Annotated in this window: 40 protein-coding genes and 2 pseudogenes; 25 read left to right on the forward strand and 17 right to left on the reverse strand. The window is 41.9% G+C overall.

What is annotated here, in order from left to right:
* Positions 1-43: 43 nt before the first annotated feature.
* Entirely contained in the window at positions 44-226 is a 183-nt protein-coding gene (locus tag V7K30_RS32685; protein WP_335006616.1) for a hypothetical protein, read from the forward strand.
* A 538-nt stretch (positions 227-764) separates the two neighbouring features.
* Here the strand turns inward: V7K30_RS32685 and V7K30_RS32690 are convergent.
* Both V7K30_RS32690 and V7K30_RS32695 read right to left on the reverse strand, forming a co-directional pair.
* Positions 765-1,361, reverse strand: a complete 597-nt coding sequence (locus V7K30_RS32690; protein WP_335006530.1) for a hypothetical protein — start codon at positions 1,359-1,361, stop codon at positions 765-767.
* Between the two features lie 202 nt (positions 1,362-1,563).
* The gene (locus V7K30_RS32695; RefSeq protein ID WP_335006532.1) at positions 1,564-2,913 is read right to left on the reverse strand and encodes a helix-hairpin-helix domain-containing protein; all 1,350 of its coding nucleotides are present in this window, start codon (positions 2,911-2,913) and stop codon (positions 1,564-1,566) included.
* 396 nt (positions 2,914-3,309) lie between these two features.
* On the opposite strand from V7K30_RS32695, the gene V7K30_RS32700 reads away from it, so the two are divergent.
* A complete protein-coding gene (locus V7K30_RS32700; RefSeq protein ID WP_335006534.1) occupies positions 3,310-4,275 on the forward strand; it encodes an SGNH/GDSL hydrolase family protein in 966 nt (321 codons plus the stop codon).
* A 374-nt stretch (positions 4,276-4,649) separates the two neighbouring features.
* Here V7K30_RS32700 and V7K30_RS32705 read toward each other — a convergent pair whose 3' ends face one another.
* The 3 genes from V7K30_RS32705 to V7K30_RS32715 form a co-directional block, all read right to left on the reverse strand.
* On the reverse strand, positions 4,650-5,474 hold the full coding sequence (locus tag V7K30_RS32705) for a zinc-dependent peptidase (RefSeq protein WP_335006612.1): 825 nt from the start codon (positions 5,472-5,474) through the stop codon (positions 4,650-4,652).
* Between the two features lie 353 nt (positions 5,475-5,827).
* Entirely contained in the window at positions 5,828-7,750 is a 1,923-nt protein-coding gene (locus V7K30_RS32710) for an Hsp70 family protein (RefSeq protein WP_335006536.1), read from the reverse strand.
* A 14-nt stretch (positions 7,751-7,764) separates the two neighbouring features.
* Positions 7,765-8,670, reverse strand: a complete 906-nt coding sequence (locus V7K30_RS32715) for a hypothetical protein (RefSeq protein ID WP_335006538.1) — start codon at positions 8,668-8,670, stop codon at positions 7,765-7,767.
* 191 nt (positions 8,671-8,861) lie between these two features.
* Between V7K30_RS32715 and V7K30_RS32720 the strand changes: the two genes are divergently transcribed.
* A complete protein-coding gene (locus tag V7K30_RS32720) occupies positions 8,862-9,653 on the forward strand; it encodes an SAM hydrolase/SAM-dependent halogenase family protein (RefSeq protein WP_335006540.1) in 792 nt (263 codons plus the stop codon).
* 71 nt (positions 9,654-9,724) lie between these two features.
* On the opposite strand, the gene V7K30_RS32725 is transcribed toward V7K30_RS32720, so the two are convergent.
* Positions 9,725-9,874, reverse strand: coding sequence for an SDR family oxidoreductase (locus V7K30_RS32725; RefSeq protein WP_442941129.1), 150 nt, complete (start codon positions 9,872-9,874; stop codon positions 9,725-9,727).
* 91 nt (positions 9,875-9,965) lie between these two features.
* Between V7K30_RS32725 and V7K30_RS32730 the strand changes: the two are divergent.
* Positions 9,966-10,582 (forward strand): annotated as a pseudogene (locus V7K30_RS32730) (cryptochrome/photolyase family protein); the annotation flags it as partial.
* Between the two features lie 142 nt (positions 10,583-10,724).
* Here the strand turns inward: V7K30_RS32730 and V7K30_RS32735 are convergent.
* The gene (locus V7K30_RS32735; RefSeq protein WP_335006542.1) at positions 10,725-11,495 is read right to left on the reverse strand and encodes an RNA-guided endonuclease InsQ/TnpB family protein; all 771 of its coding nucleotides are present in this window, start codon (positions 11,493-11,495) and stop codon (positions 10,725-10,727) included.
* A gap of 96 nt (positions 11,496-11,591) precedes the next feature.
* On the opposite strand from V7K30_RS32735, the gene tnpA reads away from it, so the two are divergent.
* Positions 11,592-12,029, forward strand: coding sequence for an IS200/IS605 family transposase (tnpA, locus tag V7K30_RS32740; RefSeq protein ID WP_335006614.1), 438 nt, complete (start codon positions 11,592-11,594; stop codon positions 12,027-12,029).
* Between the two features lie 523 nt (positions 12,030-12,552).
* Here the strand turns inward: tnpA and V7K30_RS32745 are convergent.
* Positions 12,553-13,296 (reverse strand): response regulator transcription factor, encoded by a 744-nt coding sequence (locus V7K30_RS32745; RefSeq protein WP_334798913.1) that lies wholly within the window; start codon positions 13,294-13,296, stop codon positions 12,553-12,555.
* 158 nt (positions 13,297-13,454) lie between these two features.
* Between V7K30_RS32745 and V7K30_RS32750 the strand changes: the two genes are divergently transcribed.
* Entirely contained in the window at positions 13,455-14,519 is a 1,065-nt protein-coding gene (locus V7K30_RS32750; RefSeq protein ID WP_335006544.1) for a YheT family hydrolase, read from the forward strand.
* A gap of 214 nt (positions 14,520-14,733) precedes the next feature.
* Here V7K30_RS32750 and V7K30_RS32755 read toward each other — a convergent pair whose 3' ends face one another.
* On the reverse strand, positions 14,734-14,847 hold the full coding sequence (locus tag V7K30_RS32755) for a DUF433 domain-containing protein (RefSeq protein ID WP_335006546.1): 114 nt from the start codon (positions 14,845-14,847) through the stop codon (positions 14,734-14,736).
* Positions 14,848-15,467: 620 nt separating this feature from the next.
* Between V7K30_RS32755 and V7K30_RS32760 the strand changes: the two genes are divergently transcribed.
* From V7K30_RS32760 to V7K30_RS32770, 3 genes are all read left to right on the forward strand, one after another.
* A complete protein-coding gene (locus V7K30_RS32760; protein WP_335006548.1) occupies positions 15,468-17,888 on the forward strand; it encodes a glycoside hydrolase family 31 protein in 2,421 nt (806 codons plus the stop codon).
* A 188-nt stretch (positions 17,889-18,076) separates the two neighbouring features.
* Positions 18,077-22,486: a PAS domain S-box protein gene (locus tag V7K30_RS32765; RefSeq protein ID WP_335006550.1), complete on the forward strand. Its 4,410-nt coding sequence runs from the start codon at positions 18,077-18,079 to the stop codon at positions 22,484-22,486.
* An 878-nt stretch (positions 22,487-23,364) separates the two neighbouring features.
* On the forward strand, positions 23,365-23,973 hold the full coding sequence (locus V7K30_RS32770) for a helix-turn-helix transcriptional regulator (protein WP_335006552.1): 609 nt from the start codon (positions 23,365-23,367) through the stop codon (positions 23,971-23,973).
* 261 nt (positions 23,974-24,234) lie between these two features.
* On the opposite strand, the gene V7K30_RS32775 is transcribed toward V7K30_RS32770, so the two are convergent.
* Positions 24,235-24,720 carry a DUF4168 domain-containing protein gene (locus V7K30_RS32775; RefSeq protein WP_335006554.1) on the reverse strand — a complete coding sequence of 162 codons (486 nt, stop codon included), beginning with the start codon at positions 24,718-24,720 and terminating at the stop codon, positions 24,235-24,237.
* 109 nt (positions 24,721-24,829) lie between these two features.
* Positions 24,830-25,819, reverse strand: a complete 990-nt coding sequence (gene holA / locus V7K30_RS32780) for a DNA polymerase III subunit delta (protein WP_335006556.1) — start codon at positions 25,817-25,819, stop codon at positions 24,830-24,832.
* 227 nt (positions 25,820-26,046) lie between these two features.
* On the opposite strand from holA, the gene V7K30_RS32785 reads away from it, so the two are divergent.
* Positions 26,047-26,832: a DUF1868 domain-containing protein gene (locus V7K30_RS32785; RefSeq protein ID WP_335006558.1), complete on the forward strand. Its 786-nt coding sequence runs from the start codon at positions 26,047-26,049 to the stop codon at positions 26,830-26,832.
* A gap of 101 nt (positions 26,833-26,933) precedes the next feature.
* On the opposite strand, the gene V7K30_RS32790 is transcribed toward V7K30_RS32785, so the two are convergent.
* Together V7K30_RS32790 and V7K30_RS32795 are read right to left on the reverse strand one after the other, a co-directional pair.
* Positions 26,934-27,713: an RDD family protein gene (locus V7K30_RS32790; protein WP_335006560.1), complete on the reverse strand. Its 780-nt coding sequence runs from the start codon at positions 27,711-27,713 to the stop codon at positions 26,934-26,936.
* A gap of 20 nt (positions 27,714-27,733) precedes the next feature.
* Positions 27,734-28,702 carry a DUF975 domain-containing protein gene (locus V7K30_RS32795; protein WP_335006562.1) on the reverse strand — a complete coding sequence of 323 codons (969 nt, stop codon included), beginning with the start codon at positions 28,700-28,702 and terminating at the stop codon, positions 27,734-27,736.
* Between the two features lie 80 nt (positions 28,703-28,782).
* Between V7K30_RS32795 and V7K30_RS32800 the strand changes: the two genes are divergently transcribed.
* The 10 genes from V7K30_RS32800 (at position 28,783) to V7K30_RS32845 (ending at position 36,728) form a co-directional block, all read left to right on the forward strand.
* Complete coding sequence (locus V7K30_RS32800; RefSeq protein WP_335006564.1) at positions 28,783-29,736, forward strand: stage II sporulation protein M; 954 nt, start codon at positions 28,783-28,785, stop codon at positions 29,734-29,736.
* Between the two features lie 133 nt (positions 29,737-29,869).
* Entirely contained in the window at positions 29,870-30,439 is a 570-nt protein-coding gene (locus tag V7K30_RS32805; protein ID WP_335006566.1) for a Uma2 family endonuclease, read from the forward strand.
* A 65-nt stretch (positions 30,440-30,504) separates the two neighbouring features.
* Entirely contained in the window at positions 30,505-30,933 is a 429-nt protein-coding gene (locus V7K30_RS32810; protein WP_335006568.1) for a hypothetical protein, read from the forward strand.
* 112 nt (positions 30,934-31,045) lie between these two features.
* Complete coding sequence (locus tag V7K30_RS32815; RefSeq protein WP_335006569.1) at positions 31,046-31,321, forward strand: hypothetical protein; 276 nt, start codon at positions 31,046-31,048, stop codon at positions 31,319-31,321.
* On the forward strand, positions 31,311-31,451 hold the full coding sequence (locus V7K30_RS32820) for a hypothetical protein (protein WP_335006571.1): 141 nt from the start codon (positions 31,311-31,313) through the stop codon (positions 31,449-31,451). The genes V7K30_RS32815 and V7K30_RS32820 overlap by 11 nt, the downstream gene beginning before the upstream one ends.
* Before the next feature lie 280 nt (positions 31,452-31,731).
* Complete coding sequence (locus V7K30_RS32825) at positions 31,732-32,511, forward strand: phosphate ABC transporter ATP-binding protein (RefSeq protein ID WP_335006573.1); 780 nt, start codon at positions 31,732-31,734, stop codon at positions 32,509-32,511.
* A gap of 183 nt (positions 32,512-32,694) precedes the next feature.
* Positions 32,695-33,981 (forward strand): IS1/IS1595 family N-terminal zinc-binding domain-containing protein, encoded by a 1,287-nt coding sequence (locus tag V7K30_RS32830; protein WP_442941130.1) that lies wholly within the window; start codon positions 32,695-32,697, stop codon positions 33,979-33,981.
* Between the two features lie 81 nt (positions 33,982-34,062).
* Entirely contained in the window at positions 34,063-34,767 is a 705-nt protein-coding gene (locus V7K30_RS32835; RefSeq protein ID WP_335006577.1) for an SDR family oxidoreductase, read from the forward strand.
* Between the two features lie 106 nt (positions 34,768-34,873).
* A complete protein-coding gene (gene hppD / locus V7K30_RS32840) occupies positions 34,874-35,956 on the forward strand; it encodes a 4-hydroxyphenylpyruvate dioxygenase (protein WP_335006578.1) in 1,083 nt (360 codons plus the stop codon).
* Between the two features lie 79 nt (positions 35,957-36,035).
* Positions 36,036-36,728: an HAD family hydrolase gene (locus tag V7K30_RS32845; RefSeq protein WP_335006580.1), complete on the forward strand. Its 693-nt coding sequence runs from the start codon at positions 36,036-36,038 to the stop codon at positions 36,726-36,728.
* Positions 36,729-36,885: 157 nt separating this feature from the next.
* Here V7K30_RS32845 and V7K30_RS32850 read toward each other — a convergent pair whose 3' ends face one another.
* A complete protein-coding gene (locus tag V7K30_RS32850) occupies positions 36,886-37,512 on the reverse strand; it encodes a CPP1-like family protein (RefSeq protein ID WP_335006582.1) in 627 nt (208 codons plus the stop codon).
* A 646-nt stretch (positions 37,513-38,158) separates the two neighbouring features.
* Between V7K30_RS32850 and V7K30_RS32855 the strand changes: the two genes are divergently transcribed.
* Positions 38,159-38,878 (forward strand): response regulator transcription factor, encoded by a 720-nt coding sequence (locus V7K30_RS32855; protein ID WP_335006584.1) that lies wholly within the window; start codon positions 38,159-38,161, stop codon positions 38,876-38,878.
* An 822-nt stretch (positions 38,879-39,700) separates the two neighbouring features.
* Here the strand turns inward: V7K30_RS32855 and V7K30_RS32860 are convergent.
* Positions 39,701-39,892, reverse strand: a pseudogene (locus V7K30_RS32860) (DUF2811 domain-containing protein); the annotation flags it as partial.
* A 488-nt stretch (positions 39,893-40,380) separates the two neighbouring features.
* Here V7K30_RS32860 and V7K30_RS32865 point away from each other — a divergent pair.
* The gene (locus V7K30_RS32865; RefSeq protein WP_335006586.1) at positions 40,381-41,637 is read left to right on the forward strand and encodes an MDR family MFS transporter; all 1,257 of its coding nucleotides are present in this window, start codon (positions 40,381-40,383) and stop codon (positions 41,635-41,637) included.
* 19 nt (positions 41,638-41,656) lie between these two features.
* On the opposite strand, the gene hisIE is transcribed toward V7K30_RS32865, so the two are convergent.
* Together hisIE and V7K30_RS32875 are read right to left on the reverse strand one after the other, a co-directional pair.
* The gene (gene hisIE / locus V7K30_RS32870) at positions 41,657-42,307 is read right to left on the reverse strand and encodes a bifunctional phosphoribosyl-AMP cyclohydrolase/phosphoribosyl-ATP diphosphatase HisIE (protein ID WP_335006588.1); all 651 of its coding nucleotides are present in this window, start codon (positions 42,305-42,307) and stop codon (positions 41,657-41,659) included.
* A 95-nt stretch (positions 42,308-42,402) separates the two neighbouring features.
* Positions 42,403-42,597: a ChaB family protein gene (locus V7K30_RS32875; protein ID WP_335006590.1), complete on the reverse strand. Its 195-nt coding sequence runs from the start codon at positions 42,595-42,597 to the stop codon at positions 42,403-42,405.
* A 106-nt stretch (positions 42,598-42,703) separates the two neighbouring features.
* Here V7K30_RS32875 and hemL point away from each other — a divergent pair, with 106 nt between their 5' ends.
* From hemL to V7K30_RS32890, 3 genes are all read left to right on the forward strand, one after another.
* Entirely contained in the window at positions 42,704-44,002 is a 1,299-nt protein-coding gene (gene hemL, locus V7K30_RS32880; protein WP_335006592.1) for a glutamate-1-semialdehyde 2,1-aminomutase, read from the forward strand.
* A 784-nt stretch (positions 44,003-44,786) separates the two neighbouring features.
* On the forward strand, positions 44,787-44,978 hold the full coding sequence (locus V7K30_RS32885; protein ID WP_335006594.1) for a hypothetical protein: 192 nt from the start codon (positions 44,787-44,789) through the stop codon (positions 44,976-44,978).
* 304 nt (positions 44,979-45,282) lie between these two features.
* Entirely contained in the window at positions 45,283-46,191 is a 909-nt protein-coding gene (locus V7K30_RS32890; RefSeq protein WP_335006596.1) for a polysaccharide deacetylase family protein, read from the forward strand.
* The last annotated feature ends 451 nt before the right edge of the window (positions 46,192-46,642 follow it).

A 46,642-nucleotide genomic window follows, 5' to 3' on the forward strand; every position in this document is an offset into this window, starting at 1 on the left:
TTCAAGTAATCTGACATGTTTTCCGGGTCAAGTTTACCTATGATTGGACAAACACGAAGTTGCTTTTCGGAATTTGGCGGATTTAACCGATAGCTCATCCGATGTCAGGCAAACCATTGTGCCGTTTCTCAATCGGCGATGGGCGGTAATTCAGGTTAAAGACAAAGGCATTGGCATTTTCGCCACTGATTTGCCACATATTTTTGATCGTTTTTATCGTGTATAGCAATCCGATTTGATTTCTGAAATTATTTGCGTAGGCTGGGAGTAGGGAGTAGGGAGTGGGGAGTAGGGAAGAAGCCTCTTTGAGTTGTACTGAGTTTTTTCAAAAATCAAATATGAGTCCTATAGATACTGTTAGATTTCGCCAAATAGGCGGCTTTTGACTCGGACTTGTGACGCCGATAGCGTACCCCTGCTCTTAAGCAAGCTACGCGCAGCGTCTGGTAGAGAAGCGTAAAGCCTTCGGCATGGCTTCGCTTAGAGCGAGTATTAGCCTGCCGCAGGCATCGCAGGGCAAATTGTACAAGGTTACGGGGGGCGAATCACCGTAAAAAGTATACTTGGTCAAAATAATTCATAATTGATAATTTATAATTCATAATTACAAGACGCTCGCAGACTCGCTACCGCTGCGCTATCAGTGTTCGATTGTAGTGTCCACAGTCTTGTTGACCACTAAATTTTTGATTTAATGTGGGCTGCTGTCCAGTGTCTTTAATTATGAATTATGAATTATGAATTAGTAATTATTCGGTCAAGGCTCAACTTTTCAAATTAATCTTTCCCTCAAACTTTGACCCATTTTGATGAGATGAAAATTTTTCACTGCTGTGATAACTTCTTCGCCATTTTTCGAGATGATCTATAGATATTGATTTAGATGTAACGTTCACACCATTTCCTCGCCAAGCAACTTCTGAATCTGTTGTAAAAACCCCGCATTCTAATTGATCTAGCCTCATATTCCAATATTCACTAAACCGTCCTTTTAAAGTTATAACTTGCTCAAATACCTTGTTTCGGTGTTTATTTCTTCTTTTTCTTTCTGTAGCTCCTGTTGCTTCTGTGTCAATAAACTTGGTTTCAATTAAAAACAGACTACCTTTAAAGGTTAAGAAGACAAAATCACACTTCCCTAAATCTGTATAATCTGAAATTGGAGATTTTTCAAATAACAGCAATTCAGCGCACGAAGGAAACAAGTCTTTAATATTCAGAAATAAATAAGCTTGCAATAGAAGTTCCTTATCATAAGGAAACAAGATAACTCCTTCAAAAAACTTTTGAATGTCCTCCTGAGTTTGAGGTTGAATTTTTTTACAGTATGAAACAAATTTATGTAGCTCGCTTACGATCATCAAGTTCTAACTCCTTCCCCCGGTCGAATCCTCAAGGGCCTTGGCATCAAAAGATACCATTTTCTAAAGGAAATCATCATCCGCATAAGTAACTAAAAAAACGGTTTAAATCTCGAATACTTAAGGCATTTTACTGTTGACAGTTCAGTAAAAATAATTTTTAAGCTGCTTTTCAGTATTGATGGCTTTTTCACTTCTGGCGTTAGCTACTAGTCAACGATTTTATATGAGCAGGAAAACTGGCGTTTTGCAAAGCTTGAACAGTTATTCTAGAATCTTGTACGCAAAATTGCCAACCCAAGCGAACAAGTTTCCGAGACTTTTCAGTTTGAATAATTCCAATCACTGGCATTTTTGCCTTTTCTTTGTCTACTGAGTGGTCTTGCAAAATTGTTTTCAAGAGATGTAATTTTTCCATATCACCTGCTTGCTGGGGATTTAACTCCACCATTACCATTTGTACTGTTTCTACTGGTTCTGCATCTTCAAGGATAAATTGAGTTTGCTCGTCGCGTCTATCTACTTTTCCCCAAATAATCAATCTAGTATCAACTTGGAGTAGCGAACTAATGCGTTCATAGGTTTTAGGAAAAACTACAGCTTCTGATTGTGTAGTTAGGTCTTCTATTTGTAAAATTGCCATCTGGTCGCCTTTTTTAGTAACCACTTTTTTGACGTTATTCAACATCACAACTGCACAAAGCCTTATTTCTTCCCTTTGTTCTCCCAGCTGCGAAAGGTTAATTGGAGTCAAAAGTGGTACTATTTGCCGTAAGGATTTCAGTGGATGATCTGATACATAGAAGCCTAATAATTCTTTCTCTTTCTGCAACTTTTCCTGTGGGGTAAAATCCATCACAGGTTTAGATTTGGGAGCAATTTCAAAGGCATTATTTGCTCTTTTATTCTGAGTCGAAGAAAATCCGTCGCCTAATAAATCAAACAGATTCCCTTGACCACTAGCTCTGTCTTTAGCGCGAGATTGTGCCCAATCATACACTAATTCTAAGTCGTTAATTAACTGTTGGCGGTTGGGTTCAATTTTGTCAAAGGCTCCACAGTAAATCAGCGATTCCATAGTCCGGCGGTTAACAGCACGTAAATCCACGCGATCGCAAAAATCAGCCAAGGATTTAAATCCTGTCTCGTTTCTCGCCTCTAAAATACAGGCGATCGCATTCTGTCCCACGTTACGCACCGCCGAAAATCCAAACAGAATCTTTCCTGCTGTTGGCGTAAAATCAACACCAGAACGATTAATATCTGGCGGATCTATGGAAATACCCATATTTGTACAGTTAGTAATATATCTCTGTACCTTATCGGTATCACCACTGTTAGCCGTTAACAGTGCCGCCATATATTCCAATGGGTAATTAGCTTTTAAATATGCTGTTTGATAAGTTACATAACCATAGGCAGTCGAATGGGATTTATTGAAACAATTGGAAGCTATTAAGCCATTTTTTATTACAAAATTATGAGCACGCTCAACGCCAATATCATAGACATTTTCTTTGCCTAAATATTTCCGTGTGGCTATTTTTATCATCCTACCCTACCCCTGAAAAAAAAATTTTGCGAAATTAATTATTTGAGAAAATGATGACAATTGTAGCTATAGTATTACCTATAATACATAATTATATCACTAGAAAACGCTGCTATACTTTTACACAAAAGTAGCCCAAATATATCAAAACTTTGGTAAACTATTATATAGGCAGTTAATAGCCACATAATTGCTGTTTTCAAAGCTTATTAAACACATTTCAATACATATTAATCTGCTTAGTCAGATGTTTGAGGAGTAGGGAAGAAGTAGGGAAGCTCTTAGCTGGGGAAAAGAGTTTTCTATTCTGCACCCCGGTTCCTATGCCTCTTTGCAATGCCCAATGCGTCAGTTACTATCGTTGAAAAGCAACTCAGTATAAGAGGGTGTGGGTAGGTGAAAGAGGCGCTGTTCGTAATTTTGGCGGTGGTTGTGGGATTGTTTGTGGTAGTCGAGATCGGACTGCGATCGCTCTTTGGTTTTGGTAATCCTCTAGTTTACATTGGCGATGAGCAGATTGGTTATTTATTGGCTCCTAACCAGCGTACCCGTCGTTTTGGTAATCGCATTGAAATTAATGAATATTCTATGCGAGGTAGTCCGATAAATAAGACACCTGCACCTTCTGGGCTGCGAGTTTTACTGTTAGGGGATTCTATTGCTAATGGTGGCTGGTGGACAGATCAGGCTAATACAATATCCAGTCTGATGATGCGTTCTCTGGCATCATCGACTCATAGTAATTATCAAGAAGTGGAAGTGCTGAATGCTTCAGCTAACTCTTGGGGGCCAAGGAACGAGTTAGCTTATTTAGATAAGTTTAGCAATTTTAACGCGCAAGCGGTAGTGTTATTAATTAATACTGATGATTTATTTGCTACTCCTCCCACTTCTTTACCAGTAGGGCGCGATCGCAACTATCCCGATAGTAAACCTCCCCTAGCATTAGTGGAAGTGTGGCAACGTTATATCGTCAAGCAAAAGCCAATTCCTGAAATGAAAGCAGTGCATAATGAAGCAGGCGATCGCGTTGGGATTAATCTGGAGGCGATCGGCAAAATTCAAGCCCTGACTCGCCAAACCAACAGCCAATTTCTACTAGTTATGACTCCCTTACTGCGAGAAATTGGTGAACCAGGCCCCCGCGATTACGAAATTAAAGCTCGCCAGCGCTTGAACGATTTTACCAAAGCACAGCAAATTAACTATATAGACTTTTTACCGATATTCAATTCAACTACCAACCCGCAAGCTTTGTATCACGATCACATTCACCTCAACTTGCAAGGTAATAAATTTGTCAGTGAAGTTATGGAGCGATCGCTTTTGGAAATACTGGGGGAGGCGTCACTTCCTCACTAATGACATAAACCACTAATTATGTATAAAGATCCGCCTAATTTAGCCCAGGTTGGTGGGCTACCCTGCGGGAAGCCGCTTTGCGTCTATGTTTGTGTAGTCCCATTCTAGCCTGAGGGGATTAAGCGCATTTTTCACAGAGAATTGGTATCAGGAGTAAAAAAGGCTTTTTACGTGGCTTGTAGACCAAAGCACTGTACCTCACTAATATCAAGTTCGGTTGAATACTTATTATATAGCCAGTCGCATATCCTAACACCCCACCCCGCTTGCGGGGAACTCGGGGCCCCCTCTGGGGATTAGGGGCAGGGAGACAAAGCATAGCTTTGGCGGGGTGGGGTTCTTCAGGTTTAATAAGTAATCCAATCCGCTGTAGTTTAAGCCCATTGCACAGGATCTAATTGATAGTAACGTTGCAGTTGCTCATAAAGTGCTGGATGCTTGGACAGCAATTGGTGCGGTTTCTCAAAGAATGTCTCAGTCGCTACGGCAAAAAATTCTGCGGGATTTGTTGCACCATAGCTATCCATTACCGTCTTTACGCCTTGTAGAACATCATTACAAAATTGCTGATATGCTTCTGTCATCACCTTCGCCCAAATAGGATAGTCTGAGTTGCGTTGCAGTATAGGAACTCCTTCAGCTTTACCATCCTCTTGATCCAACTGATGGGCGAATTCATGAAGCACAACGTTACGTCCATCCCTCCAGTTATCAGTGTCTTGTTTCACCTGTTCCCAAGACAGTACTAATTGGTCAGTTGTCCACGATTCACCTAGTCTTGCCACACGCCTTTCTTCAACAACATAATTTCCAATGGAAGTCGTTTCCTGAACAAAATAAGTATTGGGATACACCAGAATTGAGCGAAGTCTGGGGAAGTACTGCCCCCGTTCATTTAGTAGGAGTAAACAGGCGACAGCAGCAAGAGTCAGTTTCATTTCCTCTGTCACCTTTAATTCTCTACAGCCAATAAATTGCTTTTCTGCTAAGAACACTTGAATATGTCCCTGAAGTCGTCTGATTTCATCGGGAGAAAGACAGGGATAAATGGGAAGATTATTCTCAATAATAGCATTCCAAAGTGGGGGAAAAGGACGATGTTTGAGACGGTTTCTTCGCCTTTTAACTAGAATGGGATTGATTAAAATCCCAGTGATAATCAGCCCAATGATGAGAAAAAAAACTATTGTTTTAATCATTGACATTTGAGCAATTTACATATTTAATTCACTGGTAGGCATAAAATCAGGGTTATTTCGTTCTAAGCATAAACCGCCCAGAACTAGAGTTCCACGGCTCATAGCTAAAGTCAGTTAAAACGGACTATAACCCAATGCGCTTGGGTTAGCGTGAAAAACCTTAAACTGTGTAGGTTGGGTTGAGGAACGAAACCCAACATTTGTCGTGGTTTGTTGGGTTTCACTTTGTTCAACCCAACCTACAATTATCCTTAACCCAAGCGTATTGCACTATAAAATGACAGAGAGCTAATGACTTGATTGCTATGAGTCAATCTAAAATCTAAAATCTAAAATCTAAAATTGATTGGCCGCTATTGGATCAGAATTATGCAAGATTGAACCTTGGTGGAAAGGGTTTTTTGAAGCCCTTGCTCAACTTTGGCAATCAGTTTGTCAAAAGCCTCTTGATCCGCTGTCAGCTGTTCTTGAAGAACTTTCTCTAACTCCGGCTTTATTTGCTCACACATATCCTCTATTTTTTTATCGCTCAAAAAACTAGAACGAATCCAACTAGGTACATCCACATTTGTCTTGATTACTTCTTGAACACTCTGGCGATTTAGCTCCATTCCTGCCGCCATAAGCGAAGCCCCATATACTAGTGCAATAGGCCATGTTAAATGTCCAGTTAGTATTAGAGTGATGATGCTAGCCACAGTGCCTCCACCAATTATTACATTGACGATAAACGCCACTGTCTCAGCAATGATCGCATCTCCAATTCGTAGCTCTGGGTTAACAAAATTTGGGTCAATGCTATCCTCGAACCTTAAGCTGCTTCTAGGAATCTGAAACTTTCGACATATTGGATCGGTTTGAGCGGCTAAATCGGGTTGTATTTTATTGTTAAACCAAGAAGCGCATTGATAATTAATTATCTGCCCAGCGAGATCGCTTTTGAGCCACTGTTCTGCCCGACTGATCAAAGATGTTTCCAAATCTGCTAAAGTCCGTATTTTGTTTTTTTGCCAATCTTTTAAACCTGGTTTAACTGCGTTGACAATCAAAGCATCCGTCAAAGGCTTAGTTAGTGATTCGATTAACTCCGGGATATGCCGCTCAATCAAGCTTTTAAGCTGATTCGAGGTAAATAGTTTGTTAACTTCTTGTTTAAAAGCAGCAGCACGCAAATCCCATCGTCCTACTCGTGCCAAACCCAGTGCAATGCACCGTTCCGGTTCCGGATCAGGGCGAAGCAGCGTTTCTGGTTCGGGAAACATTTCCTGACAAAGAAAGTGCGTAAACTTCATGCGAGATGCACCGCCAGTCATCAGCACAAGTTTCGGTACGATTCCAAGTTTTTCTAGCTTTTCTTTCGCCTCCCTTAAAGAGTCGTGAAACGATCGCATCCAACTATGAAGCTCCAGTTCCGGCAAGGGTTCGTTTAAGATTTCCTCCATCATCAATTTATTCACTTGGGGAATAAAATAAATCTGTTCGTTAATAGACTCAAAGCCACGCGCAAAGGATTGAGGATCGCTGTATAGCTGTTCATTAGAAAAGTAATCTTCTTTAGCTTTGCGGCAAGCAAGTTCACAACGAGCTTGGTGATGCGGATATTCCTCAAATACTTTTTCAAGTAATGCTTTTTGATCGTGGTTGGCGAGAGTCCTGGCAAAAATTGCTTTGTCAATTAGGGATGCTCCCAAAGTATTACTCCCGAAATCTATCGGGATCTCTTCTAAGCTCTTAACCAGAGTAAAATCTGTGGTTGAAGAACCAATATCGACAATTAGCACCGATGCAACAAGTTTGTCATACTCCAACTTTCCGGCTTCCTTAGCTTGCATGAAAGCAGCCCGCGATTCGGGTACAACATTTAGTTGGGGAATGCCAGCTTCTTGAAGTATCTTTTGGTATTCTAAGCGATCGCTAACTGACCATCCTGAAGGGCAACCAATGTAAAAATAGCTACCTTCGCCACCTTCAAGTTGTTTACTTTCTTTCAAAAGGCGGTAGTAGGTTGCCACAAAAGTGCTAATTATTTCCCGATATTTGGGATCGTTGTTGGGTTTTTGCTTGAAAGAGATTGTCAGTTGGGTAACGCCAGCTTGAATTAATGCTTGTTCTCCCACCAGATAACCGAGTTTGGGATGCCAACCAAGAGCTGTAATTTGGTTCTTCTTGTTATTAACCTCCAGCATCTGGGGGGGTTCGATGCTTTCCACTATCGCTTTAGCTACAGCCGTTTCACCGTGTCCCAAATCAAAACCGATTGTTTCTAAAATTTCCATACCCTTATTGTCTATTATTCTCTAGAAGAGGAATATGCTGGCTCAATTACCCGACCGCGCCTAATTAAGCGATCGCCTTTCAACAGAGCCGGAGTTAGAGTTACGTGATCTTTGGTGTCGGGGTCGATACTTGGCTCAAAGTCAAAATACTCGCGATCGCTATGAGGGTCATTTGGTCGGTAAATTTGAGCGTTAATTCCCTGAGACATTAAAATTTGTGGCAGAAGTTTCGCCAGTTCATGAGCCATTTGGGGTTTATCAAGTTTTGATGCGCCCATTAGCCTTTGCAGAAAATTCAATAGCTCTGGCAGTTCTTCTATTGCTAAGTCGCCTTCATGTTTATTCCATTCTTCTACTCTAGCTACTGCTAGGTCAATAGTGTTGAGAGCATCGCCAAGGTGATCTAAAAATACTTTGCTATCAACCCGGAGAATAGGTTGAGGTAATTTCAATAGCTCTTGAGACAGAGAATTTTGCTGATTGTTTAAGTCGAGTTGAAGCACAACTTCTAGTCCTAGAAGTAAAGAGGTTAATAAGATAGCCATCCATACACCTGGAGTAGTTTTAGTTAAGGAAAACAACGAACCTAAGATGCCTATATAAATTAGTCCCTGTAGCAGTTTCAGGATTAAGATGTTGGGAAAAAACTTTGTAGCTGGGTTAGTAATTTGCCTTTGCTCTGTTGGAGCAAGTTGAGAATAGTTAGCCGCAGCGAGAGTGGCGATCGACTGCCGCAGCGTATCCAGGAAAAAGGAAGCCAGACGAACTTGAGCCAGATTCAGCTTTTCAATGTAAATTCTTTCGAGATGATCGAGTCGGTTCTGAACCAGCTTAACTATCTCCTCAATGCTGGTTGTGTTCTCAATATCTATCTGGAGTTGGTTGCGTTCTTCGCTAAAAAGTGAAGTGATTGTTTTCATTGCGTTGACTAAGACTTTAACGTTATTAATTAGAAGTGAAATGAGCAGACAACTGCTTATTTCACCCTGTAATCACATGATGACTGAATAATTGATAATTCATAATTGATAATTCATAATTATGTGACATCGGGGATTTAATTATGAATTAGGTTGATTGCAAATTACTACCCATCAAAAGGAGGAATAGAATGTTTATCTGCGTCATTGCAGACTACGGTACAGGAGATCCGGCATTTACTGAAGTCACACAACGTCTGCTGATGGCTTTTCCCGATGCCCAAATTCATTTGCTTTCGGTTCCAGCATTCAGTACATTGGCAACGGGATTCTGGATTGCCCAACTGGGACTCAACCCAGGCCCTAGCGATCGCCTAATTTATCATAACTGTGCCCCTCGTCAAGATGATCCCGAAGCCCGTCGGGACAATGAAGGTGAAGGACTAACTTATGCGCTTTTATCCAATGGTGTAAAAGTCGTGGGTGTGAATGCGGGCTACACCCTCTCTTTTATCAAAGACTATACAAAGGAGTTGCGAGTGGTCAACGTTTCTCGTGGCGGTTCGCAGTTTCGCTCACGGGATGTATTTCCTCCGGCTGCGGCTGCCATTATGAGTGAAGATTTTAGCCTTTTGGGAGATAGCCTTAAGAGTGAGCAAATCCCAGATGTTCCACCAGATCGAATTGCCTGGATTGATGGCTACGGCAACATTAAAACAACTATTGGGGCGCATACACTTAACTTGGAGCCTCAAACCAAAATCGTGATCCGAATTGGAGATGTAGTCAGTGATGCAGTGTATTCTGACGGCAGTTTCAAGGTGTCTGAAGGAACTTTAGCCTTTGCTCCTGGTAGTTCCGGTTGGTCAAGAGGCGATTCAGGAGAACCATTGCGCTTCCTGGAGCTATTTCTGCGAGGAGGGAGTGCTTGGGAGCGCTTTGGCCGTCCCCGTGTGAATCAGCAAGTAACTCGAATTGCCTAAAAGTAGGGTAGTTGGCTTCTGTTACCGTGGCTGAGTACGGGCTGGCTTTGTCGTGTCCTGACCAAAAGCGATTAGATTTGTGCCACACCGCCATCGACGAACAATTCAATGCCGGTAATATAACTGCTGTCGTCTGAAGCCAGGAACACGACAGCTTTTGCCACTTCATCCGGTGTTCCCACGCGCCCCAGCGGAATGCCATTCAACATCGGTGTATGCATTTCGTCAGTTATCCCAAGGCGATCTCGTCAGCTGGTGTAGGAATGATTCCAGGGCTGACGACCTTGACCCGGATGTGGCGTTCTTTGAGGTCAACCGCCCAAAGGTAAATTCAATACACCACCTGCACAATGGTTTGAACCAGACGAAATTACTCTCGATGTCATTGCTCAAGTTAATTCTCTCACTTGCCCAACTTATGGTGAGATAAACCTTTTCGCTGGGGAATAAATCGCCAACAGGCACTTCAAGTATTAGACTGGTTTATTCAAAATCGCCTACCGCATTTTGGCCCCTACCAAGATGCAATGGTAACGGGAGAAGAAACAATGTGGCACGCGCTACTTTCTCCTTATTTGAATATTGGGTTACTCCAACCAATGGAGGTAATTCAAGCTGGACAACAAGCATACTTCCAACACCAATTACCTTTAAATAGTGTAGAAGGTTTCATTCGGCAGATGTTGGGTTGGCGAGAATATATGCACGGCATCTATCACTATGTAGATGCAGATTACTCAGATAAAAATTGGTTTAACCATACACAACCGCTTCCCGATTTTTTCTGGACAAGTAAAACCGAAATGAATTGTCTACACCAGATTCTCACGCAAGTGGAACGCACTGGCTACGCTCATCATATTCAACGGCTAATGGTGTTGAGTAATTTTGCTTTGATTGCCGCAATTTCACCACAATTTGTAGAAAACTAGTTCCATGCAGTGTTTATTGATGCTTATGACTGGGTAATGGTTAAGATAATTCCACTTTTGTCATTTATGTTAACCTCTCATCGATAACTGCCACTCTGCAACAGCCTTTAATCATGCGTATGTTATATAGGCAAAAACTTCAAATGTAATTTCGTTTTTCGGTGATGAAAGCTAACTGTTTAGACCAGAAACCTTGTGGTTGATTCTCTTTAAGAACAGATATTCGTTTGTTGTACCACTGATTCAAACTCTTGAGGTGCAGTCCATCTACAATTAAAGATGTGCCAACATTGCTAACACAAGTTAGCCAATTATTGAGTCCTGGATCTATACCAATCACTTTGCTAAAATCTACATCAGATTGAATGGTTGAAAGTTTGTAAACAAGCTCTAAATAGAATTCACCATTTCTAGGCAGAATTCGATACTCTCTAATTTGCTTATGGTCAAGATTCAATGGCATGGGCAAGTAAAATTCTGCTACTCCAAACCATGTTTTAACCTTGCTGCCCAATGGAAAACGCAGACCTTGGGGCTTCAATTTTATAGCAATAGATGGATATGTCACCAAACTTAACCCGCCATTTCGATACCCTGGAAGCTTGGGTTTTTGCGTCACAGTCCCAGCTTTTATTCCCTTAAGGAGTCCCACAAAAGACTTGAACGACTCCGCTACGCTCATTAAACATTGTTGTGCTGCTTGAGAGTACATTGCCGCAAAATGAATGTTGCCAGATAGCTCATTATTTAGATCAAATTTGCTAGGGATAACACCCGTCTTAAAGTAAAGCTGGCGTGCGTAATAAGTTCCACAATTAGAGAGTTTTGTTGCTTCACCACACAAAAACTCTAAAATGGCTTTTAGATCATTATCAGGATTTAATAATATTTGTTGGCAACCATACAACATCAGTCGAATCGTGTAATTATGTTACTCTCAGTACTATATCATAGATTTCAGGCTTGACTCGAAGTGAATAGAAATAGTTTAAGGAGCGAAAAGTCTGTGCGTCCGGGTCTCCCGGCGCAGAACTTTTTAAGAAAAGGAGCGCACGTTGTTTTTGACATTCATCTACACATGGTTTTTATAACTAAGTTTCGCCGGTTAGTTTTTACAGAAGCGATGCTTGCAGATATGGAGCCTATTTTTGTGCGGGTATTAACCGCCAATCAGTGTATCCTTGAGGAATTTAATGGAGAACCAGATCATGTGCATTTGCTTATCAATCTACATCCAGACAACAATATTTCTGATTTGATGGCTTCGCTTAAGTCTGCTTCTAGCAGGATTTTAAGACAACAATATAAGTCCGAGATAGGTAAATTTTATTGGGGGGAGAAAGTTAAACTATGGCACGATTCTAAATGTGTGGTTTCATGTGGTGGAGCGCCATTGGAAATAGTTAAGGCTTATATTAAAGAACAGTCAGGCGGCAAAGAATGATTGTCTACTCCACTCCGCTCCGCAGACCGCTATCCATCCCCTGAGCTATAGACGGATGGGGTTTTCCGCGAATCCTGATAAAAAACCGCATTTTTGTTAACTCCAATTTTATATGTATTTCAGCTTGATAACTGAATTTACCTAAGAATGAAGCTTATTTTTGACAAAGTTATTCTGTTGTTACAATACTTTTTCATAACTTTTTCATATAATATTTAAGCTGTCAAAGACTTTGAAAATAATGATAATCAAAAAGAGGCAGAGGAGTGCGACTGACACTCGCATCCTCTCCCTCTCCTCCACACAATTATCATTTTCATTAAGCTTCTTTTGAGTATTTTAACTCATTGACAAAAGACGCTTTATCCTCGACTATCACGGATGCGCTTGTAGAGACGTTGCAATGCAACGTCTCTACAAGCCGGAAAATCCCACCAATAACCTTAACTAAACGGTAAGGAATTAAGAGTTTCTGAGAGTTCTTGCCTAAGTGATGGCTTAGTTAAGGGAATTTAGGGTGATTTCATTCAACGACTGTTACCGAAGCCCCTTCATTTGATGGAGGTATACCGGGTAACTCAAGACAGTATCCTGCACCATATACTGTTTTAATATAGCGGGGGTGGCGGGGATCTGGTTCTAGCTTGGTTCTCAAGTGGCGAATATGGACTCGAATCGTTTCTATGTCATCATCAGGATCGTAGCCCCAAACTTCTCTGAGGATTTCGCTGGGAGAAACTGTTTGACCGTGGCGTTGCAATAAGCAGTGAAGTAGCTCAAATTCCAAGTGAGTCAATTTCACTGTGTCATTGAACCATATTGCCTCAAATCTTTCGGGAACGAGAGTGAGTGAGCCATAGTTGAGAATCTCACTGTGCTTTGCTGCTTGGGGAATGCGGTCAGTCCGCCGCAAAAGCGCCCGCACCCGCGCCAGCAGTTCTTCAACTTCAAAAGGCTTGGTGAGGTAGTCATCTGCGCCAGCATTGAAGCCTTCCACCTTATTCTGAGTTTGGCTCAAAGCCGTCAACATTAACACGGGAATCTCAGAGGTGCGATCGTCGCGGCGCAGGCGTTGGCAAACAGTAAACCCATCTACCCTGGGCAACATTAAATCTAGCATGATCAAGTCTGGTTGTAGCTGGAGAGCCAGCGCTTGACCTTTGATGCCGTCTTCAGCTTGACTAACATCGTAGCCAGCCATTTCCAAGTTGACGGCAACTAGTTCTGAAATCGCTGGGTCATCGTCTATGACAAGAATCCTCGGCATTCTTAAAAAATTATTACTACTTATTAAGGATAAATAACAACCTTTGTATAGATACAAAGATTTTGGAATCGATTCTAAAAAAGATTTTAAATCTTACATAAATATTAAGATTAAATGACTATGAAATCAAGACTCAACTACACGAAATCTTATAGTCTATGATGTGTTATACTCCGCCCTACAATCCGTCTTGGTTTTTACAAAACGGTGTGATGATGACTATATACACCGCTTTGTGGGGAAAACGTTACTGGGAAAGTACTACTCCATTACAAGAACCGTCTTATCACGAGAAAATCTTTGTTGGTGGCCAAGGTGTGCCAATTTTTGGCTTGGTTGCTATCCCTGAAAATGCTCATAGCACGATTATCGGTACTTATGGCATTACTGGAGAATTGAAAACAGAATGGTTTTTGAGAGTGCTAGGGCGTAAAGCTTATGCTCAAGGATACGCTGTGGTGTTATTTGATTGGCGGGCCCACGGGAAAACTGCCGAATTGTCCCCGACTCTGACTTCTGATGGTTTGTATGAGGGGGAAGATTTTGTTCGCATCGCCGCCGCTGCTAAGGCAATGGGATGTCCGGGGAAATTTTGGTTTACAGGGTTTTCTTTAGGAGGGCAATTGGCGCTATGGGCGGTGAAGGTGGCTGGTGAGGTGATTAGGGAGCATGGAGATTTAGGGCTAGAAGATAGCGATATTGGCGGTGGTATGGTGATTTGTCCGAGTTTAGATTCAGAGCGATCGCTATCTTATCTAGTTACAAAGCCCTTCGGCAGATATTTGGAAGCAGGGATTGCACAGAATTTAAAAAAACTGGCATGGCGAATCCATGATGCTCATCCTGGAAGCATTGAACCAGCGGCGATTGAACGGGCGAATAGTATTTGGGGTTTTGACAATGAACTAGTAATTAACCGACTAGGTTTTTCTTCTGTGGAAGCATATTACCGAGCTAGTAGTGCTTTACAAATATTGCCGCAAATCTCAAAACCGACTTTGATTTTATATGCTGCTGATGATCCACTTTTTGACCCAGCTATCATACCGGAATTACAAGAAGCCTGCGATCGCAATCCCGCAATAGATTTGTTGCTCACTCAGTACGGCGGCCATGTTGGCTATTTGAGTAGCAAAGAGTGCCAGCGCCAAGTACAAGATTCTGATCCTTGGTGGGCATGGAATAGGATTTTACAATGGTTGGAGGAAAAGCGTAATTCGTAACTACCATAAGCTACATCATAACCAGCATCCCGCAAGCGTACCACACTCATCATCGGGAAATTTTCATTTGCTAAAAATCGCATCACGCTGATTCAGATAAAAACGGTAGCATATACAAAGATTCATCTCGCATACATTCAGCAACAAACATAAACACAGCTTGCACAGCTTGTGGTGTTAAAGTTGGATAATTATCTAAAACTTGCTGTACTGTCTAACCATTAGCAAATAAACCAAGTATAAATTCAACAGATAACCGCGTACCTTTTACCGTTGGTTTACCTAATAATATTTTTGGGTCAGTATGGATATACTGTCGCCAATCCATAATCAATAATTTTTCATAGCAAAGGTAATAATTAAGATTATAACTAAAAAACTTCACTAGCTGGGTCGTGTCTAGGTGCAATGACTGTGGGAATCATAACTAATTACCCGGACTTAATATGCGTTTTCTAACCACATGAAGTACATCAGAGCAAGCTCCTCGCTTGCGGGGAGGGGGTTGGGGGTGGGGTTTTTGTACCTCACTCAACTGAGAACCGCTATAACATTGCAAACCGATACATTAACAATGCAGCCGACACATTAACAATGCAGCCGACGCATTGGCATTGTAAGCCGATGCATTAACAATGCAGCCGACACATTGGCATTGTAAGCCAACGCATTAACAAGGCGGCCGACGCATTGGCATTGTAAGCCAACGCATTAACAAGGCGGCCGACGCATTGGCATTGCAGGGTATTGCCTTTCTTTAATTCGCTACAAATTAAAGAAATGCTGTATTTAGTGTGGTAACGACATAAACTTGTGCATTACAAAAATCACTCTTGCTAAAAAATATCTGCTAATCTTTCACCCAACTTCTAGCGAAAGAAAGAGTTTGAGGCTGAGTATCTCTGTAATCATGAATGCGGACAAGTGTTAACCTGCTTAATAACTGATATGCCGCAATATTTCGGAAAACTCCCCACTACGAACCAACCTTGGACAACTGTTAGCAATGTAAAAGCTGTAACCTGGGACAATAATATTATTAATTTTGACTGTGGCGACTCACGCCTCACCATCAGCGTACTTGCTCCCAATTTAATCCGCGTGCGTTTCGCACAAACTGGGGAATTTATGCCCCGCCGTTCTTGGGCAGTGACGCTAGATGATGCAGAATGGGCGACAACACCTTTTGCAGTAAAGGAAACTGAAGCAACAGTAGAAATTGAAACAGCACAGATTCGTGTGTGTGTCCAGCGAGAAAAGTGTCGCATCGCCTGTTTTGACAAAGCTAATCGTCCCTTTGCCCAAGATGCAGAGATGGGGATAGGTTGGCGGATGGGCGCAGTTGCAGGGTGGAAACAAATTGCAGCCGACGAACATTTTTATGGCTTTGGTGAACGCACAGGCTGGCTGGATAAACTCAGCGAAGTAAAAACCAACTGGACAACAGATGCCTTAGATTATGATGCACTTACTGATGAAATGTACCAAGCAATTCCATTTTTTATGGCTTTGCGCCCCCAGGTAAGTTATGGCATCTTTTTCAATACTACTTTTTGGAGTCAGTTCGATATCGGTGCTGAACAACCAGGTATTTGGAAGATGGAAACTCGTGGCGGTGAATTGGATTATTACATTATCTCCGGCCCCGAACCTGCTCAAATTCTGGAGACTTACACTCAGCTAACTGGGAGAATGCCATTACCGCCGAAATGGGCGCTAGGTTATCATCAATGTCGCTGGAGTTACGAATCAGAAACTGTTGTGCGGGAACTAGCAAAGGAATTTCGCCAACGCCGCATTCCCTGCGATGTTATTCACTTAGATATTGACTATATGCGGGGCTATCGGGTGTTTACCTGGAGTCCTCAGCGTTTCCCCAACGCGGCAAAACTCATCAGTGATTTAGCAAAGGATGGTTTCAAAACAGTCACAATCATTGACCCTGGTGTGAAGTATGAACCAGAAGCCGATTATCATGTTTTTGACCAAGGATTAGAAAACGACTATTTTGTGCGTAAAGCTGATGGTGCGTTGTTCCACGGCTACGTTTGGCCTGAGAAAGCTGTTTTTCCTGACTTTTTACGTCCTGATGTGTCTAACTGGTGGGCTGATTTACACAAAAGCTTAACTGATGTTGGTGTGGCAGGAATTTGGAATGATATGAATGAACCTGCCATAAACGATCGCCCTTTCGGCGATGATGGTGAAAAGATTTGGTTTCCGCTAGATGCACCACAGGGGGGAGATGGGAGAGCAGGGGAAGCAGGGGAAGCAGGGGGAGCAGGGGGAGATGAGGATAATTTTCAATCCAAAATCCAAAATCCAAAATCTAAAATTGACGCGACTCATACAGAAGTGCATAACTTGTATGGGTTGATGATGGCTAAAGCCTGCTATGAAGGGTTGGAAAGGCATCGAAGCTCTGAGCGATCGTTTGTGTTAACGCGATCGGGTTATGCTGGTGTGCAACGCTGGTCTTCTGTGTGGATGGGAGATAACCAATCGTTGTGGGAGCATTTAGAAATGTCTCTGCCGATGCTTTGCAATATGGGACTTTCGGGTGTGGGGTTTGTGGGTTGCGATATTGGCGGGTTTGCTGGTAACGCCACAGCTGAATTATTCGCTCGGTGGATGCAGGTAGGAATGCTTTACCCATTGATGCGCGGTCACTCGGCAATGTCTACTGCTCGTCATGAACCTTGGGTATTTGGCGATCGCGTTGAAAATATCTGTCGAGAATATATTAATCTACGTTATCAACTACTTCCCTATATTTATACTCTTTTTTGGGAAGCGGTAACAACGGGCGCACCAATTTTAAGACCATTATTATACCATTTCCCCAACGATCCGAAAACTTACACTCTCTACGATCAAGTCTTGCTAGGTGCGTCGCTGATGGCTGCACCAATTTACCGCCCTGGAGTTGAGCATCGAGCTGTCTATTTACCCGTCGGCACTTGGTATGATTGGTGGAGTGGCGATCGCTATGAAGGCCCGATTCACATTCTTGCTCATGCACCACTCGAAAGAATGCCACTGTATGTCCGTGGCGGTGCGATCGTTCCTATGCAACCTGTCAGACAATACGTTGATCAAGCCCCACTCGACGAAATCCGATTACGGATTTGGCCTGGTAATAACGAATATCAGCTATTTGAAGATGATGGACACACAAACGAGTTTCAAGACAAGAATTTTTCGCTAACAAATATAAGCGTATTTACAGAGGCAAACCAAATAGTAGTGGAAATTGAAGCCAGAGTTGGGAAATGGACACCACCAACGCGTGAAGTGATTGTAGAACTTGTTGGTGTTGGAGAGCAACGTTTCCAAGATGATGGGAAGCGACATACTCTGCAATTTTGAAATATTCGCAAAGGTGGTTTTTTGAGCCACCATTAATTTCCTACCTTAAATTGTGCAAGAAAAAATATGCATAGAGGTAGATGAAAAGCAAGTCAAGGGGTAGCCTAAAATACAAAGGAGCTAAATAATTAACCCGTAAGAAATACGGAAGTTTACTACGCTAGATAGATGCGGTTAGAGAATACTCAATGTTAAAGGTTAACCGCTTGCGGCTGCAAGATATATTTAAAATCCGTACAAATTCGCTTGTGGCAAAAGTCGCAAGTGCGATCGCTGTTTTTGTTGGCAGCTTGGTACTAGTTGGCTGGTGTATTGGCATTGAAGTTCTGAAGCGCGGCTTCGGTGGTAGTCCTGCCACAATGAAAGTCAACACAGCGCTGTGTTTTGTGCTGTGTGGTGTGTCGCTGTGGCTATTTTTAACAGGAGAGAAAGAGGGAGCAGGGGGAGACAATTCAAAATTATTCCCCTACTTCTCCACTCTCTTAATCTCTAGGGTCTGTGCAATAGCTGTCACCACAATTACTACGCTTACACTCTGTCAATATCTGTTTGGCTGGAATTTCGGCATTGACGAGATGGTGTTCCGTGATTCGCTAACTAGTATAGCGACATCGCATCCAGGGCGAATGGGGGTGAACACAGCAGTGAACTTTATGCTGGTCAGTGTCGCCCTACAGCTTCTGGTTCATCCGAAAACCCACCGCAGTTATTGGTATGCCCAGATTTTTGGTCTGATCGCTACTTTAATTTCCTTTCAGGCGCTCATGGGCTATGCCTATAAAGTGAAAGTTCTCTACGGACTAGCCCCTTACACAACATCAATGGCCTTACACACAGCGGTGTTGTTCAGCTTACTAAGTATTGGCCTTCTGTGGGCGCGAGCAGAACAGGGGTTAATGAGGGTAGTTACAAGTGATACCTACGGCGGCTTACTTGCACGTCGTTTATTAATTGCCGCGATCGCAGTACCTTTTATATTGGGATGGGTAATTGTTGAAGGTCAACGGGCAGGACAATACGATCCGGCTTTTGCAGTATCGGTGTTTGCGATCGTCCTGATTGTAATTTTTACTATTTTGATTTGGCAAAGTGCGGCAGTTATTGAACGCCTCAGCCATCAACGCGATATCTCCGATGGGCTACGCCAACGCGCCCAAGAAGCACTGAGAACCCACGAAGATAAACTGGGGAGTTTTGTAGATGCTAACGTCATCGGTATTCTGTTTGGCGACGTGTATGGCGGTATCCAGCAGGCAAACGATGAATATCTGAGGATGATTGGTTATACGCGGGAGGATTTGTTAGCAGGTAGATTAAGTTGGAGCAATATCACACCACCAGAGTATCTATACTTGGATGAGCGAGGTGTCGCCGAAGCACAAGGAAACACCAACGCTGCTTGTACGCCCTACGAAAAAGAATATATTCGCAAGGATGGTAGCCGCATCCCGGTTTTAGTTGGTTACGTGCTGCTAGGAGAAAAGCGGGAAGAGTCAGTAGCGTTTATCCTCGACTTGAGCGAACGCAAGCAAGCAGAAGCAGAGCAACAAAAATTAGTATCGCTGGTAGAAAATAGCTCTGACTTTATCGGCATCGCCACCCTTGAGGGTCAATTACTCTACATAAATGATGCAGGTCAAAAGCTGGTAGGGCTTGCCAGCCTTGATGAAGTGAGGCAAAAAGCAGTATTAGATTACGTCATGCCCAAAGACAAAGCCTATTTTCAAGAATATATACTGCCGACTGTACTATTAGAAGGGCGCTGGCAGGGAGAATTCTGCTTCCGGCACCTCCAAACAGGTCAACCAATACCAGTTGATTACAACATCTTCACTGTTACAGATAACAACACAGGTCAGCCAATTGCCTTAGCAACTGTGACTCGCAACATCAGCGAGCAAAAACTAGCTAAGGAAAAAATCTTACAACTAAACAAGGATCTACAGCGTCGCATTACTGAGTTACAAACTTTGTTGGAGGTAATTCCCATTGGAATTGGCATTGCCGAAGATCCAGAATGCCAAAATATCAAGGTCAACCCTGCTTTTGCCAAGCAGTTGGGGATATCGTCAGATTCTAATGCCTCCCTCAATGCTCCCTTGTCCGAAAAACCGACAAGCTTTAAATTCTACCGAGAAGGAAGGGAACTGTCAGCAGAGGAACTCCCAATGCAATACTCTGCTACTCATGGTGTCGAAGTTCTGGATTGTGAACTCGATGTCGTCCATGAAAATGGAAAAATCGTCAAACTGTTGGAGTCCGTTGCACCCCTGTTTGACGAACAGGGTAAAACCAGAGGAAGTGTTGGTGCATTTTTAGATATTACGGAGCGCAAACAGGCAGAGGAAGTACTTCTAAATCAGCAAAAATGGCTGGAGGATGTGTTAAATCTGATGCCCAGACCGTTGCTGTTTATCGAACCAGGAACGGCGCGGGTAACTTTTGCCAATCGCTCTGCTGACGAATTAGCTGGCGGGGAATTTCCCAAAGGTGTACCCGCCGCAGATTACCACACAGTTTACCACTATACAGATGCGGCTGGCGATCGCATCCCTAATGAGCAAATGCCAGGAGTGCGGGTTTCCCTTGGCGAACGCCTGAATGGATTGGAGGTAGACTGGCACACTCCTGGTGGTGTGCGCTCTCTACTAGTATTTGCTGATACCCTGCCAGCAATGCACGGTCATCCGGCTACCTGTATCTTGGTTTTCCAAGAGATTAGCAACGTCAAACAGGCAGAAAAAGCCCTCTCGTTAGGTTACAAAAGGCTAAAGCTACTATTCGACACAGCTAACGATTTACTATCAAGCCAGCAACCAGTAGTACTAATCGATAGCGTCTACCGAAAACTCTCACAGCAAATTGGTTTAGATATTTACTTTAACTATTTGGTTGAGGATAACTCTCAGGTAATGCGGTTGGGGTCTTACAGTGGCATTTCTCAGGAAATGGCTAAAGAAATTGAATGTTTGGCATTTGGTGAAGCGGTTTGCGGTACTGTAGCGCTCTCACGCCATCCCATAGCTGTAGAGAATGTGCAGCAATTCACTGACCCGCAAACAGAATTGATTCGCTCTTTAGGCATTACTGCTTATTATGCATACCCATTGATCGCCCAAGGAAGGCTGTTGGGTACTCTTTCTTTTGGCAGCCGCACTCGGTTAAGCTTCACCGACAATCAAAAGGGGATGATGCAAGCAGTATGCGACCAAATAGCGATCGCAATGGAACGGGCTAGTTTAATTGCTTCTTTGCAACAACAAACTGAGCAGTTGCAAGAGGCCAACCGGATGAAGGATGAGTTTCTGGGGATATTATCCCACGAGTTGCGATCGCCCCTCAATGCCATCCTTGCCTGGGCGCAATTACTGCAACGAAGCAAGCTTAATGAAACTCAAATGGCTAGGGCTACGGAGACAATTGAGCGCAATGCTAAAGCCCAAACCCAGCTAATTGAAGACCTGCTGGATATATCGCGGATGATTAGAGGCAAGTTACACCTCAATGTTGGTACTTGTAATTTGGTTCCGATGATTGAGTCAGCGATCGCAACTGTTAAGCTAGCCGCTCAATCTAAGGAAATCGATTTGAGATTTTCCATAATTCCCTCAAAAGAAACGCGAAATGCGCTACCGGGGATACTCCCCGTGGTAACATTCGCGCCAAATTCAGATTGGGGATTAGAAATCAATTGCGAAAATCTAGAATCTCCAGAAACACAATCCCAAACCAATCAACACTTAGAGGACAGCAAGCTTTGCGAAAATTCTCAATTCTTAGTTTCCGGGGATTTCGAGCGCTTGCAGCAAATCATCTGGAATCTGCTATCCAATGCCATCAAATTCACACCCGTAGGAGGACGGGTTGAGGTGCAATTGTCAGTAGTCACTGGCCAAGAAAAACAACAGACAACGGATAAATATGCCCAAATTCAGGTGATTGATACAGGCATTGGTATCAGTCCTGATTTTCTTTCTTACGTCTTTGATCGCTTTCGTCAAGCTGATAGTTCTAGCACTAGAACCTATGGTGGATTAGGACTAGGATTAGCGCTCGTGCATCATTTAGTAGAATTACATGGCGGTACTGTCCACGCAGATAGTCAGGGTAAAGAACAAGGAGCGACGTTTACAGTCAAACTACCACTTCTGAAGAGTCCGCCCCTTCTCCCCTTTGTCCCTTTGCCCCTCTCTCCCTGTCTCCCTGTCTCCCTCTCCCTGTTTGGCGTGCGCGTCCTGGTTGTAGATGACCAAAGCGATACCCGTGAATTCATCACCACAGTCCTCGAACAGTGCCAAGCCGAAGTTCAGGCTGTAGCATCAGTTCAAGAAGCATTGCACGTAATTACACAGTGGAAACCAGATGTTTTAGTCAGTGACATCGGTATGCCCCAAGAGGATGGTTATTCTTTGATCCGCAAACTGCGATCGCAACCACCAGAATTAGGAGGAAATATTCCCGCAGCAGCGTTGACAGCTTATGCTAGGGCAGAGGATCGAATGCGAGCTATACAAGAAGGTTATCAGCTGCATTTACCTAAACCTATTGAGGCAGCTGAGTTAGCTACAGTAGTCGCCAGCCTTGTTGGACGGACTTAGAGAAAATGGGGCATTGGGCAATGCCCTATTCCCCTTTTTCCTAATATCAAAATTTATACAAAATTCCAAGTTTTTCCCAATTACCAAAAAGCAGTTTTTTTCTTTGCAGTTTAGGGTAGTTGGTGAATACCTGCATTAGAGGATGTTTTAAAAGTCCCGTTGTCGGTATCAAAATGTTCTATATCCCTCTAAATCCCCCGATAAATTGGGGGACTTTAATTCCGGTTCCCCCCTTTTTAGGGGGGATCAATTAAGTGCCTAAAATCACAGCCAAACACTTTTCAAACATCCCCTTAGAAAAATATTTATCTGTATATTTTATTTCAATATAAATAATTATTATCTTTTGGGGCGATCGCTATTTAGTAGAAGCGGCTTCAAGAGGCAACGTAATGACTTCTTTCAAAAAGGCTTGCTATTTTCCTGCTTTACTCCATTTTTAAGGCAATACAGTTCAGTTAAAGCCAAAAACCAAAACCAGCGTAGGTTGGGTTTCACTTCCCTACGGGACGCTGTTCGCGAACGTTCAACCCAACCTACAACTATCCTTAACCCAAGCGGATTGATTTTTAAGGGGGTAACTAGAGGTGGGGAGAACTTATTCAAAGCTGATTGGAAGTGACTTCCGAAATAGACAATTTCAGAGTTGTATTTAAATAATGTAACCTGCGTTAATCCAAACAGGGTACATAAATTGTGAATTGGGTATTTTCAGGAGATCGTGTTAAAAATAACACTTATATTTATTGTTATTAGCATGATTGGTTTGTAATATTGACCCAATTTATTCAGATAATCATCTCAAAAATAGATGGTACATCTTCCAACTCCGATAAATCTAACTAATAAACAGTATTTTCTACATTACAATACCTCCTATGAGCGCCCTAACAAAGACATTAGTAAAAACAGTAGCTGCACAACAGTTAGACAGTATTGACCTATATGAATCGAAGCGAGCTGATTTTTTACAAGAAGTAATTGAAGGTTTAGAAGACGGGATATTAATTTTAAGCCGAACTGGTGAAGTAGTTCATGCTAATGCATCTGCTCATCGCCTTTGCTGTCAATTCAATCAAGGCAATTTCAACCAAAATTTTGTACCGCCAGCCATCTGGAATTTTTGTGAATCGTTACTTAGCAGTCGGTATTTATTTTCTGATAAACTCATGATTCTATCGGATGAGATTGTGATTGATAAGTCAAATGTTTTTCGTGTTAGGGTGAGACTGCTAGATTTAGATAGTTTTGAAGTGCCTTGCTTGTTAGTGACCATCGAAAACCAATATGAGTCTGTGAAAAGTTTAGCAATCACTGAAGTTAAAAAATTTGACCTGACACCACGAGAAGCTGAAATTTGGTTTCTCTATAGAAGCAACTACAGCTACAAAGAAATTGCCAGTAAGCTTTATATCACTATAAACACAGTGAAAAAGCACATGAAAAATATTCACACCAAGCGACAAGCATGTCTTGTAGTTGAATAGTAGTATTGCAATCAGAATTGATTTATAAAATGCAAGTCGTTAACTGTATTTTTTCATTCGGTTGTTTGACAACTTGCTTGGGGTCATATCATCAGTAAAGCTAATCAACTAATAGAAGAGGTAATGTCAACCCTGGTATGGGAACAAAAGTTTTACATGGCAACTAAATAATTTTTATAATTCGTTGCACGAGTCGCAAAAAGTAAAATCGTGACAAGTCAGAATAATCTCTAACTGGTCAAATTTTTATGCAAGTTTTAACTACCGAGACTCAGGAGTTTGTTGCAGGCGTAATAAAGTATTGTAAACCTGCTGTTTTAACATAATATTGTTATTTTGTAGTTCTATAGTAATTTTGTTGAACTGATCATAGCTCAAACCATTATCTGCGACAATTTTTTGAGCGCGAGTACAGTAGTTGAAGGCGATATCTTGAGCCTTCTTTGGAAGACCACTTATGCTGTTAGTATCGTTACAAACAATCTTGGGAATTTCTCCATTGCCAATAAGTTTTTTAATTTCTTCAAAGGCATTTTGACGGGCTGGCTCCATTGCTAGCACGGCTTGAGCATAGCTATTGATTTCAGTATTGTTAACTATTGGTGCTGGAGTTTGACCATAAGCTTTTGAACTCAATAAAAAAGCGTTGGAAATCACACCCGCAATAGCGATCGCGCCGAAAAAGAATGATTGGGAAAGGATTCGCTTTCGGCTAGATTGGGAAAATAAATCGGAAATTTTGTTCATATAGTGTGTGACAGAGAACTACATCAGGGATATTATAAGGACTTTGAATTATTTTCGGAGTTGGAAGTTCCAGCAACTGCTCAATACATCAAGCTTTTATATTTGATTGTCAATTTCCTCGGCAGACTTGACAAAGTTCGATTATTTTAGTCTGAAGTGTTGACATTTCTGATGCTCCTTGCTTGAGGCTCACTTCTAACTCCAGTAGTAGAGGTAAACAAGAGATTAACTGTTGCACAGAAAGCAGCCTGATTTCTTGCTGTAAGAAGTAAATCCGTTTGGGATTACCGATATCAGCAGCTTGAGCGATCGCTTGTTGATTGCGCTCACCACTTTCCATCATAATCTTGACCCATACCCAGGTGCGAAATTGTCCAATCAGTGTGGCAACTATCCGTAATCCCGGCTCGGAAGCATTGCTCAAATCTGCCAAGGTTGTCAAAGCTTTAGCTGTATCTCCTGTTCTGATTGCTGCTGCTAATTGTAAGCTATTTTGAGTAGTATTTCTTACTAACTTCGCAACAGTATCTATGTCTAAAGGGTTATTGTTACCTTGGACATATAGCCGCAATTTCTCTAACTCATTGTAGAGAAGCCGTGTATCATTTCCTACTGATTCTGCCAACAACTGGGCAGTATTGGCATTCAATTTCACGCCCACAGTCTGGGCTGCTTGATTAACAGATAGCACCAACAATTCCGTTTTCCAAGGAGGAATGAGCGGAAATTCTCGGAATTCGGTAGCAAACTGTTTTAACAATTTCGTGGATTTGAGGCGTTCATCTGGCTTGTTGCGGCTGGTGAGCAATAAAAATGAGTTTTCGGGAATGACTGGTAGCGATCGCACCAATTCTCCTAACACATTCTCTGGACAGTGCTGACACAGAGTAGTATTTATCAGCCATACCAAGCGCCCACCAGCGCCAAAAGTGGGTGTCATGACCTGATTTAACCCCTGGATTGCAGCATCAGCTTGATCTGGGGGGAATGAAGTGTAGTTAAAACTTATCCATTGGGGATCGAGGACGCGATCGCGCAAAAGAGCGATCGCTTTTTCTATGGCAAAATCATCCTCACCCCAGTAAACATAGATTGGCATAGGTAAACCTCATTGGGTATGGGGCATGGGGCATTGGGCATTGGGCATTGGGAAGAATTCTTATAACTCCTAACTCCTCACTCCTAACTCCTCACTCCTAACTCCTCACTCCTCACTCCTCACTCCCTCATCCCTCACACCCAAAAATTAAATACTTTTAAAATCATTCTGTTAATTAAGGTAATTTTCCCTAAAATCTATCAAGTGAGAGCGTGAGGCTATGAAGATTGGACGACAACTATCAAACTTACTTAAATCGGTTAGCACGATTGACGCTGCCAGAAGCCTACAGATCCCAAGCCCAGCATATTCAGGAATCTTCTAAATTTCAGCCACATTCTGGGTTGAGACAAGCAGCGTCCTTTCCTGGCTATACGCTAATTACCCCGCCCGCAGAAGAATCACAAAACTCTGCTTTCTATGCCAAATTACAGACTTACCAACAGGAACTTTTGCAGCTGCCTGTAAACCGTAACTTGATTGTACCTTTACCTCCTGCTAGCTTCCATCTGACTTTAGCGGATTTAATTTGGGACGGTGCTTACCTTGACGCCTGCGAAAAAAATCCCAAATTTGACGAGGAGTTACACTCTTGTTTAGCAGAAATGTTTCAGCAATATCAACAATTGATGACAAACAGGAGTCATCCGATTAAATGGCAAATGCTGGGACTGATACTGATGCCAAGAGCTGTAGCCGTTTGTTTAGTACCCCAGGATGAACGCTGCTACGAGGAAATTATTAAATTTCGCCGAACAATTTATCAAAATCCCAAGTTAATTGCTTTGGGTATTGAGCAGCATTATCACTTCACAGCCCATGTTACATTAGCCTATTTTGGGGAGGTTTCATCTGACTTAGACCGCACAAGTTTCAGCACAATGCTTTCTGAATTGAATGAACAATGGCTGTTGAATTTGCCAGAGTTTTTGATCAATCGCGTCGAATTGCGAAAGTTTGACAACATGACACGCTATTATCGTCAACCAGACTGGCCGATTTTAGATTTTTAGCTAATTAGTTAGTAGTCAGTAGTTTCCACTGACTACTAACTTTTGAATGCGTGACTTCGGCGGATCGAATGAGCTTTGCCGAACGTCCTTGCGGTACTAGCCTAAAATTCCGGTTGTTGATAAACAAGGTAAACAGCTTCTAAAAATACATCAGGTGTAACACCTTCTAGCAATTTTTCTAAATTAATAATAGCTACAACTTGCTCGGCTAACTTTAGAGAAAGTGAGGTTTTTGCCTTTAATGACATTGCACTACGTCGTTGCAAATACTCACGAATAACAGCAAAATCATCGGGCATCAATGGTGATAAATCGGCAATTTTTACTAACTGTTCATGGAGTATCTTTGCCTGTTCTGAAATTGTCAATGTCGCGGATGCAGTGGGTGTTTGGGCTTGAATTACAATTGTGCCAGCTGCCAAATCACCTAAGCGCTTTTCTCGACGGCTCAACATAATTAAAAAAGCGCCAATAAATAAAGTTTGATCAAAGGGTCGCAGTAAGGCACGTAGCGTTGCTTGTTGTAGCCCGATGAGTCTACCATCATCTCGAACTACGCGAATTTTAGCAATACGTTTACCAGGGGTTTGCCCAAACCATAAGGTTTCAAAAAATACAAAATAGCCGATGTAAATAATAAAACTGGTAAGGAATGCGATCGCCATCAGCCACAAAGTTACTGCGGTACCGAAAATATCTACCCAAAAATCTCCTAACTGGTCTGAAATGATAGACCAAGCTATGATAATTCCCACCAAAATCCCAGTTAAAATGTGATAATCAATGAGCAAAGCCCATGCACGATTTCCGATTCCAGCAAGAGTGAATTCTAGTTCTACACTTTCTGGAGTATTAAATTTAACATTATTGAAAAGGTGCATAATTGTTTTTGTACTGAGGTTTAAATTTCGCGATCGCGTAACTGCAAGCCTAGCCCTTCACGACGAGTCCGCAGGTCATAGTAAATAACAGCTTTAATTGCTTGCCAGAAGGGTAAAATAACTGCATTAACTAAAAACGCTGATACTAATATAAGTAAATAAACCATGACAATAAAGGAAATTGCATTTGTTGAACCATTCATAATATCTGCTGTTGCTTGCTGAAGGAATACTGGCGGAATTAATGCTTGTATAATTCCTCTGATAATTAACTGAATAACTAATTGTAGTGGCATTGGGATCAATAAAGATACTAACAATATTAAAATGATCCGCAAGGCATTTCCTTTACTTAATTCCCAACTGCGGCTAACTGTTGTAATTGGATCAAGATGAGCTTCAATTCCTATTAGTACATCAGCTATAAAAACCCTTGCAGCAAACCAAAAAATAGCCGCCAATACAATAAAAAAAGCCACAATATTTAACAGTGGCAAAATCAAATTTAAGGGCTTTATCCATTGTAAAGTCTGTAAGAGAGATAGTGAAATTACAAAAAATAGTAAAAGTACAAATGAAATCACCAATAGCAAGAGTACAGTTAGTACAAACATCCATAAACGGGGTTTAACTTGACTGCGAGCAGCATTAACAGTTTCTGGTTGATTGACTAATTCACCAAATGCTAATCGTGAAATAATGGCAGCATTAACTAAGAATTTTCCCAATGCATAAAAATACACAATTAGTCCAATTAGCACTACAATCAGCCAAACCAAAAAAGAATTATTATTAAAGCGCAAGTTCCAAGAAAGTGTTATTACCGCAGGAATGAAGAACAAAAATGGCAGCAATGACCACAAATACCCTATTAAAGCCAGGAAAAAGTAGGATTTTAGATGAGAACGATACAACCTCACCGCAGCACTGACAACATTTCCTACACTCAGTGGTTGTATCTGACCGGGAGATCCAAAGTTTTCAGACATAACGTCAAATATTCCTTGAAACTACGGAGATGAATTTGAGGCTATCTTAAGCTAAGTTAAACTTAATGTTCCCAAAATTCATGAATATTCAACGTTGGATTGCGCGACGAGAACCGAATTGGCAGCGCCTGGATGCCCTATTAAGGCAGATAGAAAAAAAAGGGCTAAAGTCCCTACAAGCAGCAGAAATTAGAGAGTTAGCGAGTTTATATCGTTCAGTAGCGGCAGATTTGGCCCGTGCCCGTACTCAGCAAATCGGCAATACTTTGATACAAAGTTTACAATCTTTAACAACTCGTGCCTATACGCAGATTTACCAAGGTTCGCGGCGACAAGAATGGCAGGCAATCCTAGAATTTTACCGCTGGGGATTACCATCTGTAGTTCAGAAAACATTTGCATATATTGCTGCTGCGACGGCGCTGTTTCTAGTGGGGGCACTAGTGGCTTGGTGGTATTCCTGGCAAAATCCCAGCTTTATGTCGTTGATAGTACCTGAAAGCTTGATTACCAAGGTGCGAGATGAGCATAAATTGTGGATGGGGTCAATTGTCGGCGTTGAACCTCTGGCATCCAGCAGTATCATGATCAATAATTTGTCGGTGTCTTTTGGGGCTGTAGCCGGTGGCATCACGGCTGGAGTATACACAGCCTATTTGATGGTATTTAATGGCTTATTGATTGGTGCTGTTGGCACTTTGGTAGGTCAAAATAATCTGGCTTATCTTTTTTGGGCGTTTGTGTTGCCGCATGGTTCCTTAGAATTACCCGCCATCTTTTTTGCTGGAGGTGCGGGATTTTTATTAGCAAGAGCAATTTTATTTCCTGGTAAATATCGCCGTGGGGATGCACTGAAATTCTACGGTTCTCAAGCAGTGCAGCTAGTATTTGGGATTGTACCAATGTTGGTTATTGCTGGTGCGATCGAAGGCTTTTTTTCTCCTAATCCCAGCGTACCTGAGCCGATTAAATATCTGGCAGGAATAGGATTATTTGTACTTTTGGTAATGTATTGTAGCCGCAAGCAAACATGAAATAATTTAAGTGGCGGCGGATTGGTAAATTTAAAAAATATTTTAGAATAAGGTAAATAGTTTTCAGTTAAGACTTCACAAGTTAGGACTTAACTATCTAAAAAAATTCTTATAAGTTGGAGCTACGATAATCATGGTACAAACACCAAATAAAATATTCACCCTAAAAGAGTTTCTCGCACTACCAGAAACTAAACCGTATTGCGAGTACATCGACGGTAAAATCATTCCAAAACCTATGCCTCAAGGAAAACATAGCACTATTCAAGGAGAACTCTGTCCCACAATTAATTCTGTTGTCAAAGTACAAAAAATGGGTTGGGCTTTTCCAGAATTACGTTGCACTTTTGGAGGACGTTCTATAGTTCCCGATGTCGCTGTATTCTCTTGGGCAAGGCTTCCTATAGATGAAAATGGTGATATTGCCAATACATTTGCCGCAGCACCCGACTGGATAATCGAAATTCTCTCTCCCGAACAAAGCCATACAAAAGTTACAAAAAAAATCTTACATGCTCTCAATCACGGGACTCAAATGGGTTGGTTAATTGACCCTGATGAGCGATTCATTGCTGCTTATCCTGCGGGACAACAACCTTTACCTTTTGAGGAGATTGAGTCTGTTTTACCAGTGCCAGAGTTCTGTCAGGGTTTACAGTTGACGGTGGGTGATATTTTTGGGTGGTTAAAGGTGACTACGTAATAAATATTTCGTTCAAGCCAACCTATCTATTCTTGCACTTAAATATGCCAAGACGTACAAATGATATGCCAAAACGTATCATCAGCGAACTATCTGATGAACAAGAGGCAATGCTTCCTTTCTATAGAGACAAATGGCGATCGATACAAATATCAACTGAATCAATTCAGCAAGAAAAAGTCGCAGCAGTAATCAAAGCTGCTTATGCAGTGAGTGATTATCCTGAGCCTGAGATATTATTCTATAGCAGTCCGATGACGGCAATTGAGAAGATTCTTGCTATTGAGAATTTTAAACCGGATCTAGGGCGCAATATCAAAATTAAATTTGGTAAAAGAGTAATAGATCACCTTCAACATGGAATAGGGCAACAGCTTGAACAGCATCTCTTTATCAGGTTGCGGAACCAAGTTCAACATCCTGAATTTCCGTACTACTCAACTCATAGTCATCCACAAGTTTCATACTTTCCGTACACAGGAATATGTCTGTAGCAATCCGATTTGATTTCTGAAATTATTTGCGTAGGGTGGGAATGGGGAGTAGGGAGTGGGGAGTAGGGAAGAAGCCTCTTTGAGTTGTACTGAGTTTTTTCAAAAATCAAATATGAGTTCTATGGAACGTCAACTAATTACTGATCTCGACAAACTTGAACTTGAATTTACTGATATTTCATACTTGACAAGAAGCCTTAGTTGGCCAGCAGAATGGGCGATTTGGGGTTGTATGCTTGATTTGTGTATCTCAGTTCTTAACCTTCAACACGACAAGAACAAATGGAATGTAATTCAAGATTTGATGCAACATTGTGGTTTGATATTGCAATTTGAAAAGGTTTGTATAGTCTGCGATCGCCCTTGTAAGTTGTCTTTTGACGAATGAAAATACGCTTCATGCTGAAGGAGAACCTGCTCTTCAATTTGCTGATGGCTATAGTGTCTATGCTCGCCACGGAAGACATCCTTCTCAACAAGAGCGATATTATGAGGAGCAAGATTCTGATTCTGTGTAGATGCACAGCCTAACAACGAATGATTTAGGATTGCTACTCAATTCCAGGGACTCACTGATAAACACAAATTTTTTCTCTCTCCCAAACTATTGAGGTATAAAAAGTCTGTAAAAGATAAATTTTGGAACATGAATATCTACTAACAGTTTATCTGCTGCATGACTACTGTATAGCTACGTAATTTCCATGAATATCTCCTTTTGGGGGTAACATAGTGAAACAGCGGCGCTGATTTGTACTGTTTTACTTAGTCAAGTTTTGTTTCACACGTATTGGGAATATGAGTAAACTAATTCCAGCCATTAGAGTTAAAAACTTCAGCTTCTATTACGACACTCAAAAGATAGTTGAAGGCGTGTCAATGGATATTTACCAAAACCAAGTCACGGCAATTATTGGTTCTAGTGGTTGTGGCAAGTCTACTTTTATTAAATCGTTAAATCGCATGAGTGAATTAGAAGGAGAAGTGAGGGTTGAAGGAAGAGTAGAATTTTTTGGACAGAGTATTTATGAGCGTCGTGTCAATATCAATCGCTTACGTCGCCAAGTTAGTATGGTTTTTCCCAAACCAAATCTTTTTCCCATGAGCGTTTACGATAATGTTGCCTATGGGGTGAAATTAATTGGATGGCATCCGAAAGTAGAATTAGATGGGATTGTTGAATCTGCCATCAAAGCTGCCGAACTTTGGGATGAAGTGAAAAATAAGCTGCACAAATCTGCTTTAGAGCTTTCTGGGGGTCAACAACAAAGACTATGTATTGCCCGTGCTTTAGCAGTCAAACCGAACGTTCTGTTGATGGATGAACCTTGTTCAGGTCTTGATCCTGTCGGTAGTATGAAAGTTGAGCATCTGATCCATAACTTGCGCTCTGAGTTGACAATTGTGATTGTTACTCACAATATGCAGCAAGTTACTCGCCTATCTGATTTTACGGCTTTCTTTTGTAGTAATGAAAATCGGATTACTCAAATGGTTGAATTTGGTACTACAAATAAAATCTTTACTAACCCCCTGGATTCTCGCACCCGCGACTACGTTTTCGCCCGCGTCAGTTGAAGTGTTTCGATTCTAGCTATTTAGAGGGGTACGACATAGTGCAAGCGGAAATTAGGGGTTAAATTTAACTGCCGCTTGCTTTAAGTTTTTCTTGTGTTGGGCAATATGAACTGACATTTACAGTATTTTTTTATACTATATATTTAAAGGCAAGTATCTGCTCTAGACCACCTGAATCACAAAATGAAATGCCCCCGGTGCGAATCTACTTCATATCGTAAAAATGGTCGTCGGAATGACAAGCAGAATTACCTCTGCAAAAATTGTGGTAAACAATTCCTTGAGGCTGCATTCCCTCGTTCGCTAGAAACTGACTTGCTTGCTAATAACAACGGGCATACTAAAGTCTCTGTGGCTGAAGCGACAGAACCTTCTTTAGTAAAAAACCTGCCAGAAAAAAAAGTCACAGAGAAAAGTCTTGGCTCTTTTAGTTTGACATTAGCTGAAGAACTGCTGGAAACGATATTATCGCCTGATTGGCTAGAATCCGCTGCGTTCAGTCAATTTATCCAAAAATTTCAACAGAAAACGGGAATTCAACATCAATTAGAAGCAGGAATCTCCCTTCTACTTTTGGATGCAGAAAACTTAAAATTAGATGTTAATTCAGAATTATTTTTAGCCAGTGTGTGTAAGTATCCTCTCCAATTTAAAATGGCATTTGCTAACTGGAGAAATCCAAGTATTGGGAAGCAAGATATTGAACTATATAATCGTGGTTATCAACTTGTCCATGTGCCTGAGGGTAAGGATAGTGCTGATGCAAAAATGATTGCATTTGGTGCTTGTGTTTTACGCTCTTATCCAACAGTTAAAGAAATCTTGGTCTGTTCTAGCGATGGAATTTTAATTCACCTCTGTAACGAACTCCAAAACCAGGGATTGATTGTGCATTGGGTACGTAGACAAGGGCAAATTTTGGATATAGAAAATCGGAATACTGGCAAATTAACTCATTATTCTTTGGCAATGGCAACAGAAATTCCATCCTTTGAAAAAGTGGTTGAGCAAATTCAAGATTTAATTAAAAATGAACAAGATTCAATCAATGCACGATTACACAGTTTAGCGACTATTGCGAGTTTATTTCAAGAAAGATCCAATATCAATATTAAACATAATCCCAAGCAAGCAGAAATTGAGGAAATAATCCCTATTATAGATAACTCTTCTGCACAATCTATTCAAGAAGAAAAAAAAGAAGATTCGGCGGAAATTACTAATTCCAAAACATTAGATAAATTACTATTAAAAATTATTCAAGATATACAAATAAAGTCTCCCCAAACTAAATTATCTGTATCCAAGCTAGGTTCAGAGTTACAGAAAATAACTGGAGATTCTCCCAATTCAATTATTAAAAAATTAAAGTTAGGTTCCAATTTTACCAAATATTTAGAATCATCTCCTGCATTTACATTAAAGGCGAGTGGCAAGGAATATGAGGTAACGCCGCTACTCTGCGAGTAAATACTTTCTCAATGTCTACGTACAACCTGAGCCTATAATTCAGTATTATGTAAAAAGATATAAATAAATGTAAATAATCCAATGCAGGATAAAGTTGTTGTCCTTGTCGGTGCTACTGGTGGCATTGGTTCAGCCTTAACACACAAACTTGCGCCCACCAGCGCACGGTTGGTACTAGCTGCGAGAGATGCGGTTCGTTTAACAACACTGGCATCTGATTTACCAGGGCAAGTTTTGACCGTTCCCACCGATATTACTGACCCTCAACAAGTAGATACTTTAATCAAAAAGACCGTCGCTGAGTTTGGTCAAATCGATATTTTGGTGAATGCAGCTGGTGCTGGTATACTCAAGCCTTACAACAGCCTGGAACCCGCTGATCTAGACAAGATGCTAGATGTCAACTTAAAGGGCAGCTTTTACACCACTCAGGCGGCTGCTGAAGAGATGCAAAAGCGCAAGTCTGGTCACATCTGTAACGTAGTTGGAATTCTGGGTAAGCATTCGATGGGGATGGCAGCCGCTTATTCTGCTTCTAAGTTTGGTGTTGTCGGTTTCAGCAAGTGCATTGCAGAGGAACTCAAGCGTTTTGGTATCAAGTTCACGCTATTCTACTTTGGTGGGGTAGATTCTCCTTTCTGGGATAACGTCAACTTAAAAGTAGACCGAAAAAAAATGCTCAGTCCTGAAACTGCTGCCAATGCGATTTTCTTTGCCCTTTCTGCCGAACCGCAAGCTGTGCCAATGGAAATTAACATTCAACCTGATAGTCATTTGTTTTTTTAGAGTGCCAGTACGTCTACATAATTCTTGCCTGGGAAAGACCTGAAAATTTAGCAAAAAAGGCAAAATTTACAGAGATATAAGCTGTTATGCTGGATTTTCAGTATCTATGAAAATTGATCACGTTCATTTCTATGTAGAAGACGCCAAAGCATGGCGGGATTGGTTTGTACACCATCTTGGTTTTCAACCAGTAGCCTCGCGCATCAGTTCATTTCACACTTGTACAGAAGTGGTGAATAGTGGTGCCGTCAACTTTTTGCTATCTTCACCACTGTTGCCTACAAGTCCAGTAGCTGAGTTTCTGCGTCAATATCCACCTGGTGTGGCAGATGTCGCTTTTGCTGTGGAAGATGTAGAAGGCGCGATCGCACTAGCTCAAAAACACGGTGCTACAATTCTACAACCCATCCAGGAACGCCAGGTAGGTACGGCATTCCTCAAGTGTGGCAAAATTGCCGCCTGGGGTGGACTGACTCATACGTTGATAGAAAGGCGCTATGGAGAAATAGGGGAAAGCCTTTGGCAAAGGGGAGAGATTGGCGATAACTCCCCTTCCTCTTCAATTACTGCCATAGATCACATAGTACTGAATGTGGCAGTTGGTGAATTGGATCGTGCCGTCGCTTGGTATGAAAATATCCTAGATTTTCAACCCCAGCAGGCATTTAAAATTAAAACCGATCGCTCTGCTTTACACAGCCAGGTGATGGTTTCGCGCAACGCTCTGGTTCAATTGCCAATTAATGAACCCGCTTCCAGCAATTCCCAAATTCAGGAGTTTCTCGATGTCAACCGGGGGCCAGGAATTCAACATATTGCCTTACAAACGACTAATCTTGTGAGTGCGATCGCTAAATTTCGTGCCAGTGGTCTATCCTTACTCTCAGTTCCCCAAACCTACTACTCGCAACTAAAACAGCGTCCAGGATTGCCTCTATCACTTTTAGAACTGGAAGCGATCGCTCAACAGGAAATTTTGGTGGATTGGCAAGAATATAATCCCGTAGGGGCACAACAAACTGCACCCCTACTACTGCAAATTTTCACCCAGCCCATTTTTGAACAACCGACATTTTTCTTTGAGTTTATTGAGCGCCGTTTCCAAGCTAAAGGTTTTGGCGAAGGTAACTTTCGCGCCTTATTTGAAGCTATTGAAAGCGAACAAATCAAACGCGGTACCCTGCAATGATGCCTTAGCTAGACTTGATGCTCTCGAAAAATAGCCATACATCTGAGATATTTTTAATAAAAATTAACATTTTCCGCCGATGCTAAGACTGATTACTGACTTCGACGGCCCAATTATTGATGTTTCCGAACGGTACTACCGTGTTTATCAATTCTGCTTGGAGAAAACCCGTCGCCCAGACCAAGTAGTGCAAGAACTTCCGAAAGCGGAATTTTGGCAGTTGAAGCGATCGCGTGTTCCCGAAAAACAAATCGCCTTAAATTCTGGGTTAGACGAAGCTCAAGCCCAAGAATTTGCCCAGTTGCGGCGGCAAACTGTGCATACAGAAGCTTATTTCAACTATGACACTCTCGCGCCTGGTGCTGTGGATGCACTGTTAAAAATTCAACAAGCTGGAATTGATTTGGCAGTTATGACCATGCGCCGAGTTCGAGAACTAGATTATGCCTTTAAAAAACACGATTTAGGGAGATTTTTCCCGGAAAATCGTTGTTATTGCCTAAGCAACGACTACATTAAAACTCGCGATATTGAAGATAAGCCTTTGTTGATGGCTAGGGCATTAGAGGAACTGCCCCCTGCCGCTGATACCTGGATGGTGGGAGATACCGAAGCCGACATCACCGCGGCTAAAAATTATGGTGTTAAGGTAATGGCTGTAGAATCTGGCATCCGCGATCGCACCCAATTGGAACTTTACCACCCCGACTTAATCGTTAAGGATTTCAGCGCTGCTGTAGATTTAGTCCTAAAACCTAAACACCTTGTCTAGAAAGGCTCTCTAGCTGCAACAAATTGAATTAATCGGCATTCTAGGTTGCAAATTAAAATAGGAGTCAGAATAGGTATTCTGACTCCTGACTATCTTATTTGAGAAGAACACACATAAACCATGTCTTCTTTATAGAAACTTACTTACGGGTAGTGATTTAGCGTAGAAAGCTACTAACCAACCACAACAATATAAACGTTACTACCGTAGAGAACTGATTCGTTCCCAGACTAGTAAATGATATTTGTGGTAAGAGCCAGCTAGCAACTAGTCCCCCAGCGATTAAGCCAATTATTAAACTGACCAGGGTGAACAAAACTGCTCGGCCAAATTTGCCTTCTTTGCGATTGAGAAAATAAATACTAGTACCTACCCCAACCACCAATGCTAACTGCAAAACCTGATCGCCTCCCTCTGGGTAAAACACACTAATAGAACTCAAACCAAGAAACCAAGCTCCCGGTAAGAGTATATCCGCAGGCGTCGGCTGATCGAGCATCCGTTGCAGCCATGCAGGTGACTGGTCGCGAGGGGTTGGACTTTCTTTAGGAGGCGATTGCACTCGCAACTCAGGAAACCGGATACGCTCAGGGACTTTAATTTTACCTTCCTGGCGCATCCGTAAGCGATCCATTAAAATCGCATCGTAAGCCGCTTCAATGACTTCTAAATGCTTGGCATCGCCACTATGTTGCTCGAATAGGCGATTACGAGCATCCTGAATTTCATCGAAGCTAGCCTCTTCTGATACCCCAAGTTTTTCGTAGGGATTTTGATCGCTCATGGGAGTTTGTTACTTCAGCCTCAGTCAGCGGCAGTCTTTTGTCGAAGAAAAAACAGCTTTAGGTTTTGTTTTAATCGAAACTAAAGTCTCGACCTATTTTATGCCCTACCAGGATAGTAGCATGGGTTAGTTTAATCGACTTTGTAATTTCAACTATAGTCACTTTAACATATCGCTATAACTCCGTGTATACCCTCATGTCGTTGTCTAATTCTGGCTTTAATCTAGAATTTGAACGGAGAGTACCTAAAATGCATAGTTTTTATGAAAAAATCAACTTTACTGTTTCAAATTTGGCAACTTACTGTACCTTAATAGAATTTTTTTAATTATACTGAATAATCGCTTGTGGTATATATCCGCATATCGATTTAAAATTGAAACGTTTTAAGTTACCACCTAGCTGGGATCAAGAAGGTGTCTTGGTATCAGAAACTGTTGCGGCTAAAGTCAGAGCGCTTATACACTGTGGCTAACAGAAGTTTCGCGTTCTCATTGCCAACATTCCTGATTAGAGGATTTATTTTTGAATAATCAGGATTCTCATACCATAGCCATGTAGATTCTTAGTTAGTCCCAAAGTGGCAACTGCGTTTTTACGCAACCCTCTTGTTAATCTTACGAATTTTTGTGCAAAGTAATGGTCATGGCTCCTGCCAAGATTCTTGTAGTTGACGACGACCCTGCGGTTCGGAATTTAATCCAACGCTTTTTGATTAAGCAGAACTACCAGGTAGAGGCTGCCGAAGATGGAAAGACAGCCTTAACTCTATTTGAGCAATTTAACCCTGATTTGGTGATTCTAGATGTGAATCTACCAGATGTAACTGGGTTTAACCTCTGCCAAGAGATGCAAAGTCGTAATGGTGTTTTTGTTCTGATGTTGACTAGTCGTGCTGACGAAGCTGACAAAATTCGCGGCTTTGCTAAAGGTGCTGACGACTATCTCACCAAGCCTTTTGGGCTGGGAGAGCTAGAAGTCAGAGTCGGAGCTATTTTGAGGCGTCAGCGAGTGATAACTACGGCCGAGCAGAAACGCTTGGTATTTGAAAAACTTATGATTGATCCAGTGCGACGGGAGGTAGCACTTAATAACCAACCAGTACTCTTAACTGCTCTGGAATTTGACTTGTTGCATTTTTTAGCCAGTCATCCAGGTCGAGTTTGGCGGCGTGCAGAACTAATCCAAGAGGTGTGGGACTATGAATATGTAGGCGACCAGCGGGTTGTAGATGTACATATTGGTCAAATTCGCAAGAAGATTGAAATTGATGCTAGTCAACCAGCATTAATTCAAACTGTACGTGGCGTAGGGTATAAGTTTGAATCTCCTGCTCACCCTCAGCAATTGGAGGCCAAATCCTGAGTTTATAGTCTAGAGTTTTTTAACTCTTGACTGTTGACTCTTGGGGGAGCAATTAGTGAATTTCTTTGGCTTTAGTAAAAGACAAATTTAGACAATTAAAGTAGGTCGATATTGCTCAAATACAGGCCAGGCAGTTATTTGAGATATCGATTTATCCGTTTAAGACAGTGGACAGGGGAGAGAGTTCACTGGAAAATATTTCTTTGCATCTGACCGTTTTGGTAGAGATAACGGTGCTTAGGGTGGAATTCGTGGGGGTGCATAGCTGTGCGCCCCCACGAACGTGTTTGTATCCAAAAGAAAACCGCTATATAACAAGTAATTAGGACTTACGCATTGACAGAAAAGACCAAGTATGGGTGATTTGAAAAACCACATTCATCGTCGCGGCAATTCATGAATTGTCCCGACGACGCGGGTCTACTTACCATCCATGAATTGATTAATAAAAACCTGAAACGGCGTATTTACGTTCATACACAACATGATTATTTTGTACAGTGCGTAAGTCCTAGTAATAACGGTCAGTTAATATACTTAAGTTTTGTCTCAATTCTAAATCTGGCGCTATTACCAACTAGTTTTAGTAACAGAAGAAACTATTAGAACCTTTTTAATGGATCAGAATCTACTGATCTTTTTTGTTGTAATACTGCCCCCAGATGGTCGATCGCTTTGGCTCAAAATCCCATTGATGGGGCACGGTTTGCCGTGCCCGTATTCGGGCATAAGCCAGAATAATGCCCTTCATACCAGTACCTATGGGGTGTCTAGTAAATTAGCTGTTGCGGGTGAATCGATGCTGGGCATTTCTACTGTGGAGTGGTGGAACAAAGTTTCCAGATAGACTCGGGCAGCACGGCGATCGCTATCTCCATTTTGGAGTAAAAACAATGATAGCGCTGCCGTCAATACTCTGTTTTCATCCCAATCAGGATGGGTTTCTAAGTAGTTTTTTAAGGATTCGTGGAGTGTTTCAGGAATTTCAGTAAAGATGCTAACCGTTGCTTTCATGAGATTTTCCTCCTATGAGGATAATCAAGAGGGACAAGTTGCTTGCGGTGAAGCGGCTTATGGCTACCTTACACGCTCTTTCGCCAGCCCGACAATCGGCGTTCACATCTGGTGGTAATATATTTTACACATTTGATGCCAACGGTTGAACGGATTACAAAAGCAAGCCGCATCATTGTGCGCCAAGAGGGGGTGCGTTTGTCAATGCTGCGAAATGTTAAAAACGATTGTATAAAAAATAAATACGAACCAAATAATCAGGCTTTGAGCCTATTATTCGTTACTTTACTTTACAAAAACTCAGTCCTTGAAGTTCCTTGTCACTGTTAATTAACAATCCCCAGTCAGACGGCAAGAAGCCTATTGGCTCGTTGAGCACCTGTGGAAAACTGCTAAAATCCCTGTGGAAACCCTGTGGAATGAGTGAGGAAAATAGCAGGCAATGATAAGAATTACCATAATGTCACGAAACTATGACATTTAAGCTCATGAAATTAGCTTCTCAATCCCAGTTATCATCGTGGCTGCCCTCGATACATCCCCAGGTCTGGATTTTCGCAATTGGTAGATTCTTCTCGGAAGTCGGCACCGGCTTTACCCTGTTTTATGCCCCTATCTTTTTTGTCAATCAAGTTGGTTTATCTGCAACCGCCGTTGGCATAGCCTTGGGTAGCGCATCGATTTCCGGCATTGTGGGGCGGATTGTGGGTGGTTCCTTGGCTGATTCTGGACGCTGGGGACGCCGCCGCACTTTGTTGCTAGCCACGGCGATTTCAGCCAGTGGTTCTCTAGTTTTAGCTGCAACCAATAATTTTACTATTTTGGTAATTGGTAGCTTGATTAGCGGTTTAGGGATAGGTTTCTATTGGCCGGCGGCTGAAGCTGTTGTTGCTGACGCCAGCGAGATTGATAATCGTCGCGAAACTTTTGCGATCGCTCGACTAGCTGATAATCTTGGGTTAGCGATCGGAATTGTGCTAGCAGGGTTTTTGATCGCGATAATTGGGAGTTATCGATGGCTATTTGTGATTGATGCCATCTCTTTTCTGGTATTTTTTGGGGTTGTCTATGTAGGAATTAATGAAACTGAACAACAGCAGATAAAGGAATTGGAAAAGACACAATATATTGCTTCTTGGATCACAGTATTAAGCGATCGCCGTTTCCTTGTCTACATAGCAGTTAATATATTCTTCACAATCTATATTTCTCAAATCCACAGCACCCTCCCGCTTTACTTCAAAAACTTTGTTATCAAAAGTACTACCGAAGGATTTGCTCAAACTACGATTAGCGTTCTATTTGCTTGGCATCTGGTGCTAGCGATCATCTGTCAGTTACCTGTCACCAGCGCCTTAAAACGCTGCTCTCACACACTCGCGCTCACTGTTTCCGCCATTCTCTGGGCAATTGGTTTTGGCCTGATTTGGGTAAGTGGTACTGCCCCATCCCATAATCTAGTTTGGGTAATATTGGCATTGGGAGTATTTGCTGTGGCGATTGTTTCTTACACCCCATCTGCTGCTTCTTTAGTTACTGAGTTAGCCCCGGAAAATCAACGCGGCGTTTATTTCTCCGTCAACGCTGTGTGCTGGGCTGTTGGCTCTTTTATTGGTCATCCCTTGGGTGGATGGGCATTAGATCAACCGCGAATTATTACTGATAGTTTCTGGCTAGGCTTTTCTTTGAGTGTGCTGATTGTCGTGGTAATTTTACAGTACCTCAATCGGATATTGGCTGAGTAGGAGCGCACAGATGTGTGCTCTATTGACGACGTTCTTGGAGCTTGCGATACACCGATTTCAAATCAACTTGATGGTGAGCTAAGGCAACCAAAGTATGATAAAGCAAATCAGCGACTTCACCCGCGATCGCATCTGCTTGATCATCCTTAAAGGCCATCACCACCTCAGCTGTTTCCTCACCGATCTTTTTCAAAATTTTGTTATCGCCACCTGCGAATAGTTTACAGGTATAAGAACTTTCAATCGGGTTGTCGCGGCGATCGCATATTACTTGAAATAATTGCGACAATGTATCCCCTGGTGGTGGGGCAATTTTCCCTTCTATTTGATGAAAGCAACTGCGTTCTCCAGTATGGCAGGCAACATCTCCTAATTGCTCTACCCCGATCAGCAGCGCATCACTATCACAGTCATAACGGATACTCTGCACTTTTTGAATATGTCCAGAAGTCGCCCCCTTGTGCCACAATTCTTGCCGGGAACGGCTCCAAAACCAAGTTTCTTCAGTTTCTAAAGTCTTTTGTAACGACTCCTGACTCATCCACGCCATCATCAAGACAGTACCATCCAAATAATCTTGGACAATTGCCGGTACTAGACCTCGTTCATCGTAGCGAATTTCCTCAACAGGGATGGTGTAATGCAGCGATCGCGAATCGTTAGAAGACATACCAGCTAGTTTGCTCTAATGAGAATAATTCATGGATTCACGATACCATTCTGAATAGAGCAACTGGGATGTTTTTTTAAATTCAATTATCTGATCTAGCTCTCAACAAGAGCATTCCGTTCCATAGCAGACTGCATCTTTACAGCACTCAACGCGACTTGGTGAGCTTTTGAGGCTTCACCATACCAATGGATCGCCGAGTTAAAAGCTGCCCGGTAAAGATCCTGGTATGCTTCAGATAATCGAGTTTGAATATCTAAAGGCAAATCTTTATTCGACTTGTATAACATATTATTATTTTTTTGGTTCAGCTAATTCTATAGGATAGAAATTCTAAGCAGTTTTTGACCCTATCCTAAGATAGAGCTTTTTATTGCCCACTGTTAGGAGAGAACCTTGGTAAATACCACAATTAAAACAACAAAATCACAAGAAGTCTTCGCCGCTGCTCAAAACCTCATGCCAGGAGGAGTCAGTTCTCCAGTTCGTGCCTTTAAATCTGTGGGCGGACAACCTATCGTTTTTGATCGTGTTAAGGGCGCATATATTTGGGATGTAGATGGCAACCAATACATAGACTATGTAGGCACCTGGGGGCCAGCTATTTGCGGTCATGCTCATCCAGAAGTAATTGCAGCGTTGCATGAAGCTTTAGAAAAAGGCACCAGTTTTGGTGCTCCTTCAGTCCTAGAAAATGTTTTGGCAGAAATGGTCATCGATGCCGTTCCTAGCATCGAAATGGTCAGATTTGTCAACTCTGGAACTGAAGCCTGTATGGGAGTTTTACGGTTGATGCGGGCTTTCACCAACCGCGAGAAAATCATCAAGTTTGAAGGCTGCTACCACGGACACGCCGATGCGTTTCTAGTAAAGGCAGGTTCTGGTGTTGCTACACTTGGTTTGCCAGACTCACCGGGAGTACCTAAATTAGCAACTAGCACCACTCTAACTGCGCCTTTCAATGACTTAGAAGCCGTTAAAGCCTTGTTTGAAGAAAACCGCGACGAGATTGCTGGCGTCATTCTTGAGCCAGTTGTTGGCAATGCTGGATTTATTGCGCCTGATGCTGGCTTTTTAGAAGGATTACGGGAACTGACTCACGAGCATGGAGCGTTATTGGTATTTGACGAAGTGATGACGGGCTTCCGCATTGCTTACGGTGGCGCTCAGGAAAAATTTGGCGTCACTCCCGATTTAACAACCTTGGGCAAAGTTATTGGTGGTGGTTTGCCAGTGGGAGCCTATGGTGGTCGTCGAGATATTATGTCAATGGTTGCCCCCGCCGGCCCCGTATATCAAGCTGGGACTCTTTCTGGTAATCCCTTGGCGATGACTGCTGGCATTAAGACTTTAGAATTGCTGCAAAAGCCAGGTACTTACGAGTATCTTGAGCGGATTACTAAAAAGCTAGCAGATGGTTTGCTGCAAATTGCCAAAGAAAATGGTCATGCGGTTTGCGGCGGTCAAATCAGCGCCATGTTCGGCTTATTTTTTACCTCTGGCCCAGTTCATAACTACGAAGATGCGAAAAAGTCTGATACAGCCAAATTTGGACGCTTCCATCGCGGGATGTTAGAGCATGGTGTTTACTTAGCACCTTCTCAGTTTGAAGCTGGGTTTACGTCTTTTGCTCACACTGAAGAGGATATTGAGCAGACTTTAGCAGTAGCACGGGATGTAATATCTAGTCTGTAAACTGTTAAGGTATTTCCAAATAAAAAAGTATCCAGTTATCTCTTGTGGGGTGGGCATCTTACTATTGGTGTCAACTTAAGCGCAAACCCTTTTAATACCTCGTTTCCAGCCTCTGGCTGGAAATGCACCTCAATTGCGGCTCTGCCGCCCGTCTTGAGGCGGCAGCCTCCACATTAGGCATTCCCCAGTCGGAGACTCTTGACGAGATAATCTATAAAAGTTTTTTCTAGAGTGGCTTTCATGTTAACTTGACACCAATGGCATTTTACCCATCCAACAAAATAGATGATTTATTGGAAGTCCCTTTTTTAAGCGAGTAAGATAAAATAGGACTTACGCAAAAAGGCAGTGAAAGCCTTGATTTACCGTAGGGGAAATTCATGAATTGTCCCTACATTTCGTACTTGATGCGTAAGTCCTATAAAAGTAAGCGTGCGAGATTCTCTGACTCACTGTGACATACTCCACACACTCCCAATGAGAGTGAGTGTAACCTCTCTCAGTGACTCCTCTAGAAGGACATTGACTGAGCTTTAAAGGCCTATGCACTAGGGTTTTTTGGGGATAATTTTGAACTTTTTGATAGGCTGCTTTTCAGCATTTAATTGAGTTACACCTATTGATAAGAATCATATCAAATATTTTGAGGAAAATCAAGAAAGTGTTCATTCCTCATTGACCAACAATGCTGATTTCGCTATGCTCAATAAAAGCTCGTTGGTCAATTCGTCACTCACTCGTATTGATCTCATCACCTCCCTATGGGGTAGGTGAGAGGCAACTAATGTTTAAGCTAAAGCCTTATTTGCAGAACTTTCAGCAGGCAATGATGTTTACTCATCTGGTGCGATCGGGGGATCAAAGAAATTTTTTAATAGGTCTGCCCCGTGCCGTCATCACTCAAGGAAAGTCACACCTTCGCCACGATTTCGCAATGGCTTCGTCAATAGGATATGTAATATTCAACCTACATTAAATATATTCATGTTAGTAACCTAGAATCAATTACCTTTTACAGTTCTCGAAATTCCCCTCATACCCCATACAAAAACTAACGCGCAAGAAGGCTCTCACCTTCATGGTGAAGGTTTTACATATAGATATTTAGATTATCCGTAGGGTAAGGTATTTTTTCAGAGTCAGGGTTGGAGCTAACTTTAAAAAATATACCAATCATGCTGTTCATGCTGTAACTTGCATGGCAAGGCTGACGAGAGTATAAAAAACTGCTAGAAGTATTGTGAAAATAAAGATGGTTCGACCCTTGAAGGAGGTATGAAGTGGAAGGCAATAAGTCATTTTTTGGTCTGCAAAAAATATTAATTACGTTGGTTGTCTTGAGTGCCAGTTTGAGTGTAAGCACGATGATGCTTATCAAGTCAAGCTCATCTGAGGCTCAAAGTACAAAGAATATAGATGTAAAAAATCTACCAGCCAAGGTTGGAACTCAGCAGCAGATTGAAGAACTAAAAGCGATGATGCTTCAAAGTTGGCAGCAACAAGCACAAACAAAGGGTCTTTCCTATGCTGTGCCACAACGCTTTCAAGGGGCAATAGTTGAGTCGGCAAAACTTACTCCCGATCAGAAAGTAATTGCTCTTACCTTTGATGATGGACCATGGCCTGAGAGTACCGCGCAAGTACTGGATATTCTTAAACAAAATCAGATCAAAGGGACATTTTTCCTGATTGGGCAGAACGTGAAGAATTATCCAGGCTTAGTAAAGCGGGAGATTGCTGAAGGTCACGTAATTGGTAATCATACTTGGCATCATTGGTATCAATTCTTGAATCCACAAGCAGCTGCCTATGAAATTGACCATACAGCAGACCTGATTTATCAAGTGACAGGGATTAAAACAAATTTATTTCGACCACCAGGTGGAATCATGCACAATGGGGTGGCTGCTTACGCTAGAAATAGCAAATATGCAATCATTCTCTGGTCAACTGACTCTGTAGACTACTCGCGTCCTGCTGTACCAAAGCTAATTAAGAATGTGTTCAGGAATGCCAAACCAGGTGGGATTGTGCTGATGCATGATGGTGGTGGTAATCGCTCTAAAACTGTGCAAGCTTTACCTGAAATTATTGCCAACTTTCGGAAACAGGGCTATAGCTTTGTTACTATCCCTGAACTTTTAGAAATGCAAGATAAAGACGAAAAGCTGATTGCAAAGAAAAAGTAAGACCACTTTTTTTTGAGTACCCATCTTAATCTGTGAAAACTCAGGTCAATACAGTTCAGTTAAGCATTTCTTCCTTCTCTTCCTTTACGTCCTTCTCTAACGAGACGCTGCGCGAATGCGTCTACGTTAAAAAATTAACTTTGACAAAGATAGGACTTACGCACAAGTTACGGAATAACAAACCACAGAGGCGCAGAGGACACGGAGAAATGAGAGTTTGAGAGATATTTTGCGTAAGTCCTAAAAGAGTTAAGCCTTAACCCAAGCGTATTGATTTATAGGTGGGGTTGCCAATTTAACTCACCGTTATTAAAAAAAACCGTCCAAAATTAATATCTGAACGGAATTTTTATGTATTTAGGACTTACGCATTGACAGAAAAGACCAAGTATGGGTGATTTGAAAAACCACATTCATCGTCGGGGCAATTCATGAATTGCCCCGACGACGC

The organism is Nostoc sp. (genome assembly GCF_036917655.1).
GTDB lineage: Bacteria > Cyanobacteriota > Cyanobacteriia > Cyanobacteriales > Nostocaceae > Nostoc.

What these genes read in the sequence shown, in the direction of transcription:
- V7K30_RS32690 (WP_335006530.1), bottom strand. Translation starts at nt 1,361, where the DNA reads ATGATCGTAAGCGAGCTACATAAATTTGTTTCATACTGTAAAAAAATT.
- V7K30_RS32695 (WP_335006532.1), bottom strand. Translation starts at nt 2,913, where the DNA reads ATGATAAAAATAGCCACACGGAAATATTTAGGCAAAGAAAATGTCTAT.
- V7K30_RS32705 (WP_335006612.1), bottom strand. Translation starts at nt 5,474, where the DNA reads ATGATTAAAACAATAGTTTTTTTTCTCATCATTGGGCTGATTATCACT.
- V7K30_RS32710 (WP_335006536.1), bottom strand. Translation starts at nt 7,750, where the DNA reads ATGGAAATTTTAGAAACAATCGGTTTTGATTTGGGACACGGTGAAACG.
- V7K30_RS32715 (WP_335006538.1), bottom strand. Translation starts at nt 8,670, where the DNA reads ATGAAAACAATCACTTCACTTTTTAGCGAAGAACGCAACCAACTCCAG.
- V7K30_RS32720 (WP_335006540.1), top strand. Translation starts at nt 8,862, where the DNA reads ATGTTTATCTGCGTCATTGCAGACTACGGTACAGGAGATCCGGCATTT.
- V7K30_RS32725 (WP_442941129.1), bottom strand. Translation starts at nt 9,874, where the DNA reads ATGCATACACCGATGTTGAATGGCATTCCGCTGGGGCGCGTGGGAACA.
- V7K30_RS32735 (WP_335006542.1), bottom strand. Translation starts at nt 11,495, where the DNA reads ATGTTGTATGGTTGCCAACAAATATTATTAAATCCTGATAATGATCTA.
- V7K30_RS32745 (WP_334798913.1), bottom strand. Translation starts at nt 13,296, where the DNA reads ATGCCGAGGATTCTTGTCATAGACGATGACCCAGCGATTTCAGAACTA.
- V7K30_RS32750 (WP_335006544.1), top strand. Translation starts at nt 13,455, where the DNA reads ATGATGTGTTATACTCCGCCCTACAATCCGTCTTGGTTTTTACAAAAC.
- V7K30_RS32755 (WP_335006546.1), bottom strand. Translation starts at nt 14,847, where the DNA reads ATGGATTGGCGACAGTATATCCATACTGACCCAAAAATATTATTAGGT.
- V7K30_RS32760 (WP_335006548.1), top strand. Translation starts at nt 15,468, where the DNA reads ATGCCGCAATATTTCGGAAAACTCCCCACTACGAACCAACCTTGGACA.
- V7K30_RS32765 (WP_335006550.1), top strand. Translation starts at nt 18,077, where the DNA reads ATGTTAAAGGTTAACCGCTTGCGGCTGCAAGATATATTTAAAATCCGT.
- V7K30_RS32770 (WP_335006552.1), top strand. Translation starts at nt 23,365, where the DNA reads ATGAGCGCCCTAACAAAGACATTAGTAAAAACAGTAGCTGCACAACAG.
- V7K30_RS32775 (WP_335006554.1), bottom strand. Translation starts at nt 24,720, where the DNA reads ATGAACAAAATTTCCGATTTATTTTCCCAATCTAGCCGAAAGCGAATC.
- holA (WP_335006556.1), bottom strand. Translation starts at nt 25,819, where the DNA reads ATGCCAATCTATGTTTACTGGGGTGAGGATGATTTTGCCATAGAAAAA.
- V7K30_RS32790 (WP_335006560.1), bottom strand. Translation starts at nt 27,713, where the DNA reads ATGCACCTTTTCAATAATGTTAAATTTAATACTCCAGAAAGTGTAGAA.
- V7K30_RS32795 (WP_335006562.1), bottom strand. Translation starts at nt 28,702, where the DNA reads ATGTCTGAAAACTTTGGATCTCCCGGTCAGATACAACCACTGAGTGTA.
- V7K30_RS32800 (WP_335006564.1), top strand. Translation starts at nt 28,783, where the DNA reads ATGAATATTCAACGTTGGATTGCGCGACGAGAACCGAATTGGCAGCGC.
- V7K30_RS32805 (WP_335006566.1), top strand. Translation starts at nt 29,870, where the DNA reads ATGGTACAAACACCAAATAAAATATTCACCCTAAAAGAGTTTCTCGCA.
- V7K30_RS32810 (WP_335006568.1), top strand. Translation starts at nt 30,505, where the DNA reads ATGCCAAAACGTATCATCAGCGAACTATCTGATGAACAAGAGGCAATG.
- V7K30_RS32815 (WP_335006569.1), top strand. Translation starts at nt 31,046, where the DNA reads ATGAGTTCTATGGAACGTCAACTAATTACTGATCTCGACAAACTTGAA.
- V7K30_RS32825 (WP_335006573.1), top strand. Translation starts at nt 31,732, where the DNA reads ATGAGTAAACTAATTCCAGCCATTAGAGTTAAAAACTTCAGCTTCTAT.
- V7K30_RS32830 (WP_442941130.1), top strand. Translation starts at nt 32,695, where the DNA reads ATGAAATGCCCCCGGTGCGAATCTACTTCATATCGTAAAAATGGTCGT.
- V7K30_RS32835 (WP_335006577.1), top strand. Translation starts at nt 34,063, where the DNA reads ATGCAGGATAAAGTTGTTGTCCTTGTCGGTGCTACTGGTGGCATTGGT.
- hppD (WP_335006578.1), top strand. Translation starts at nt 34,874, where the DNA reads ATGAAAATTGATCACGTTCATTTCTATGTAGAAGACGCCAAAGCATGG.
- V7K30_RS32845 (WP_335006580.1), top strand. Translation starts at nt 36,036, where the DNA reads ATGCTAAGACTGATTACTGACTTCGACGGCCCAATTATTGATGTTTCC.
- V7K30_RS32850 (WP_335006582.1), bottom strand. Translation starts at nt 37,512, where the DNA reads ATGAGCGATCAAAATCCCTACGAAAAACTTGGGGTATCAGAAGAGGCT.
- V7K30_RS32855 (WP_335006584.1), top strand. Translation starts at nt 38,159, where the DNA reads ATGGCTCCTGCCAAGATTCTTGTAGTTGACGACGACCCTGCGGTTCGG.
- V7K30_RS32865 (WP_335006586.1), top strand. Translation starts at nt 40,381, where the DNA reads ATGAAATTAGCTTCTCAATCCCAGTTATCATCGTGGCTGCCCTCGATA.
- hisIE (WP_335006588.1), bottom strand. Translation starts at nt 42,307, where the DNA reads ATGTCTTCTAACGATTCGCGATCGCTGCATTACACCATCCCTGTTGAG.
- V7K30_RS32875 (WP_335006590.1), bottom strand. Translation starts at nt 42,597, where the DNA reads ATGTTATACAAGTCGAATAAAGATTTGCCTTTAGATATTCAAACTCGA.
- V7K30_RS32885 (WP_335006594.1), top strand. Translation starts at nt 44,787, where the DNA reads ATGTTTAAGCTAAAGCCTTATTTGCAGAACTTTCAGCAGGCAATGATG.